The 56,213-nt window shown below is 71.1% G+C and carries 50 protein-coding genes (2 of these 50 running past the window's edge); 18 read left to right on the forward strand and 32 right to left on the reverse strand.

Annotation, left to right across the window (positions count from 1 at the left end):
- Positions 1–378, reverse strand: partial view of an exodeoxyribonuclease III gene (locus AC4NN1_RS11325; protein ID WP_491955360.1) — the 5' portion only. Its footprint begins 462 nt before the window's first position; the window shows 378 of its 840 coding nt (coding positions 1–378); its start codon is at positions 376–378; the stop codon falls past the left edge of the window.
- A 51-nt stretch (positions 379–429) separates the two neighbouring features.
- Between AC4NN1_RS11325 and pyrE the strand changes: the two genes are divergently transcribed.
- A complete protein-coding gene (pyrE, locus tag AC4NN1_RS11330) occupies positions 430–1,008 on the forward strand; it encodes an orotate phosphoribosyltransferase (RefSeq protein ID WP_491955361.1) in 579 nt (192 codons plus the stop codon).
- 5 nt (positions 1,009–1,013) lie between these two features.
- On the opposite strand, the gene AC4NN1_RS11335 is transcribed toward pyrE, so the two are convergent.
- Complete coding sequence (locus AC4NN1_RS11335; protein WP_491955362.1) at positions 1,014–1,160, reverse strand: hypothetical protein; 147 nt, start codon at positions 1,158–1,160, stop codon at positions 1,014–1,016.
- A 59-nt stretch (positions 1,161–1,219) separates the two neighbouring features.
- On the opposite strand from AC4NN1_RS11335, the gene AC4NN1_RS11340 reads away from it, so the two are divergent.
- Entirely contained in the window at positions 1,220–2,173 is a 954-nt protein-coding gene (locus AC4NN1_RS11340; RefSeq protein ID WP_363455230.1) for an SDR family NAD(P)-dependent oxidoreductase, read from the forward strand.
- A gap of 3 nt (positions 2,174–2,176) precedes the next feature.
- Here AC4NN1_RS11340 and AC4NN1_RS11345 read toward each other — a convergent pair whose 3' ends face one another.
- Both AC4NN1_RS11345 and AC4NN1_RS11350 read right to left on the reverse strand, forming a co-directional pair.
- Complete coding sequence (locus AC4NN1_RS11345) at positions 2,177–2,815, reverse strand: metal-dependent transcriptional regulator (RefSeq protein WP_491955363.1); 639 nt, start codon at positions 2,813–2,815, stop codon at positions 2,177–2,179.
- 25 nt (positions 2,816–2,840) lie between these two features.
- The gene (locus AC4NN1_RS11350) at positions 2,841–3,596 is read right to left on the reverse strand and encodes a TetR/AcrR family transcriptional regulator (protein ID WP_491955364.1); all 756 of its coding nucleotides are present in this window, start codon (positions 3,594–3,596) and stop codon (positions 2,841–2,843) included.
- Positions 3,597–3,689: 93 nt separating this feature from the next.
- Between AC4NN1_RS11350 and AC4NN1_RS11355 the strand changes: the two genes are divergently transcribed.
- Positions 3,690–4,712 carry an amidohydrolase family protein gene (locus tag AC4NN1_RS11355; protein WP_491955365.1) on the forward strand — a complete coding sequence of 341 codons (1,023 nt, stop codon included), beginning with the start codon at positions 3,690–3,692 and terminating at the stop codon, positions 4,710–4,712.
- 18 nt (positions 4,713–4,730) lie between these two features.
- Here AC4NN1_RS11355 and AC4NN1_RS11360 read toward each other — a convergent pair whose 3' ends face one another.
- Together AC4NN1_RS11360 and AC4NN1_RS11365 are read right to left on the reverse strand one after the other, a co-directional pair.
- Positions 4,731–5,999 (reverse strand): Nramp family divalent metal transporter, encoded by a 1,269-nt coding sequence (locus tag AC4NN1_RS11360; RefSeq protein ID WP_491955366.1) that lies wholly within the window; start codon positions 5,997–5,999, stop codon positions 4,731–4,733.
- A 59-nt stretch (positions 6,000–6,058) separates the two neighbouring features.
- Positions 6,059–6,748, reverse strand: coding sequence for a response regulator transcription factor (locus AC4NN1_RS11365; protein ID WP_311868174.1), 690 nt, complete (start codon positions 6,746–6,748; stop codon positions 6,059–6,061).
- A 111-nt stretch (positions 6,749–6,859) separates the two neighbouring features.
- Between AC4NN1_RS11365 and AC4NN1_RS11370 the strand changes: the two genes are divergently transcribed.
- From AC4NN1_RS11370 to AC4NN1_RS11395, 6 genes are read left to right on the forward strand one after another with little or no spacing between them, the layout of a single operon-like run.
- Positions 6,860–7,483 (forward strand): hypothetical protein, encoded by a 624-nt coding sequence (locus AC4NN1_RS11370; protein ID WP_491955367.1) that lies wholly within the window; start codon positions 6,860–6,862, stop codon positions 7,481–7,483.
- Positions 7,480–8,532: a peptidoglycan-binding protein gene (locus AC4NN1_RS11375; RefSeq protein WP_491955368.1), complete on the forward strand. Its 1,053-nt coding sequence runs from the start codon at positions 7,480–7,482 to the stop codon at positions 8,530–8,532. The genes AC4NN1_RS11370 and AC4NN1_RS11375 overlap by 4 nt, the downstream gene beginning before the upstream one ends.
- The gene (locus tag AC4NN1_RS11380) at positions 8,529–9,233 is read left to right on the forward strand and encodes an ABC transporter ATP-binding protein (protein WP_336125013.1); all 705 of its coding nucleotides are present in this window, start codon (positions 8,529–8,531) and stop codon (positions 9,231–9,233) included. Before AC4NN1_RS11375 ends, AC4NN1_RS11380 begins: the two co-directional genes overlap by 4 nt.
- Entirely contained in the window at positions 9,226–10,413 is a 1,188-nt protein-coding gene (locus AC4NN1_RS11385) for an ABC transporter permease (protein WP_491955369.1), read from the forward strand. Before AC4NN1_RS11380 ends, AC4NN1_RS11385 begins: the two co-directional genes overlap by 8 nt.
- Positions 10,414–10,460: 47 nt before the next feature.
- Positions 10,461–12,248 carry a sensor histidine kinase gene (locus AC4NN1_RS11390; protein WP_491955370.1) on the forward strand — a complete coding sequence of 596 codons (1,788 nt, stop codon included), beginning with the start codon at positions 10,461–10,463 and terminating at the stop codon, positions 12,246–12,248.
- Between the two features lie 9 nt (positions 12,249–12,257).
- Positions 12,258–12,887 (forward strand): TrmH family RNA methyltransferase, encoded by a 630-nt coding sequence (locus AC4NN1_RS11395; RefSeq protein ID WP_491955371.1) that lies wholly within the window; start codon positions 12,258–12,260, stop codon positions 12,885–12,887.
- 10 nt (positions 12,888–12,897) lie between these two features.
- Here the strand turns inward: AC4NN1_RS11395 and AC4NN1_RS11400 are convergent, their stop codons facing one another.
- The 3 genes from AC4NN1_RS11400 to AC4NN1_RS11410 all read right to left on the reverse strand — a co-directional run bounded on the left by AC4NN1_RS11400 (position 12,898) and on the right by AC4NN1_RS11410 (position 15,659).
- A complete protein-coding gene (locus tag AC4NN1_RS11400) occupies positions 12,898–13,317 on the reverse strand; it encodes a hypothetical protein (protein ID WP_491955372.1) in 420 nt (139 codons plus the stop codon).
- 61 nt (positions 13,318–13,378) lie between these two features.
- Complete coding sequence (locus AC4NN1_RS11405) at positions 13,379–14,038, reverse strand: response regulator (protein WP_491955373.1); 660 nt, start codon at positions 14,036–14,038, stop codon at positions 13,379–13,381.
- The gene (locus AC4NN1_RS11410; RefSeq protein ID WP_491955374.1) at positions 14,031–15,659 is read right to left on the reverse strand and encodes a sensor histidine kinase; all 1,629 of its coding nucleotides are present in this window, start codon (positions 15,657–15,659) and stop codon (positions 14,031–14,033) included. The genes AC4NN1_RS11405 and AC4NN1_RS11410 overlap by 8 nt, the downstream gene beginning before the upstream one ends.
- A 170-nt stretch (positions 15,660–15,829) precedes the next feature.
- Between AC4NN1_RS11410 and AC4NN1_RS11415 the strand changes: the two genes are divergently transcribed.
- Positions 15,830–17,350 carry a CitMHS family transporter gene (locus tag AC4NN1_RS11415; protein WP_491955375.1) on the forward strand — a complete coding sequence of 507 codons (1,521 nt, stop codon included), beginning with the start codon at positions 15,830–15,832 and terminating at the stop codon, positions 17,348–17,350.
- A gap of 39 nt (positions 17,351–17,389) precedes the next feature.
- On the opposite strand, the gene AC4NN1_RS11420 is transcribed toward AC4NN1_RS11415, so the two are convergent.
- Genes AC4NN1_RS11420 through AC4NN1_RS11445 form a run of 6 tightly spaced genes read right to left on the reverse strand, consistent with a single transcriptional unit; the run spans position 17,390 to position 24,030 of the window.
- A complete protein-coding gene (locus tag AC4NN1_RS11420) occupies positions 17,390–18,817 on the reverse strand; it encodes an AAA family ATPase (protein WP_363455195.1) in 1,428 nt (475 codons plus the stop codon).
- Between the two features lie 40 nt (positions 18,818–18,857).
- Positions 18,858–20,177, reverse strand: a complete 1,320-nt coding sequence (locus AC4NN1_RS11425) for an MATE family efflux transporter (protein WP_311868156.1) — start codon at positions 20,175–20,177, stop codon at positions 18,858–18,860.
- Positions 20,178–20,221: 44 nt separating this feature from the next.
- Entirely contained in the window at positions 20,222–21,640 is a 1,419-nt protein-coding gene (locus AC4NN1_RS11430) for a rhamnulokinase (RefSeq protein WP_491955376.1), read from the reverse strand.
- Positions 21,637–22,494 carry an alpha/beta hydrolase gene (locus AC4NN1_RS11435; RefSeq protein ID WP_491955377.1) on the reverse strand — a complete coding sequence of 286 codons (858 nt, stop codon included), beginning with the start codon at positions 22,492–22,494 and terminating at the stop codon, positions 21,637–21,639. Before AC4NN1_RS11435 ends, AC4NN1_RS11430 begins: the two co-directional genes overlap by 4 nt.
- Before the next feature lie 7 nt (positions 22,495–22,501).
- Positions 22,502–23,668 (reverse strand): L-rhamnose isomerase, encoded by a 1,167-nt coding sequence (gene rhaI / locus AC4NN1_RS11440; RefSeq protein ID WP_491955378.1) that lies wholly within the window; start codon positions 23,666–23,668, stop codon positions 22,502–22,504.
- Complete coding sequence (locus AC4NN1_RS11445) at positions 23,665–24,030, reverse strand: L-rhamnose mutarotase (protein WP_116227599.1); 366 nt, start codon at positions 24,028–24,030, stop codon at positions 23,665–23,667. Before AC4NN1_RS11445 ends, rhaI begins: the two co-directional genes overlap by 4 nt.
- A gap of 105 nt (positions 24,031–24,135) precedes the next feature.
- Between AC4NN1_RS11445 and AC4NN1_RS11450 the strand changes: the two genes are divergently transcribed.
- Complete coding sequence (locus AC4NN1_RS11450) at positions 24,136–25,137, forward strand: LacI family DNA-binding transcriptional regulator (RefSeq protein WP_491955379.1); 1,002 nt, start codon at positions 24,136–24,138, stop codon at positions 25,135–25,137.
- An 18-nt stretch (positions 25,138–25,155) separates the two neighbouring features.
- On the opposite strand, the gene AC4NN1_RS11455 is transcribed toward AC4NN1_RS11450, so the two are convergent.
- Positions 25,156–26,100: a hypothetical protein gene (locus AC4NN1_RS11455; protein WP_491955380.1), complete on the reverse strand. Its 945-nt coding sequence runs from the start codon at positions 26,098–26,100 to the stop codon at positions 25,156–25,158.
- A gap of 175 nt (positions 26,101–26,275) precedes the next feature.
- On the opposite strand from AC4NN1_RS11455, the gene AC4NN1_RS11460 reads away from it, so the two are divergent.
- Entirely contained in the window at positions 26,276–28,570 is a 2,295-nt protein-coding gene (locus tag AC4NN1_RS11460) for a rhamnogalacturonan lyase (RefSeq protein WP_491955381.1), read from the forward strand.
- A 55-nt stretch (positions 28,571–28,625) separates the two neighbouring features.
- On the opposite strand, the gene AC4NN1_RS11465 is transcribed toward AC4NN1_RS11460, so the two are convergent.
- Both AC4NN1_RS11465 and AC4NN1_RS11470 read right to left on the reverse strand, forming a co-directional pair.
- A complete protein-coding gene (locus AC4NN1_RS11465; protein WP_491955382.1) occupies positions 28,626–29,930 on the reverse strand; it encodes a cellulase-like family protein in 1,305 nt (434 codons plus the stop codon).
- Entirely contained in the window at positions 29,927–33,136 is a 3,210-nt protein-coding gene (locus AC4NN1_RS11470) for a DUF5107 domain-containing protein (protein ID WP_491955383.1), read from the reverse strand. The genes AC4NN1_RS11465 and AC4NN1_RS11470 overlap by 4 nt, the downstream gene beginning before the upstream one ends.
- A 93-nt stretch (positions 33,137–33,229) precedes the next feature.
- Between AC4NN1_RS11470 and AC4NN1_RS11475 the strand changes: the two genes are divergently transcribed.
- Complete coding sequence (locus AC4NN1_RS11475; RefSeq protein WP_491955384.1) at positions 33,230–34,093, forward strand: helix-turn-helix domain-containing protein; 864 nt, start codon at positions 33,230–33,232, stop codon at positions 34,091–34,093.
- 48 nt (positions 34,094–34,141) lie between these two features.
- Here AC4NN1_RS11475 and AC4NN1_RS11480 read toward each other — a convergent pair whose 3' ends face one another.
- On the reverse strand, positions 34,142–34,924 hold the full coding sequence (locus AC4NN1_RS11480; RefSeq protein ID WP_491955385.1) for an alpha/beta fold hydrolase: 783 nt from the start codon (positions 34,922–34,924) through the stop codon (positions 34,142–34,144).
- Positions 34,925–35,180: 256 nt separating this feature from the next.
- On the opposite strand from AC4NN1_RS11480, the gene AC4NN1_RS11485 reads away from it, so the two are divergent.
- Complete coding sequence (locus tag AC4NN1_RS11485) at positions 35,181–37,313, forward strand: beta-galactosidase (RefSeq protein ID WP_491955386.1); 2,133 nt, start codon at positions 35,181–35,183, stop codon at positions 37,311–37,313.
- A gap of 267 nt (positions 37,314–37,580) precedes the next feature.
- Here AC4NN1_RS11485 and AC4NN1_RS11490 read toward each other — a convergent pair whose 3' ends face one another.
- From AC4NN1_RS11490 to AC4NN1_RS11520, 7 genes are all read right to left on the reverse strand, one after another.
- Complete coding sequence (locus tag AC4NN1_RS11490; RefSeq protein ID WP_491955387.1) at positions 37,581–38,540, reverse strand: serine hydrolase domain-containing protein; 960 nt, start codon at positions 38,538–38,540, stop codon at positions 37,581–37,583.
- On the reverse strand, positions 38,537–39,985 hold the full coding sequence (locus AC4NN1_RS11495) for an aldehyde dehydrogenase (NADP(+)) (RefSeq protein ID WP_491955388.1): 1,449 nt from the start codon (positions 39,983–39,985) through the stop codon (positions 38,537–38,539). Before AC4NN1_RS11495 ends, AC4NN1_RS11490 begins: the two co-directional genes overlap by 4 nt.
- Positions 39,985–41,073, reverse strand: a complete 1,089-nt coding sequence (locus tag AC4NN1_RS11500; RefSeq protein WP_491955389.1) for a mandelate racemase/muconate lactonizing enzyme family protein — start codon at positions 41,071–41,073, stop codon at positions 39,985–39,987. The genes AC4NN1_RS11495 and AC4NN1_RS11500 overlap by 1 nt, the downstream gene beginning before the upstream one ends.
- A complete protein-coding gene (locus AC4NN1_RS11505) occupies positions 41,070–41,969 on the reverse strand; it encodes a 5-dehydro-4-deoxyglucarate dehydratase (protein WP_491955390.1) in 900 nt (299 codons plus the stop codon). The genes AC4NN1_RS11500 and AC4NN1_RS11505 overlap by 4 nt, the downstream gene beginning before the upstream one ends.
- Complete coding sequence (locus AC4NN1_RS11510) at positions 41,966–42,898, reverse strand: NAD-dependent epimerase/dehydratase family protein (protein ID WP_491955391.1); 933 nt, start codon at positions 42,896–42,898, stop codon at positions 41,966–41,968. Before AC4NN1_RS11510 ends, AC4NN1_RS11505 begins: the two co-directional genes overlap by 4 nt.
- Positions 42,895–44,256 (reverse strand): Gfo/Idh/MocA family protein, encoded by a 1,362-nt coding sequence (locus tag AC4NN1_RS11515; protein ID WP_491955392.1) that lies wholly within the window; start codon positions 44,254–44,256, stop codon positions 42,895–42,897. Before AC4NN1_RS11515 ends, AC4NN1_RS11510 begins: the two co-directional genes overlap by 4 nt.
- A gap of 133 nt (positions 44,257–44,389) precedes the next feature.
- Complete coding sequence (locus tag AC4NN1_RS11520; RefSeq protein ID WP_311868116.1) at positions 44,390–45,382, reverse strand: LacI family DNA-binding transcriptional regulator; 993 nt, start codon at positions 45,380–45,382, stop codon at positions 44,390–44,392.
- 170 nt (positions 45,383–45,552) lie between these two features.
- On the opposite strand from AC4NN1_RS11520, the gene AC4NN1_RS11525 reads away from it, so the two are divergent.
- Entirely contained in the window at positions 45,553–46,509 is a 957-nt protein-coding gene (locus tag AC4NN1_RS11525) for a M24 family metallopeptidase (RefSeq protein ID WP_491955527.1), read from the forward strand.
- A 423-nt stretch (positions 46,510–46,932) separates the two neighbouring features.
- The gene (locus tag AC4NN1_RS11530; RefSeq protein WP_336124952.1) at positions 46,933–48,249 is read left to right on the forward strand and encodes an HNH endonuclease signature motif containing protein; all 1,317 of its coding nucleotides are present in this window, start codon (positions 46,933–46,935) and stop codon (positions 48,247–48,249) included.
- A 70-nt stretch (positions 48,250–48,319) separates the two neighbouring features.
- Here AC4NN1_RS11530 and AC4NN1_RS11535 read toward each other — a convergent pair whose 3' ends face one another.
- From AC4NN1_RS11535 to AC4NN1_RS11550, 4 genes are all read right to left on the reverse strand, one after another.
- Positions 48,320–48,535 carry a hypothetical protein gene (locus tag AC4NN1_RS11535; protein WP_018187521.1) on the reverse strand — a complete coding sequence of 72 codons (216 nt, stop codon included), beginning with the start codon at positions 48,533–48,535 and terminating at the stop codon, positions 48,320–48,322.
- A gap of 52 nt (positions 48,536–48,587) precedes the next feature.
- Positions 48,588–49,262 carry a rhamnogalacturonan acetylesterase gene (locus tag AC4NN1_RS11540; protein WP_491955393.1) on the reverse strand — a complete coding sequence of 225 codons (675 nt, stop codon included), beginning with the start codon at positions 49,260–49,262 and terminating at the stop codon, positions 48,588–48,590.
- Positions 49,263–49,331: 69 nt separating this feature from the next.
- Positions 49,332–50,615 (reverse strand): ABC transporter substrate-binding protein, encoded by a 1,284-nt coding sequence (locus AC4NN1_RS11545; protein WP_311858084.1) that lies wholly within the window; start codon positions 50,613–50,615, stop codon positions 49,332–49,334.
- Positions 50,616–50,853: 238 nt separating this feature from the next.
- Complete coding sequence (locus AC4NN1_RS11550) at positions 50,854–51,984, reverse strand: acetylxylan esterase (RefSeq protein WP_491955394.1); 1,131 nt, start codon at positions 51,982–51,984, stop codon at positions 50,854–50,856.
- 125 nt (positions 51,985–52,109) lie between these two features.
- Between AC4NN1_RS11550 and AC4NN1_RS11555 the strand changes: the two genes are divergently transcribed.
- Together AC4NN1_RS11555 and AC4NN1_RS11560 are read left to right on the forward strand one after the other, a co-directional pair.
- Positions 52,110–53,045, forward strand: coding sequence for a carbohydrate ABC transporter permease (locus AC4NN1_RS11555; RefSeq protein ID WP_018187516.1), 936 nt, complete (start codon positions 52,110–52,112; stop codon positions 53,043–53,045).
- The gene (locus tag AC4NN1_RS11560; RefSeq protein WP_018187515.1) at positions 53,035–53,952 is read left to right on the forward strand and encodes a carbohydrate ABC transporter permease; all 918 of its coding nucleotides are present in this window, start codon (positions 53,035–53,037) and stop codon (positions 53,950–53,952) included. The genes AC4NN1_RS11555 and AC4NN1_RS11560 overlap by 11 nt, the downstream gene beginning before the upstream one ends.
- A gap of 60 nt (positions 53,953–54,012) precedes the next feature.
- On the opposite strand, the gene AC4NN1_RS11565 is transcribed toward AC4NN1_RS11560, so the two are convergent.
- Positions 54,013–55,971: a DUF6807 family protein gene (locus AC4NN1_RS11565; protein ID WP_491955395.1), complete on the reverse strand. Its 1,959-nt coding sequence runs from the start codon at positions 55,969–55,971 to the stop codon at positions 54,013–54,015.
- Between the two features lie 67 nt (positions 55,972–56,038).
- Positions 56,039–56,213, reverse strand: the 3' end of a protein-coding gene (gene crcB, locus AC4NN1_RS11570) for a fluoride efflux transporter CrcB (protein WP_491955396.1). The gene runs 209 nt beyond the window's last position; the window shows 175 of its 384 coding nt (coding positions 210–384); the start codon falls outside the window, past its right edge; its stop codon occupies positions 56,039–56,041.

Here is a 56,213-nt window from a genome sequence, read left to right on the forward strand (position 1 = left end):
GTGGGGGTCGTCGAGTCCGCGGCCGTTCGGGACGTAGAGGCTCCAGACCTTGACCCCGTCGATCGTGGCGCCGAGCGCCCGGGCCTCCTGCGGGGCATCCGGTCCCTCATGCCCCTTCAGGAACCCCGGCATGTCGGGGAACGCGTATTCGACGTCCGTGATCGGCTCGCGGCTCGCGATCGCGACGCCGTTCCACTGATTCAGGCCGTGCGCCTCGACGTGGTAACCGGCCTCTTCGAACGCCTCGTAAGGGAACTGCTCGGGCTTGCACTTGATCTCCTGCATCGCGAGCACGTCGATGTTCTCGCGCACGGCGAAGTCGACGGTGCGCACGATGCGCGCGCGGATCGAGTTGACGTTCCAGGTGGCAAGCCGCATGGTCTCCAGCCTAGATCGGGCGTCCGACGCCGTCGGTCCTAGACTCGTCCCGTGACCGTCGCCTCCATGCCCGCACTCGAAGCCGACCGCCAGCGCCTCATCTCGCTCATCCAGGAGGAGGCCGTCTTCCACGGCGACTTCACCCTGTCGAGCGGCAAGAAGGCGTCGTACTACGTCGACATGCGCAAGCTCACGCTCGACCACCGCGCCGCGCCGGCCATCGGGCGGATCATGCTCGACCTCATCCGTGACGTCGACGGCATCGTCGCGGTCGGCGGTCTGACGCTTGGCGCCGACCCCATCGCCAACGCCGTCATGCACGAATCTGCGCGCACCGATTCCCCGCTCGACGCGTTCGTCGTCCGCAAGGAGCCCAAGGACCACGGCCGCGGTCGCCAGGTCGAGGGGGCGGATGTCGTCGGCAAGCGCGTCATCGTGGTCGAGGACACCTCGACCACGGGCCAGTCGGCGCTGAAGGCCGTCGAGGCGCTGCGCCGCGAGGGTGCCGAACCCGTCGCCGTCGCCGTCATCGTCGACCGCAAGACCGGAGCGCAGGCCGCCGTCGAGGCGGAGGGTCTCACGTGGCTCGCCGCGATCGACCTCGACGACCTGGGACTGCAGCCCCAGTAATCGGTCTACTTGGGCTCGAGGTCGTCCCAGGGTTTGCGGTCGTTGCGATCGTCGCCGCGTCGGCGCACCGCACCCACGACGATGACCACGAGCGACGTCACCAGCGAGAGTCCGACGACGGCGAACAGCAGATTCTGCTCGAGTCCGTTCATGCCTCAACTCTCCCACGAAGGGATGCCGCGACGCGGCGCCCGAGCGTAGGGTCGAGGGTGTGGCGCGAAACGACTGGGACCCCAACGATCTCCCCGATCTGAGCGGCCGTCGCTACCTCGTCACCGGGTCTAACACGGGCCTCGGATTCTTCTCCTGCCTGCAGCTCGCCGGCGCCGGTGCCCACGTCGTCATGACGGCGCGGAACCCGTCGAAACTGTCACGTGCGCGCGCCGCGATCCTGGCGCAGGTGCCGGATGCCGACCTCGAGACGCTCGCACTCGACACCAGCAACCTGGGCTCGGTGCGCGCCGCCGCGGCGACCGTCCGCGGCCGCGTAGGACTGCACGGCGTGTTGTTCAACGCCGGGATCGTGCACCCGCCGAAGACCCGTGAAGTCACCCGCGACGGCCACGAACTCGTCATCGCCACGAACGCCCTCGGCCACTACGCGCTTGCGGGTGCCCTCCTTCCCGCGCTCGCCGCGGCGCGGGGCCGGATGGTGTGGCTCGGCTCGGTCGCGACGAAGCTCTTCCCGTGGGATCCGATCGACCCCGAACTCGTCGACGACTACACGCCGTGGCGTGCCTACGTGCAGTCCAAGGTCGCGACCTCCGCGCTCGGTTTCGAAGCCGACCGGCGCCTGCGGGCGGCATCCGTCCCCGTCGCGAGTCTCGTCGCCCACCCGGGGTACTCCCTCGGCGGTCGTACCCGGCGGATCGCGGGGGTCAGTGTGCCGTCGCGACGCAAGCGGTTCCTCGGCGGGCTGCAGGCCGCGGTCTCGCAGTCGAAGGAGAGCGGCGCGTGGGCTCCCGTCCGGGCGCTGATCGACCCCGACGCCGAAGGCGGGCAGTACTGGGGGCCGGCGCGCACGTACACGGGGTCGCCCGTGCTCGTCCGCCCGTCGCGGGTCACGATCGATCCCGACGTCGGCGCCCGCATGTGGCACTACGCCGAGCACGCGACGCGGGCCGAATGGCCCTACCTCAAGGGCCGCAAGCTGCGCCTTCGCTGACGCTCAGGCGGTGAGCCAGACCGCCCGCGCGGCGGCCGGCGGCAGGTCGATCGTCGGGCCGCCGTCGACCTGCACGGCGTCGCGCCCCGTGGCGGTGACCGTGTGGCCGACGTCGAGGCCGACCTCCTCGAGCGAGCGCAGCAGCGCGGGGTCGCGATCCGAGACCCGGAGCACCCGTCCGGTGTGCCCGATCGTCGCCTCGGCGAGCAGGACGAACGGCTCGCGCTCCACGCTGCCGTCGGGTGCCGGGATGGCGTCGCCGTGCGGGTCGAACCGCGGATGCCCCAGCCGCGCGTCGATCCCCGCGAGCAGCCGATCGCTGATCGTGTGTTCGAGGACCTCGGCCTCGTCGTGCACCTCGTCCCACGCGTAGTCGAACTCGCGCACGAGCCACGTCTCGATGAGGCGATGCCGGCGGATCACCGCGGTCGCGCGGAGGGTCCCGGCATCCGTCAGCGAGATCGGACCGTAGGGACGGTGCGACACGAGACCCTGAGCGGCGAGCTTCTTGATCATCTCGGTCACCGACGAGGGCGCGAGTCCGAGTTCGGCGGCCAGCACCGAGGGAGTGACGGGATCGGTCTGCCACTCGGTGTGGTGGTAGATCGTCTTCAGATAGTCGTCGACGGTGGACGCGGGCACGCGCCCCAGATTATCCGGCGGCCGGTCACGAACCGAACGCGGCGGCATCCTGAGCCGGCGATCCCCGCCCCACGTCACCACGACTGACCCACTCGCGGAGAAGCGCCCTCTCGGCCGCGCTGAGATCCGTCAACTCGTCCGCTACAGCCCGGAGCTGGATGAGAAGGGCATCGACAGGACGAGAGGATGTCTCACCCCGGCCCTCGACGATGCGGCCGAGAATGGCGTCCAGCATGTCGTCGGACAGCGTCGACATGCGCTCCGCGTCGGCGGGCGAGGTGAGCAGTGAGCGGATCACCCCGTCGCCCGCCGCGCGGATCAGGTCTACCGCTCTCTCCTCGGTGACCAGCAGGACTCCCGCCGCCGCAACCGCTCGGACGCGCACTGTCAGGACGTCGGGGATGCCCGTCGGCGCGGAGGCGTCGGCTCCTCGACTCGCCCGGGTGGCGTCGTTCATGAGGAGATACAGCCCCGGATTGGCGAGCCCGAAGTCGATGTGTGCTCGCCATGCTGTCCTTAGAGCAACGACGGGGTCGGCGTCGTCGTCGGCGACATCCTTCGATCGGGCATAGGTCTCGAGGACGTAGGCGGCGACCGCCCGCACCAGACCCTGCTTGTCTTCGAACAGGCGGTAGATCGTGGGGGCCTGCACGCCCGCCCGCACAGCAACGGCGCGGGTGGTCATCGCGGCTGCGCCGCCCTCGGCGATGAGCTCGCTGGCCGCGAGGAGGATCGTCTCCCGCAGACGATGCCGTTGGGTGTCCTCTTCCTCGGTGCTCATGGTTACGACGATACCGTCTCGATGTTACTGTCGATATTATCCGCGATAACACTTCGTCGATATCACCGATAGAGCTCAGAAGGATGGTCAGCCATGTCGCAAAAGATCACGATCGTCGGACTGGAGGAGCACATCGCGCTTCCCCTCGTGTTGGATGCCTGGGAGCGCGCTGGCGTCCACCCCAACCCGCACGGCGGGTGGGGGGATGCCCCCTTCGCGCGCCGACTCCGCAGCACCGGGGAGGAACGCCTGGCCGACATGGACGATCAGGGGATCGACATGGCCGTTCTCTCACTGAACTCGCCCGGGGTCCAGAACCTGTCTGCCGCGGACGCGCCCGTCGTCGCCCGCGACGCGAACGATCACCTTGCCGCGATCGTCGCGGAACGTCCCGACAGGTTCCAGGCATGGGCCACGATCCCCACGGCCGATCCGACCGCGGCAGCCACGGAGCTCGAGCGGGCCGTCACCCGACTCGGCATGGTCGGCGCGATGCTCTACGGCCGGACCGGCGATGTCCTGGCGGATTCGCTCGCGTACGACGAGATGTACGCGAAGGCCGTCGAACTCGGCGTGCCCCTGCACTTCCACCCGCAGGTACCCACTCCCGGGGTCATCGACTCCTACTATTCGGGTCTCGGCCCCGCTGGCATGGGACTGGCCACCGCCGGACTCGGGTGGTACTACGACCTCGGCATCCAGTACATGCGGATGATCTTCAGCGGCGTCTTCGACCGCCACCCCGACCTGCAGGTCGTTGCCGGGCACTGGGGCGAGTTGGTGATGTTCTACCTCGACCACACCGGCATCATGGCCCACAATGCGGACCTCGAGCGCCCGCTGCTCGATTACTGGACGCAGAACTTCTGGATCGCCGGCAGCGGCACGGTGTCGGAGCGTTACCTGCGCTGGACCGCCGAGGTCGTCGGCACGGAACGTATGGTCTACTCCACCGACTACCCGTATACGTTCGGCACCCGGCCCGGCGGGTTTCCTTTCCTCGACACCTCGGCCGGGGTCGGGCGCAGCTTCCTCGAGCACTCCCCCTTCACCCACGAACAGAAGGTCGCCATCGGATCCGGAAACTGGGAGGCGCTGCGGGCCCGGCGGCGATGACGGCCAAAGGTCGTGTCGTCACGAGCCGAACAAGGTGAGCCAGAGCAGCAGCCCGTTGAGCGCGACGAGGAAGACCGACGCCAGGATTCCGGCGGCCGTCGTCCACGTCCGGTTGCGGTACGCGCCGAGCACATCCCTCTTCGCGGTGAGCGAGACGAGGGGGATGAGGGCGAACGGGATGCCGAAGCTCAGCACGACCTGGCTGATGATCAGCGCGAGCGTCGGGTCGACGCCGATGGCGAGGATCGCGAGCGCCGGCACGAGCGTCACGAGGCGGCGCGCGAGGAGCGGGATGCGGACGCGCAGCAGCCCGTGCATGATCTCGGCTCCCGCATACGCGCCGACCGCGCTGCTGGCGAGGCCGCTCGCGAGGAGCCCGACGGCGAACAGCGTCGCGACGACCGGACCGATGCCGTTCTGCAGCGCCGCGTAGGCGCCCTCGAGACTGTCGGTTCCGGGGACCCCGGCGAGGTTCGCCGCCGCCAGCAGCAGGATGCCGAGGTTCACCGTCCCCGCGATGGCCAGGGCGATCGTGACGTCCCAGCGCGTGGCGCGGAGCACCCGGCGGGTGTCGAGGGCCGCGCCGGTGGCCGCGGCATCCGCTCGACGGCTCTGGGCAGGACGGAAGCGGTCACGGGCGAGGGAGCTGTGCGCGTAGATCGCGTGCGGCATGATCGTCGCCCCGAGGATGGATGCCGCCAGCAGCACCGATCCGGTCCCCTCGAATCGGGGGAGCAGGCCGCCGGCGACGCCGGACGCGTCGGGCGGGCCGATGAAGACGCCGTAGGTGAAACCGACCGCGATGATCACCATCAGGCCGATGATGACGAACTCGAAGGTGCGCGCGCCGCGGCGGGATTGGATCAGCAACAGCGCGATCGAGACGGCGCCCGTGATGAGCCCGCCCCACACGAGCGGCACGCCGAACAGCAGCCACAGGGCGACCGCACCGCCGATGATCTCGGCGACGTCGGTCGCCATCGCGACGAGCTCCGCCTGCAGCCAGTACGCGCGGCGAGCGGTGCGCGTGCGGAAGCGGGCGCCGAGGAGTTCGGGAAGGCTCCGCCCTGTCACGATGCCGAGCTTCGCCGACAGGTACTGGATCAGCCAGGCCATGACGTTGCCGAGTACGACGACCCACACCAGCAGGTAGCCGTAGCGGGCGCCGGCGGTCATGTTGCTCGCGACGTTCCCCGGGTCGAGGTAGGCGACTCCCGCGACGAGTGCCGGCCCGAGCAGCCACGCCGCACGAGGGCCGCGCACTCGGGACGCGGCATTTTTCGGCATACCGAAAAATCTAACAGGGCCAACGGATGCCCGGAAGCACCGTCGTGGCTCCGGCGAGCTCAGCCCGTGGGGGACTCGAGCTTGTACCCCACGCCGTGCACGGTGATGAGTTTCGCCGGCCGCTGGGGGTCGTCCTCGATCTTCAGTCGCAGGTTCTTCACGTGGGTGTCGATGGTGCGCGGGCCGATCCACTGCGCGGAGCCGTGCAGCCGGTCGAGGAGCTGCGACCGGCTGAGGACGATGCCCGACTGAGTGGCGAACTCGAGCAGCAGATCGAACTCGGCTCGGGTCAGCTCGACGGGTCGCGCATCGACGGTCACCGTTCGGCGCTCGGGATCGATGACGAGGCCCCCCACGACGACGTCGGTGCGGATCGTCGTGGCAGGCAGCGCCCGCCGCAGCAGGGCGCGGACGCGACCGACGAGTTCGCGAGGGCTGTAGGGCTTCGTGACGTAGTCGTCGGCACCGAGCTCGAGACCGAGAAGCAGATCGTTCTCGGTCGACCGCGCCGTGAGGATCAGGATCGGCAGCTCGTGCATCTCTTCGCGAAGCGTGCGGCACAAGGTGAGCCCGTCGAGTCCGGGGAGCATCACGTCGAGGATCAGCAGGTCGGGGGAGGAGGCGCGGATCGAGGTCAGTGCGATGGCTCCGTCGTCGATGACCTCGACATCGTGCCGTTCGCGCTCGAGGTATCGGCGGATGAGCTCGGACTGCAGGGCGTCGTCCTCGACGATCACGATGCGGGCCACGTCATCGACTGTAGGCGCGCGACCGGAACGAAGACGGTCTCGGCACCGCACGCTCACATTCCCTTCACAACCGGCGATCACTGTGGGGGCAACGACAGAGATCGGAGAACCATGTTCCGCCATTCGACCCGCCACCTGGGTGTACTCGCCGGCCTCGCCCTGACGGTGTTGCTCGCGACCGGCTGCACCGCCGGTACGGCGCCGCAGGGCCAGGATGCCGCCCCTGTTCCGGACGGTCAGATCGCGAGTCTCGAGACGGCGGCGCCCGAGAAGACGGCGACGGAGGACCCGTTGACCGCCGAATACGGTGAGCCGGTCCGGCTGCGCCTCGACATGACCGAGGAGGAGGGCGAGGCGGCGTGGCAGCCTCGAGAGCGATGCCTCGCGGATCGGATGCCCAAGGCGACGATCACGGGCGGCCAGGACAGCGGCGTGGGCGTTGCGACCAACGACGACCCCGAGGCGGCTGCCGAGGCGGAGGCGTTCTGCATGAGGTTCGCGCCGCTCCCGCCGCACGAGCTCGACGCCCAGAACCCGGACGCGCTGCGATTCGCTCAGAAGGTGGTCGACTGCCTGCACGCCGAGGGCGTCCGCTACGTCGAGATCACCCCCGCAGACGAGTTCGGACAGATCAACTTCGCTTTCGGTGGTGAGCAGAACGACTCGGCGTCGATCTCGCTGGGGATGGCGAAGGTCGACGGGTGCGTCGCCGGCGTCTCGGGAGGAACCCGATGAGCCGCGACCGCCGTCGACGCACCTTCGCCATCGCGGCAGCCGCCGTGGGGGCGACTCTCCTCCTCGCCGCGGGTGGGGTGGCAGCCGTGACCAACGCGACCGAGCAGTCGCCGGAACCCGCGCCGTCATCGCAGGTGGAACGTGCGACAGCCGAGATCGAGCGGGGCGACCTGTCGTTGACCGCGACTCTGGACGGGTCGATCGGGTTCGGCGCCGCCGAGCCCGTGTCGGTCAAGGCGAAAGGGACGATCACCTGGCTGCCGGCACCGGATACAGACCTCGCGCGAGGCGCGGCGGCACTCCGTGTCGATGACCGCGCCATCCCGGTGCTCATCGGGACGACCGCGCTCTACCGGCCCTTGACCTCGTGGGGCATGACCGGTGCCGACGTGAGCATGGTGGCGGCGAACCTCATGGAGCTCGGGTATCTCCGCCGGGCCGACCCGGCGGATGCGCGGACCAACAGTGCGTTCCGCGCGGCCGTGCGCTCTTGGCAGAAGGCGCTCGGCCTCGAACGGACGGGAGACCTCGCACCGACGGATGTCGTCGTCCTCACCGCCGAGAGTCGCATCGCGAAAGTGACCGCCCGGCTCGGCGACACCGCAACCGGAACGCCGTTCACCGCCTCGACCACCGCGAGGATCGTCCAGGCGGTCGTTCCCGCCGGCGACGCGGGGCTCGTGGGTGCGGGGGCGGCTGCGGAGATCGAGCTGCCCGACGGCCGCAAGCTGGAAGGCACGATCCGCGACGTCGGCACGGCGGGCGACGGGGCGCAGTCCCAGGTGCGGGCGACGGTCGAGATCGCGGACCAGAAGGCCGTCGCCGAGGTGGATGCCGGGGCCGTCGTCGTCCGCGTCGTGACGAAGACCGTCGCCGACGTGCTCATCGCCCCCGTGCCCGCGCTCATCGCGCTCGCCGAGGGGGGCTACGCGCTGCAGGACGAATCCGGGCGGCTGCGCGCCGTCACGATCGGGCTCATCGCGGACGGCCGCGTCGAAGTGACCGGTGACGGGATCACCGCCGGCATGACGGTGGTGACCGCACGATGACCACGCCTGCTCTCGAACTCGATCACGTGGGCCGCATCCACCCGGGCGGCGTCGCGGCCCTGCAGGACGTGTCGCTCCGGATCGATGCGGGCGAGATCATCGCGATCGTCGGACGGTCCGGCGCCGGCAAATCGACGCTCCTGAACGTCCTCGGCACCCTCGACCGGCCCACCAGCGGAACCGTCCGGGTCGGCGGCATCGACACCGACGACCTCGATGACCGAGCGCTCTCGACCCTGCGGGGGCGGACGATCGGTTTCGTCTTCCAGAGCTTCCATCTGACCGACGGGCTGAGCGCCGAGGACAACGTCGCGACGGCGCTCCTGTACAGCGGCGTCCCGCGCCGGCTCCGTCGCGATCGCGCCCGAGCGGCGCTCGAGCGGGTGGGGCTGGCGCACCGCCTCGCGCACCGGGCTCGGGACCTCTCCGGCGGGGAGCGCCAGCGTGTCGCGATCGCCCGCGCCGTCGTCACCGAACCCCTGGTCGTCTTGGCCGACGAGCCGACCGGAGCGCTCGACAGTGCCAACGGCGAACGCATCGTCGACCTCCTCGAGCGACTCAATCGGGAGGGCACGACCGTCGTGGTCATCACCCACGACACCGGATTGGCCGCTCGGATGCCGCGCCGGGTCGAGCTCCGCGACGGCGGGATCGTGTCGGATACGGCCGCTCCTGCAGGGGAAGAGGTCGCTCATGTCTGAACGTCGGCCTCGCCTCGGCATCCGGGACCTTCTGGCCCTCGGCACCGTGGGGCTGTTCACCCGCCCGCTGCGCGCCGTGTTGGCCTCGCTCGGAGTCGCCATCGGCATCGCCACCCTCGTGACGGTCACCGCGCTGCCCGCCTCGTCGCAGGCCGCGCTCGATCAGGAGCTCACGAAGCTCGGAGCGAACCTGCTGCGAGCCGATCCGAGGGTCGGCGTCGACGGTGAGCCGATCCCGCTCCCTCCCGAATCGCGCGGCATGCTGCAACGCATCGGTCCCGTCACGGATGCCGCGACGGTCGGAAACGCCCATGCGGGAGTCCGGAGCAACGCACTCCGCGACTACGTCGAGAGCGGCATCACGACCCTCGCGGTGACGGGCGACCTGCTCGGTGTGCTCCGGGGCGAGCTGGCCGAAGGCCGGTGGATGGGTGACGATCCGTTGCCGGTCGTCGTCCTCGGCTCCGATGCCGCAGACCGGCTCGGACTTTCACGGCTCCCCGATCGTGCGGTGTCGATCGACCTCGGCGGCATCCCGTTCCGGGTCATCGGCGTTCTGGAGGACACCCCTCTCGCGCCCGACCTGCAGTCGGCCGTGCTCGTGAGCGACGCGGCCGCCCGGCGATGGCTCGACTTCGACGGCGCCCCCACGGTGGCCTACCTCACCGGCACCGAGTCGCAGATCGAGGCGCTCCGGCCCATCGTGGCCGCGACGCTCTCGCCGGGGGCCGCCGGCATGGTGCAGGTCAGTCGCCCGTCGGCCGTGCTCGCCGCGAAGGATGCCGCCCAGGCGAACTTCGATGGACTGTTCCTGACACTGGCGGGGATCGCCCTCCTTATCGGCGGGATCGGGATCGCGAACACGATGTTCGTCTCGGTGCTCGAGCGCCGGAGCGAGATCGGGCTGCGCCGGGCGCTCGGTGCGCATCGGGGGCAGATCCGTGCGCAGTTCCTCGTCGAAGCGGTGGTCCTCTGCTCGATGGGTGGGCTCCTGGGAGTCTCGCTCGGGCTGCTCGGCACGGTGCTGTGGAGTGCGACGCAGGGGTGGCCGGTGGTCATCCCGGTCGCGACGATCGTCCTCGGCGTGACGGCATCCCTGGTGACGGGGGCGCTCGCCGGGCTCGCGCCGTCGATCCATGCGGCACGGCAGTCGCCGACCGCTGCCCTCGCCGCGGGATGAGGGGCGCAGCGGATGAGGGGGCGGCGGGTGAGAGCATTGCCGACGGGATGAGCGTGCGATCGGACGAGCAGCAGACACGGCGACGGACGCCGCGCCTGCTGCTGCGGTACCTCGCCGCAGGCCTCCTCCTGGTCGTCGCGTCGGTCGGCAGCACGCTGTGGCTCGCGCAGACGGCGGAGTACCGCTTCGACCAGCAGTCATCGGATGCCGCCCTCGCCCGGAACGAGCAGATCCTCGACGAACTGAGTCTGTGGGCCGGCCGGCATCCGACCTGGGACGGAGTCGGACCCGAGCTCCTCGAACTCGCGCACGACACCGGCCGGCGGATCGCGCTCGTCGGGGGGGACGGAGAGCTGATCGCCGACAGTGCGCCGACTCTGCCGCGACCCGAGGAGTCGACGATGACGTTCGATCCGCTCGAGGAGTACGCCGAGCCGGGCACCCTCGAGCTGCGCCTGCACCGGGGGATCGTCGGACCCTTTGGTCTCAGCGAGGATCAGCGGACGGCGCTGACCGCGCGCGCTGCTGACGTCCGCGCCTGCCTGGGAACGGCGGTCATCGGCTCGACCGTCTGGACGACGGGACGCCCGGTGGTGTGGGCCACGGACAACGCCCCGGATTGCGGGCGGACCCGACTCGACACCCCGCTGCCGTCCGAACAGGACGCTCTCGACGAACTGCGCGAACTCACGAACCGGTGCCTGCTCGACGCCAGTGCTCCTCCGATCGACCGGGTCGACCTCGACCTCTCGGCCGCGTCGGCGAGAACGGAACTCGCGTTCCGCACCGATCCCCCCGGGTCGGAGATCACCGCGGGATGCCTCCTCAGCGCACAGGTCGAGCAGGCCTCCGCCGTCACGGCGCCGACCGTCCAGATCGTCCTCACGAACCTCCGGGGGAACGTCCGCGGGCCCTTCGACGCGAGCCCGGGGACGATCGCACGACTCGCGATCGTCGTGGTCGTGCTCCTGGCTCTTCTCGCGGCCGCAGCCGCCATCATCCTCGCGCCGACCCTTCGGAGCGCGCGCAAGCTCGAAGACGCCGCCGACCGCTTCGCCGCCGGAGAGCGTGCGGGTCGGAGCGGAGTCGGTGCGACGGACGACCTCGCCCACGTGGGTGCGGCGTTCGACCGGATGTCGGCGGAGATCGCCAGTCACGAGACCGCCCGCCGCCGTCTTCTCGGTGACGTGGCACACGAACTGCGGAGCCCCCTGACGAACATCCGCGGCTGGGTCGAGGCCGCTGACGACGGGCTCGGAATGAGCGATGCCGAATTGCGGAGCCTCGTGCTCACCGAAGCGGGACGCATGGAGACCATCACGCGCGACCTGCAGTTGCTCGCGCTCGCCGAGACGGGCGACCTCGCCGTCGACCTCGCACCGGTGGATGCCGCCGAGGTCGTCCGCAGCGTCGTTGCGGCCCATCTCGTTCGCGCCGCGGCCGCAGACGTCACGCTGGCCGCCGACGTCGAGGGACCTCTGCCGATGCGCACCGATGCCGCGCGCCTCGGGCAGATCCTGAGCAACCTGGTGGGCAATGCTCTCCGCCACACCGCCGCGGGCGGGTCCGTGCGGGTCGGCGCGGGTGCGACGGGCGGAACCGTCCGCTTCGAGGTGACCGATGACGGCGAGGGCATCGCCGCCGACGACCTGCCGTTCGTGTTCGACCGGCTGTGGCGGGGAGACCCGGCGCGCACGCGGTCGGGCGAGAGCTCCGGACTCGGGCTGTCGATCGTTCAGGGACTCAGCCAGGCGCTGGGTGGATCGGTCGAGGTCACGAGCGAGGTGGGCGTCGGGTCCCGCTTCACCGTCCTCCTGCCAGGATGCCCCGACTAACCTGGACCGGTGCCAGACCCGACCGAGCCCGACGCCGAGCCGCAGCTTCCGGTGGGGGTCGGGCCGTGGCCGGGCGAGTGGCCCGACGATCCGCACTACGACCGCGACCTGCTCGAGCACGGTGACCGCCGCAACGTCGTCGACCGCTACCGGTACTGGACGATGGCGGCGATCGTGGCGGACCTCGACGAAAAGCGGCATCCGTTCCACGTGGCGATCGAGAACTGGCAGCACGACATGAACATCGGCTCGATCGTCCGCAGCGCCAACGCGTTCGGCGCCGCCGAGGTGCACATCATCGGCAAACGGCGCTGGAACCGGCGCGGCGCGATGGTCACCGATCGGTACCAGCACGTCCGCCACCACGAGGACGTCGCGACCTTCACCGCGTGGGCGGATGCCGCGGGCCTTCCGGTCCTCGCGATCGACAACGTCGACGGCTCGGTTCCGGTCGACCGGGCGGACCTGCCCGAGCGCTGCGTCCTGCTGTTCGGCCAGGAGGGGCCGGGGCTGTCGCCCGAGGCGCTCGCCGCGGCATCCGGCGTCGTCGAGATCACCCAGTACGGGTCGACCCGGTCGATCAACGCCTCGGCCGCCGCGGCGGTCGTCATGTACGAATGGTGCCGCCGCTACGCGTGAGCCCGCGTCGTCAGGCGACGGCGTACCGGCGGGACCGCAGGTAGAAGGCGGCGAGCGTCACGGCGAGAGCGGTGGCCGGCACGGCGAGGACCGAGCCGACGAGCAGGAGCAGTCCCGCTCCGATGTTCGCGAAACCTCCCGCCGCAGCATCCTGGAGGGTGGTCACGGCGCCGAGGACGATCGTCGCCCCCACGACCAGGTATCCCACCGTCGCGAAGGCGGAGACGACGGTGCTCAACCGGTGCAGCCACACGCCGACGATGCCGGTGACGATGGCGGTGCCGCCGGCGCCGGCGACCACGACGAGCTCGGCGAAGGTGCCGTCTGCTGTCAGCAGGTAGGTCGCGAGTGCCGTGGCTCCGATGGTCAGTGCGAGACCCGATGCGGCCATCAGAGCGGTCGCGAGTGTGATCCTGCTGGTGTTCGTCATGGTGGAGTCCGTTCCCCCGAGCGGTTCCTGCGCGACACGGCCGTCGTGGCGTGGTGTCACCTTAGCCCGTGGCATCCGCCACGCGGAAGCGGTGCTCAGGGCGGCCCGTCGTGCCGTATCGCAGGCTGATCTCCACGAGCCCGCGCGAAGCGAGCGCGGTGAGGTGGCGCTGGGCCGTCGCGCGTGAGATGCCGCTGCGCTCGGCGACCTCGCTCGCCGATGCCTCGCCGTCGGCGAGGGCGCCGAGGATGGTCCGCTCCGTCGCCGACCGCGACACCGACGCCTGGTCGGAGGCAGCGCGCATCGCCGTCGCCGCGCGGTCGATCTGGTCCTGCGTGAGCGGGGCGGCGTCGGAGAGCAGGTTGCGGTAGCGCGCGTACCGGTCGAGGCGATCGGCCAGCGTTCGCGCGTCGAACGGCTTCACGAGGTAGGCGAGGGCGCCGGCGCGGAAGGCGCGCCGCACCGTCCGCGCGTCCGTCGCCGCACTCAGCACGAACGCGTCGACGCCGCACGAGCGCACCACCTCGATGCCGTCCCCGTCGGGCAGGTACACGTCGGCGAGGATCAGGTCGGGGGTGTCGGCCCGCACGGCCGCCAGCGCCTCGGCCGCGGTGCGGACCGGCTCGAGCGCGGTGAATCCGCGCACCCCCGTCACGATGTCGCGGTGCACGCCGGCGACGCGGAAGTCGTCGTCGATGATCAGCACACGGATGTCACTCATCGTCGCTCTCCTCGATCTCACCCGGTCCCGCCGGACCCATCACCGCGGGCAGACGAGCCCCGAAGACCGCGCCGCCGTCGCGGCCGCCCGCGTCGATGATCCAGACCTCGCCCCCGCGTCGCCTCGCGAGCTCACGGGACAGCGGCAGCCCGATGCCGTGGCCGTGCACCGCCGTCTCGGTCTCCGACACCGTGCGCGCGGCGAACACGTCGCCGGGCTCCGTCACGCCGCCTCCCGAATCCGCCACCGTCAGGACGAGCTCGCCCCCGTCGAGCTCGTCGAGGAGGGTCACCTCTACCCAGGCGTCCGCCGACGAGGATGCCGCGGCCGTCACCGCGTTCCCCACGAGGTTCCCGATCACGGCGAGGGTGTCCTCCACCTCGCGCAGCGTGCTGCGCAGCAGGGTGTCGGGCCCAACGCGCAACTCGACGCCGCGTTCGCGGGCGCTCTCGGCCATCGCGCCGAGGAACGACTGCAGGACCGGGTCAGTCACGGCATCCAGCCCGGCCACCCGCAGGTCGACGGCGCCGCGACCCGAGACCTCGCGCAGGAAGTCGCGGGCCTCCTCGCCGCGGCCCGCGTCCAGCAGACCGGATGCCGCGTGCAGGCGATTCGCGAACTCGTGGCGCTGCGCGCGCAGCGCGTCGGTCAGGGTGCGGACGCCGTCGAGACGCTCGGTGAGGGCGAGCAGATCGGTCCGGTCGCGGAGGATCGCCGCGGTGCCGAGCGCGCGGGAACCGCGGCGCACCGAGCGGACGTCGACATAGACGATGCGGTCGCCGACCGCGAGTCCCGACGGCGCGCCCGCCGTGAGCGCATCGCGCACCGACGGGTCGACCGGGACGTCGCGAAGGGCGGTCCCAGGCGCGGCGGCGACGCCCAGCATCCGCGTCGTCGCCTCGCTCCACACGCGCACGGTGCCGTCCGGGTCCACCGCGACGACACCCTCGTCCGCGCTCTCGAACACGGCGGTCTGCGTCTGGACGAGTGCCGCGAGCTCTTCGGGCTGCAGCCCCAGCGTCACGCGCTCGAGCCGCCGACGCATCAGCAGCGCCGCGACCGCGCCGAGGGCGAGGGCCAGCACGACCGCGACGGCGATGCCGGTGAGGAGGGCGGGCAGATCGCGGAACACGCTGGCTCGCTCGAATCCGACGCTCACCTCTCCGACCGGCCGGTCCCCGTCACCGGGCGCGTACACCGGCACCTTGGCGCGTGCGGATTCGCCGAGCGTGCCGGACTCCCACGTCACGACCTCGCGCCCGGCGAGGGCGTCGTCGAAGCTCGTGCTCACGACGTCACCGAGCCGGTCCGGGTCGGGGTGGGCGAGACGGATGCCGTGATCGTCGGTGATCACGACGAACAGCACGTCCGTACGGTCCGAGACGGCGGTGGCGTACCCCTGCAGAGGGCCGCCGAGAAGCTTCGCGGCATCCGGCGTGCCGGGGTCGGCGGAGTATTCCGCGACCAGCTCGCGGACGTCGGGGGTCGCCGCGACGCTCCGGGCGATGTTCAGCGCCGAGGACTCCGCTTCGGCGCGCAGCTGCTGCACCCCGAGGAAGAGGAAGACGCCGGCGCACGCCGCCACGACGCACACCTGCGTGACGAGCTGGAGGACCAGCATCCTGCTCCCGAACCGCACCCGACCACCTCCTGCGCACAATGAGCGAAAGCCACGTTACGCGCACAACGCAGGGGAATGAGCCTTAGCGCGCGCCCTGGTTCACGGCATCCCTACGATCGCGGGACCAGGCACCGAACCCGCCGGAGCCGCTTCACGACGAAGGAGTCGCGATGAGCATCGTGCATACCGAGGCAGTCGAGTACCCCGTGGCGTTCACCCCACCGGACACGATCCTCGTCATCCTCGGGTTCGTGATGGTGCTGACCTTCATGGCGCTGATCATGACCCGGCGCCTCACCCCCATGGTCGCGCTCATCACCGTGCCGACGATCTTCGGCCTCTTCGCCGGCGCGGGTCTCGGCCTCGGCGACATGGTCATCGACGCGATCGGCGACCTCGCCCCCACCGCGGCGCTCCTCATGTTCGCGATCATGTACTTCGGCATCATGATCGACGTCGGGTTGTTCGACCCGCTCATCCGCCTCATCACCCGCCTGCTGGGCGACGACCCCGCCAAGGTCGTGCTCGGCACGGCGATCCTCGCCGGTGCGGTCTCGCTCGACGGCGACGGCTCGACCACCTTCATCATCACGACGTCGGCGATGCTGCCCATCTACCTGCGGCTCGGGATGAGCCCCGTCGTCCTGACCTGTGTCGCGGGCCTCATGAACGGCACGCTGAACATCGTCCCGTGGGGCGGCCCCACGGTGCGCGCCGCCTCGGCGCTCGGCCTGCAGCCGACCGACATCTTCGTCCCCATGCTGCCCTCGCTGGCCACCGGCCTCGTGATCTCCCTGCTGTTCGCCTGGTTCCTGGGGCTCTCCGAGCGTCGCCGCCTGGCCGGATCGGTCGACACGTCGCGTCTCGAGGCCACGGCCGGCGACGGACGCCTCGGCGCTCCCCGCCTGTTCCGCGGCGCCGAGAACAAGCCCGGCGCGCTCGCGCACCTGCGCACGGGCAACATCGTCACCGTTCGCGGCGCCCGCAACGCGGTCGACGCCGCGAAGCTCGTCGACACGGCCGACACCGCGATGGCCGACACCCTGCTCGACCCGAACCGTGCCTCGCTCCGGCCGAAGCTCATCTGGTTCAACCTCGTGCTGACCCTCGCCGTCATGGTGATGCTCGTGCTCGACATCTACCCGCTGGCCTACGTGTTCATGGTCGGTGCGGCCATCGCACTGATCGTGAACTTCCCCCGGCTCAAGACGCAGGCCGATGAGATCGTCGCTCACGCCCCCAGCATCGTCGGCGTCGTCTCGATGGTCCTCGCAGCCGGCGTCCTGGTCGGCGTGCTGAACGGCACCGGCATGGTGTCGGCGATGGCCAGCTGGGTGACCGAGGTCATCCCGCCGTCGCTCGGACCGTTCATGGCCGTGATCACCGGCATCCTGTCGATCCCGTTCACGTTCTTCATGTCGAACGACGCCTTCTACTTCGGCATCCTGCCGATCCTCGCCGAGAGCGCGACGACGTACGGCATCGAACCCGTCGAGATGGCGCGCGCCTCGATCACCGGCCAGCCCGTGCACCTGCAGAGCCCGCTCGTGCCCGCGATTCTGCTGCTCGTCTCGCTCGCAGGCGTCAACCTCGGCGACCACCACAAGAAGGTCCTGTGGCGCGCCGTGGTCGTCTCGCTCGTGATGCTCGCCGTGGGCGTCCTCGTCGGGTCCATCCCGCTGATGGCCTGAGTCCTGGCGCGGGTCAGGCGAACACGCGAGAGGGGCGCATCAGTAGTCGGCTCCGAAGCGGATGCTGCTGGTGACGCCGTGCGGGCCTGCCGCGTCGGCGGCGGCCTCACCGCCGAACAGCACGCGGGAGATTCCCCGGGTGTCGTCGATCATGGCGTCGAGCGCGGTGGCCAGGTCGCCGTCCGTGACGTCTCGGTCGTCGGACACCGCCCGGAGCACCGCGCGTCGGATCACCTCCTTCGCGAAGGATGCGGTGACGCCCTCGGCGCGCTCGGCGGCGCGCTCCAGCGCCTCGGCGGAGAACGGCAGGTCGCTCCCGTACACCTGGAACAGTCGCTGACGGGCGGACAGTTCGGGCAGCGGGATCTCGAGCGCGAGGTCGACCCGGCCAGGGCGTGCGGCGAGGGCCGGCTCGAGGATCTCGGCGCGGTTCGTCGTCAGGACGAAGGCGACGTCGGCGTCGCCGTCCAGACCGTCGAGAGCGTCGAGCACCTCGAACAGCAGCGGCTGCAGTCCGAAGTCGCCCCGATCGGCGGCCACGAGGTCGACGTCTTCGAGGACGACCAGAGCGGGGCTCATCGCACGTGCGAGTGAGGCGGCCTCGCCGATCAGCCCGAGTGCGGCGCCCTGCAGCAACACGACCGTCGTTCCGGGCGTCTCGTGGATGAGGTGGCGGATGGTCAGGGTCTTGCCGGTTCCGGGAGGGCCGTACAGCAGCACGCCCCGCTTGAGGTGCTGGCCGCGGGCACGCAGCTCGTCGGCGCGATCCCCGATCTCGACGACGTGAGCGCGGATGCGGTCGAGCAGGCCCTCGGGCAGGATCACCTGATCTGCGGTGATCGTCGGCCGCTCGAGGAACGTCATGCCCCCGACGCCGCTCGCCCCGTACTCGCTCCGCGCGAAGCTCACGACGTTGCCGCGGACGACGCTGAGCTCGTTCATGAGCCGACGGATCTCGGCCAGAAGCCTGGGCGCGACCTCCGGCGTCGCGGTGATGACGTCGAGTGTCGCCTCGCTGCGGCCGGCCCGCGGGTCGGCAGCCCGTTGCAGCGCCGCGACCGGCACTCCCTCGAAGCGGAAGAGGTGCACTGCAGTCGACTTCGTCTGCCGAGTCGTCGTCGGACCGGTGGCGACGGTCACGTACTCGACCGGGCCCGGCTGGATGCGCGCGTAGGGCGATGCGAGGAGGCCGGCGAACTCCTCGTGCTGCAGGTGCTGCCCACCGCGGATGCCGACGACCTCGGCATCCGTTCCGCCGATCGCATCGACCGCGAGATCCAGGTCGACGAGACGATGCGGCGGGACCGCTTCCGTGACCATCGGCAGTTGGGCCGGGTCAGCGCTCAGGTGGTCGCGCACCCGCTCGCCGAGGGGGGTCAGCGGGGCGGTCTCGACCTCCGGCATCCGATTCACCCGCTGGATGAGGCGGTGGAAGTCGCGGAGGAAGTCGTTGTCACGGGAGTCCATGCCCGCACTCTAGGGGAGTGGGGTGACACGCGAGACTTGCTCAGACCGCGGCGGTCATCCACTCCGAGCGGCGCACACGCCAGCCGAGGGTGCCGAGGCGCGCGAGCATGTAGACGCCGAAGAAGCACGCCGCCAGCCAGGCGAGGCCGCCCGATCCGCCCGGGTGCAGGGCGATCACGATCGCGAGGGCGGGCAGGTACGGCAGGAGGTTGAGGCCGCCGGCGATCGCGAGGTACTTGGCGTCGCCGGCGCCCATGAGCACGCCGTCGAGGACGAACACCACTCCGCACACGGGCTGTGCGATCGCCAGCACGAGAAGGGCGGGCACGATGAGGGCCGCGAGTTCGGGGTCGCCCGTGAAGGCGAGCCCGATCACGCCGGACAGTGCCGCGATGATCACCCCGACGATCACTCCGAACCATGCGCCCCACGCGACCGTCCGGCCGAGGACGCGCCGGACGAACGGTTCGTCGCCGGCTCCGAGCCCGCGCCCGATCAGGGCCTGCGCCGCGATCGCGAGCGCGTCGAGCGCGAAGGCCGCCGTCGAGAAGATCGTGAAGGCGACCTGCCACCCGGCGAGCTCGGCGGTGCCGAGCCCCGTCGCGACCGCGACCGTCGCGAGCAGGGCGACGCGCAGCGACACGGTCCGCAGGAACAGCCACCCACCCGACCGCGCCGATCCGCGCACTCCATCGCGCTGAGGCAGGACGGATGCCGCGTGCCGCCGCGCGAGCCGGCCGATGACGACGACGTAGGCGGCGACCATGCCCCACTGCGCCGCGACGGTGCCGGCGGCGGAGCCCGAGATGCCCCACCCGAACCCGTAGATGAAGAGCCAGTTGAGCAGGGCGTTGGCGCCGAAGCCGAGCCCGGCGATCCAGAGCGGGGTGACGGTGTCCTGCATCCCGCGCAGCAGGCCGGTGGCGGCGAAGACGATGAGCATCGCCGGCAGTCCCCACATCGACAAGCCGAGGTAGGCGATCGCCTGGTCGGTCACATCGGGACCGGCGTCGAAGAGCCCCACGAGCCACGGCGTCGCGAGCGACCCGACGAGGGCGAGCAGTGCGCCGAGCCCGAGCGCGAGCCACAGGCCGTCGATGCCGACGCTCACGGCGCTCTTGCGGTCGCCGGCTCCGAAGCGACGAGCGACGGCGGGCGTCGTCGAATAGGCGAGGAAGACCATCAGCCCGACGATCGTCTGCAGGATGGCCCCGGCGATGCCGAGACCCGCGAGCGGAATGACGCCGAGGTGGCCGATCAGGGCGGCATCCACGATCAGGAACATCGGCTCGGCGACCAGCGCGCCGAGCGCGGGCACGGCGAGGCGCAGGATCTCGCGGTTCAGGGTCGGCGCAGGCATGATTTTCAGCCTAGGGGTGACGAGTGGCTCAGCCCGCCCGGCGGTCAGCGAGCGCCGGGCTCGTACCGCCGGGGCTCGTGCGTGCGGGCGACGAGGTCCCGCAGGGCTTCGAGCGAGCCCGAGACGAGCCCCGCGGCCCGCGCCTGCACGAGGATGTTGCCGAGCGCGGTCGCCTCGACCGGGCCCGCGAGCACCGGGACGCCCGCCCGATCGGCGGTGCGCCGGCACAGCAGCTCATTGAGCGACCCGCCGCCGACGATGTGGATGACGCGCACGTCGACCCCGCCGATCCGGCCGGCCTCGTGCGCGGCGTCGGCGAAGGCCTGCGCCAGCGATTCGATGATGCTCCGGGCGATCTCGGCCCGGCTCTGCGGGGCGGCGACGCCGTGCTCCTCGCACCACGCCGCGATGCGCGCCGGCATGTCGCCCGGGGGCAGGAACCGCGCGTCGTCGACGTCGAACACGGCGACCGGGCCGGGCACATCGGCCGCGGCAGCCAGCAGTTCGGCGAGCTCGGTCTCGTGCCCCTCGCGCTGCCAGCCGCGGACGGTCTCGCTGAGGATCCAGAGACCCATGACGTTGCGGAGCAGTCGGGTGCGTCCGTCGACGCCGCCCTCGTTCGTGAACTTCGCCTCGCGGGCCGCGTCGGTCAGCACCGGGCGGTCGACCTCGACGCCCACGAGTCCCCACGTGCCGCACGAGATGTAGGCGGCATCGCCCGACGCCATCGGTACGGCGACGACGGCGGATGCCGTGTCGTGCGACCCGACGGCGGTCACGGCGGCCCGCGGTGCGCCGAGGTTCGCCGCGACCTCGGCGGTGAGGGATCCGAGTGTCTCGCCGGGGGAGATGAGCGGGGTCAGCAGGTGCTGGGGGATGCCGAGGGCGGCCGCCAGGTCGGCATCCCATTCCCCCGTGTCGGCGCGCAGGAGACCGGTCGTCGACGCGTTCGTCCGTTCGGTGCGCGCCTGGCCGGTGAGCCAGTACCCGATGAGGTCGGGGATGAGCAGGGCGTGCTCGGCGAGGCGCAGCACGGAACGGTCCTCGGCGGCGAACTGGTAGAGCGTGTTGAACGGCAGGAACTGCAGGCCGTTGCGGGCGAACAGCGCCTCGTGCGGGTGAGAGGCGTGCACCGCCTCGACGCCGCGCGTCGTGCGCTCGTCGCGGTAGTGGAACGGCTCGCCGAGCAGGCGCGAGCGCGAGATGAGGCCGTAGTCGACGGCCCAGGAGTCCACGCCGATGCTCGCGACGTCGTCGCGCAGCGCCTCGCGGAGTCCGTCGAGTACCGAGCCGTAGAGGCCCAGGATGTTCCAGTGCAGGCCGTCCGAGATCCGCACGGGGTCGTTCGCGAACCGCGCGACCGTCGTCGTCTCGAGCGTGTCGGAGCCGACGTTGCCGACGATCACCCGACCGCTCGTCGCGCCCAGGTCGACGGCGACGACGGTGCCCCCCGCGGTGCTCACGGGGTGAGGGCCGCCAGGCGCGCGGCGAAGCGGGCCAGCGTGAGGGATGCGGCATCCCCCTCGTCGGGACGGTTGAGGTGGCCGTGGTCGGTGCCGGGCTCGATCACGTGCGCGACGTCGCGGCCGGCTTCGGTGAGGGTCCGCGCGAAGTGCTCGCTCGATACGCGGAGCTCGTCGACGTCGCCGGCGACGATGAGCGTCGGCGGGAACTCGGCGAGGTCCGCGTGAGTCGCGAGCCCCGGGATGGCCGCCAGCGGCGCGTCGACGACCGATCCGCCGAGGTAGTTCTCGTACATGCCGCGAACGGCATCCGGCCCGAACCGGTCGGCCGCGGGTCGGGCGTCGAGCGCGGCGCGGAGCTCGCCCTCGGGTGCGGCCTGCTCGGCCAGCAGCGTCGGGTAGGCGAGCAGGACGAGCGCGGGCAGGTGTCGATCGTTCTGGATGAGGCGCAGGACCGCCCCGGTCGCGATGTTCGCGCCGGCGCTCGCGCCGCCGATCGCGAGCCGAGCCGGATCCACGCCGAGCGTCGCGGCCTCGGTCAGCAGCCAGTCCCAGGCCGCAAGGGTGTCGTCAGATGCCGCGGGGAACCCCGCGCGCTCGCGCCCGGGTTCGGTCGCGGGAGCCTCCCACCCGTCGGGCAGCGGCGCCAGGCGGTAGTCGACGGAGACGACCGTGGTCCCGGCATCCGCCAACGTCCGTGCGACGTGGTCGGCCTCGGGCATGTCGATGTCGCCGGCGGCGAACCCGCCGCCGTGCAGCCACACCAGTCCCGGGGTCGGGCGCTCGAGGATGCGGGCGGGGTAGACGCGGACGAGGCCGCCGGCAGCGCCGTAGGGGGTGGGGATGTCGCTCATCGGTCGATCATGCACCCCAGCCGGCCTGCGTGCCGCCGACGCGCTCGTCGGCGATCTTCTGCAGGTGACCGGATGCCGCGAACGCGGCCATCGGGTCGGCGGGAAGCCCGCGCGACTCGCGCCACTCGGCGAGGGCGGGGCGGACGTCGGTGTAGAAGGCGTCCATGAGGATGCCGTTGGCGCCGAGCACGTCGTTGGCCTGCTGCGCGGCATCCAGGGCGTCGCGGTCGATGAGCAGGGCGCGCGCCGTCATCTCCTGGACATTGAGCACCGAGCGGATCTGGCCGGGGATCTTGTCCTCGATGTTGTGGCACTGGTCGAGCATGAAGGCGACGTCGGGGTTGCCCAGTCCGCCGCCGCGGACGACCTCGGTGAGGATCCGGAACAGCTGGAACGGGTCGGCCGAGCCCACGATGAGGTCGTCGTCGGCGTAGAAGCGCGAGTTGAAGTCGAAGGACCCGAGCTTTCCAAGACGGAGGAGCTGCATGACGATGAACTCGATGTTGGTGCCGGGGGCGTGGTGGCCGGTGTCGAGGCAGACCATCGCCTTGTCGCCGAGGGCGGCGACCTGGGCGTAGGACGTGCCCCAGTCGGGAACGTCGGTGTGGTAGAACGACGGCTCGAAGAACTTGTACTCGAGGACGAGACGCTGCGCGTCGCCGAGGCGGGCGTAGATCTGCTGCAGCGAGTCCTGCAAGCGGTCCTGGCGTCCGCGCATGTCGTTCTGGCCGGGGTAGTTCGATCCCTCGGCGAGCCAGATCTTGAGGTCGCGCGACCCCGTCTCGTGCATGATGTCGATGCACTCGAGGTGGTGGTCGATCGCCTTGCGGCGGATCGCCTCGTCGTGATGGGTGAGTGCGCCGAACTTGTAGTCCTCGTCCTGGAACGTGTTCGAGTTGACGGTGCCCAGCTGCACGCCGAGGTCCTCGGCATGGCGGCGGAGGGCGGCGTAGTCGTCGACCTTGTCCCACGGGATGTGCAGCGCGACGGTCGGAGCCAGCGCGGTGTAGCGGTTGACCTCGGCGGCGTCCGCGATCTTCTCGAACGGATCGCGCGGCGTGCCGGCCGTCGCGAAGACGCGGAACCGGGTGCCGGAGTTGCCGAACGCCCAGCTGGGCAGTTCGATGGCCTGCCCCTCGAGCTGGGTGAGGATGTGGTGTGACAGCGTCGTCATGAGGGGTCGCTTTCTGAGGGGGCGTCGGCGGTGGCCGCCAACTGGTCGTGCAGGTTGAAGACTTCGGCGAGTGGGGTCGCCGCCTGGTCGGGGCGGCCCTCGAGGCCGACGAAGTAGCGGGCCATCTCGGCCTCCCAGCGTGCGGCGACGGGGGAGGCGGCGAGGTAGGCCTGCGCCGCGGTGTCGTCGTCGACCTCGTAGTAGCCGAACAGGCGCCCGCCGTCGCCGAGGAACAGGGAGTAGTTGCGACGACCGGATGCCTCGATCTCGGCGAGCATCTCGGGCCAGACGGGCGTGTGGCGCGCGACGTATTCGTCGATCAGGGCAGGGTCGATCTGCAGCTGGAAGGCGACGCGGATCATGTCACTCCTTCGTGAGGCCGGTGCATCGTCGGGGAAGCGTTTCGTGAAACGATTCAAGATTCAGAACAGTAACGTGGGTCCGAAGCATCCGTCAAGGCAGGTCATGTGGCAGTCAGTGTGAAGGACGTCGCTCGCGCGGCAGGAGTGTCGGTGGGGACCGTGTCGAACGTCCTCAACCGGCCGGCGAAGGTATCCCCGGCGACCGTGGAACGCGTGCACGCGGCCATCTCCGCGCTCGGGTTCGTCCGCAACGACGCCGCGCGCCAACTGCGCGCCGGACGCAGTCGCACCGTCGGGCTCGTCGTCCTCGATACGGCCAACCCGTTCTTCGCCGAAGTCGCCCGCGGCGCCGAAGAGCGCGCCGCCGCGCACGGCGTGACGATCCTCCTCGGCAGCAGCGGGCAGGATGCCGCCCGCGAGAACGCCTACCTCGACCTGTTCCGCGAGCAGCGCGTCAACGGCGTGCTCCTCACCCCGTTGGCCCTCGACGACGCACGCGCCGAGACGCTCGAGACCGCCGGCGTCCCGATCGTCCTCCTGGACGCCGAAGCGGACGGCGACCTGCCGTCCGTGGCCGTCGACGACGTCGAGGGCGGATACCTCGCCGTCCAGCACCTGTTGCAGCAGGGGCGTCGCCGCATCCTGTTCGCCGGGGGACCGGCATCCGTCCGCCAGGTGGCGGACCGTCTCGACGGGGCGCGGCGCGCGCTCGCCGAGGTGCCCGAGGCGTCGCTCGAGGTCGCCGCGACCGACGAGCTCACGGTGCTCGCGGGGCGGCTCGTCGGCGAGCAGCTCGCCCGACGCGACGCGGCCGAGCGGCCCGACGGCGTGTTCTGCGCGAACGACCTGCTGGCCGTCGGGGTGCTGCAGGGTGCCGGCATCCTCGGTTCGTTGCGCGTCCCCGAGGACCTCGCCCTCATCGGCTACGACGACATCGATTTCGCGCAGTCGACGGTCGTTCCGCTCAGCTCGATCCGTCAGCCCGCGCGCGAGATCGGCGCCGCCGCCGTCGACGCGCTGTTCGCCCTGCTGGAGGATCCGGATGCCGAGCCGCAGCGCATCCGCTTCCGCCCCGAACTCGTCGTCCGGGCGTCGACCGGGGGCTGAGGCGCGGGCGACCGGGTGTCAGCGCGCGGCTGAGCGCACCAGCGAGGTCAGGAGCGCTGCCGCGTACTCGCGGTTGTCGGCGGTGATGGCGGGCACCGCCGGGGCGCGATGGTCCGACGCGATGCGGAAGCCGTTGGCCTCGGCATCCCACGTGATCTCCGTGATGTCGGCGAGCGGCGTCCGGTGCACGTCCTCCATCAGGTCGCGCGAGTAGAGCGCGGCGTCGGTGATCGCGATGCCGTAGACGCCGGCGAGTGTGGCGCTCGACAGCGAAGCGAGGGGGCGGTCGGATGCCGGGAGTTTCCACTTCGCGGAGAGCTTGGCGAGGTGCTTCGCGTCCTTGGGTCGCGAGGGAAGCGAGAAGTCGGTGGACAGCCTGCTGGCGAGCACCAGCTCTTCGACGGTGGCGGGCGCCTCGGCCGGCGGGTCGGTCACGGCGACCGTCCCGCGCACCGTGTCGACTACGGCGGCCAGATAGCGCGCGACCGCAGGACGGTCGTCGGGTGCCAGCACCCGCTCGGTCGGGGCGAGATCGACCGGGGCGTCGCGCACGCGCAGGGCGGTCCCCTCGATCCGGATCTCGGACGTCCCCAGTGAGGCGAGGCTGAGGGGGATCGCGTCGAGGTCGTCGACGCCCTCGACGTAGAGGGAGCGATCGGTCACGAGCACACCGCGGGAGTGGCGCCGGCCGAGCAGATCGAGGGTGTGGAAGCCCCAGAACAGGACCGGTAGATCTCCGTCCGAGACGGCTCCGCGCAGGTACATCTGCTCGACCGCCTTCCAGAACACGGCTTCGGCGTCGGCGTAGTCGGGGTGGTCGGTCTGGCCGGCGCGGAACACCAGCCGGCTGATCGCCTCGGGCGTCTCGACCGCCGACACCTCGGCGATCAGGCGGTCGAACAGCTCCCGCCTGCCGGGGCTGAGGGTCTGGAGGTACTCGGTGAGGTTGCTCGGCCCAGGCATGGCTCGTCCCGTCGTCGGTTCCGGATGTCGTGGCCATTGTGGCCGGTCCCGGGGTTTCGCGGGAAGGGGAGGCGCGAGCGCTCCCGTGCCCCCATTGACACGATTCAACGCCGCGCCTAGGCTCGGCGGACGACTGGGGAAAACGCATTCCATCACGAGTTCAAGGGTGAACAGCATGAGAAGACCCGTCCGCACATCCGTCGTCGCCGCGCTCGCCGCAGCGGCCCTCCTCATCCCGGCTCAGGCCGCGATGGCGCACCCCGGCCATGGGCCGGGAAAGCCGAAGCCCGGCACGTCGCCACAGCTCGAGAAGCTCGACCGCGGCCTCGTCGCTCTTCCGGGCGAGGACGGTGTCCACCTCACGTGGCGCCTGTTCAAGAGCGAGGCGACCGGCGCGTCGGCGACGGGCCTCACCGGCACCGACTTCGTCGTGAAGCGCGACGGCAAGCGCGTCGCGACCGTGACGGACTCGACGACCTACGTCGACCCGGACGGCACCGACCGTTCGACCTACACGGTCTCGCCGCTGCAGGGCAAGCGCGAGGGCAAGCCGTCCGAGAGGGCGACCGTGCAGGGGTCGCCGTTCCTCGACATCCCGCTCACGAAGCCGGCTGACGGCGTGACCCCCGCGGGTGAGGCGTACACGTATTCGGCGAACGACGTCTCGGTGGGCGACGTGGACGGCGACGGCGCGTACGAGTACGTCGTGAAGTGGGACCCGTCGAACTCGAAAGACGTCTCGCAGGTCGGCTACACGGGCCCGGTCTACATTGACACGTACGAGCTCGACGGCACGCTGCTGAACCGCATCGACCTCGGTGTGAACATCCGCGCCGGCGCGCACTACACGCAGTTCCTCGTCTACGACTTCGACGGCAACGGCAAGGCCGAGATCATGATGAAGACGGCGCCGGGCACGAAGAGCACGGAGTTCAAGAAGGGCAAGGCGAAGAAGGCCGAGTACGTCACGATGCCGAAGGCCGACCGCAAGGCCGGCTACTCGCACTCCGACGACTACCGGTTGAGCGCCGACGACTACGCCGCGCACCTCGCTGGCGTGTTCCAGGGCTGGTCGGATCGCCCCGAGGTCGTCTCGGGTCAGTGGCCCGCCACGATCGAAGAGGCGCTCGGCACCGAACCGACGCACGACTACCCGCTGTCCCGTGCTGACGCCGAGGAGCTCGTCGACTACTTCATCGACGTCTACGCCCCCTCGCGTTCCGCCCGCAACGTGCTGCGGAACTTCGAGGGCTTCATCGTCGACGGCCCCGAGTACCTGACGGTGTTCGAGGGCAAGACCGGCAAGGAACTCGAGACGGTCCGCTACGAGCCGGGCCGCGGTGACGACGGCCTGCTCTGGGGCGACTACGCGATGTCGCGCATCGAGCCGGGCAACCGCGTCGACCGCTTCCTGTCGGGCGTCGCCTACCTCGACGGAAAGCGTCCGTCGGCGGTGTTCGCCCGCGGCTACTACACGCGCTCGACCGTCGCGACGTACGACTGGAACGGCAAGCACCTGACGAAGCGCTGGTTCGTCGACAGTGGCCACGTGCCGATGACGAACCCGTTCAACGACGGCCCGCACGGCCGCGACGGGACCGATCCCGAGTACGGCACGCTCACGACGCAGGGCTTCCACAGCTTGAGCGCCGCCGACGTCGACGGTGACGGCAAGCAGGAGATCGTCTACGGCTCCGCGACCCTCGACGACGACGGCAGCCTGCTCTACTCCTCGTTCGACACGATGCCCCCCGGCAGCGCGACGCCCGGCGAGAACGTGCGCCTCGGTCACGGTGACGCGATGCACGTCGGCGACTTCGACCCGGGCCGCCCCGGCAAGGAGATCTTCACCGTCCACGAGGGCGGCGCGTACGCCCCGTACGGGACGGCGATGCGGGATGCCGCAACGGGCGAGGTGCTCTTCGGCGCCTATTCGGGCAAGGACACCGGCCGCGGGATGGTCGGTGACGTCCGCCCGGACGTCCCGGGCATCGAGGCGTGGTCGAGCATGCCGGCGGGAACGGATGCCTCCGGCCTCCTCTCCGCGGACGGCGACGTCCTGCAGTCCACCAACCCCGGCACGAACATGTCGATCCGCTGGGCCGGCGACCTGACGACGCAGATCGTGAACGGCGCGCAGACCGTGACCCCGACGATCGACGACTGGACGCGCGGGACGATGCTCACGGCATCCGGCACCCTCACCAACAACGGCACGAAGGGCAACCCGTCGCTGGTGGCGGACGTCCTCGGCGACTGGCGTGAGGAACTGCTCGTGCGGACGGCCGACTCGTCGGCGCTGCGCATGTACATCTCGACCGAGCCGACCGAGCACAAGCTCTACACGCTCATGCACGACCCGCAGTACCGGGCCGAGATCGCGCGTCAGCAGACGACGTACAACCAGCCCGCGTACACGGACTTCTACCTCGCGTCCGACATGTCGTTCGCGAAGGTGCCGCTGCGCTGAGTGGTGACGTGAGAGGGGGCGGATGCCGGTGGCATCCGCCCCCTCTTCGTGTGCGTCAGTGCGAGCGGACGAGCGCGTTCACACGCTGCTGCCAGTCGCGCAGTTGCCACATCGGGTGGTGCGGGGCGGCGTTCGAGCAGAGGACGACGCCCCACACACCGCGGTCGAGAGCGGTGCGGATGCCGTGTTCCGCCAGCTCGCGCCCGGTCTCGGACTCCTCGAACCCGCCCTGCAGCGGCGTGTAGCCGACCCAGCCCTCGCCGATCACCGCGGGCACACCGTGCCAGCGCGCCCACTCGGCGATCGCGATGACGCGGGACTCGATCTCGCGGTGCATCACCTCGGCGTAGCGCGGGTATTCGTCGTCGAGCCAGGCGTCCCAGGCCGCGGCATCCACCCAGTCGTAGCCGTAGATCATCTGGTCGGTGACGACCGTGGCGCGCAGCTTCCACTCGGCGGGCCGACCGTACTCGGCGGGCGTGGGCGCATCGGCGCGCAGCAGGGCGCCCAGGTCGGCGTTCGGGAAGTCCCCGCTCCCCTCGGAACGGATGTCGATGCGCTTCTGGAGGGCGTCGAGCACCCCGTAGCTGTAGACGTGGCACTGCGCGGCCGAGAGGGTGGCGGGCAGCTGGTGCATCGCCAGGTGCGGCGGCTTGCCGATGCTCGCCGTCACGATCAGGTCGGGATGCCGCTGCTGCAGCCCTTCCAGCGCGGTCGCCCCGCCGTCGGTCACCGCCGGCAGGATCGAGAAGTCGACCTCGTTGTGGATCTCGACGAGGGCGATGAGGTCGCGGGCGCCCTGTTCGTCGACCCACGCGAGCATCCCGTCCCACGCCTCCGCGAGCACCCGGTAGCGGTCCTCCAACGGCACGGCCTCGACGGCCTCGAACCACCGGGGTGACGCGGCGAACGCGCAGGACTGCTGGTACTCCCAGCTCGAGAGGATCAGCACGAGGCCGTGCCGCCGCGCGGCGGCGAACAGTGCGGCGAGGTGTGCGCGCACGTCGATCGCGTAGCCGCCCGGGGTGTCGTACCAGCGCGTGCGCTGCCCGTAGTACCCGCCGGATGCCGCGGCTCCGAGCCCCTCGATCGTGAGGTCCCGGGAGAGGTCGTCGAGGCCCAGGTCGCCGAACAGCAGCAAGGGAGCGGCGCAGATGCGGATCGCGTTGTAGCCGAGCGACGCGGCGTCGGCGCACGCGGCATCAAGGTCGGCGTACACATCTCCCTCGCCCGCGCGGGTGTACCAGGAGAAGTCCCACAGCGTGATCGTGAGACGGTCGGGGAGGTGTGCGGGCACGGGTCCTGTCGGCCCGTACGGGGTCTCGGGGAGGTTGCCCGACCCCAGGTAGCGATCGGTCATGCGTTCATCCTCTCGTTCGCGATGGTGCGACCGGTCGCGGCCAGGTCGCGCAGCGCGGCGGCCTGCGTCCGGCGACGGTCGGCGGTGTCGAGATCGAACACCAGGAGCTCCGGCAGCGAGGTCGCGAAGTAGTCGACCTCGTCGGGTGCGGCCTCGATCTGTGCGGCACGCGCATCGAGCGCATCCCAGATCGCCTCGGCGGCGGCGGTCTCGCCCAGACGTGCGAGGGCGACGCCGATCCAGAACGTCGCTTCGTCGGCGGGACGCGGAGCGACCGCGAGCGGCGTCGCCGCACATGCCCGCTCCCAGGCGGCGCGGGCAGCCGCGTCGTCGCCCGCGAGGCGGTGCGCGTCGCCGAGGGCCACGAGTCGTTCGGCCTGAGGGACCGCGGGATGCCGCCCCTCGCCGAGATTCGCGGGAGCGTCGATCCCCGCCTCGAGCAGGACGACGGCGGCATCCCCACGGCCCGCGGCGCAGAAGCGTCGCGCCATGAGGCAGGCCGCGCGGTCGTAGGCGGCCAACACGATTCCCTCGCCGCCTTCGAACGGACGGAACACGCGCGTCGTCAGGATCCGCCACGCGTCGTCGACGCGGTCGGCGTCGAGCAGAAGTCCGACATGGGTGACCGCGAGGTCGTCGCGGGCGTCGAGTGCGGCGGGGTGGCGTTCCATGAGCGCGAGGCGGGCGGAGGCATCCGTTTCCGTCAACTGCGCGAGCAGGTCGCGTTCGAGGACGAGACGCGGGTCGGGGCGGTGGGCGAGCGCGGTCTCGTAGAGGTCGGCTGCCCGGGCGGGGTCGCCGCCGGTGCGGACCGTCGCGAGGGCGAGGTTGCGCAGCAGGACCGGGTCGTCGCAGCCCAGGTCCCGCGCGCGCTGGAAAGCCGCGTGGGCGTCGTCGTCGCGCCCGGCGTCGAGCAGCCAGGCGCCGAGCATCGCCGCGGCGGCGGAGGACCCGGCCGCGGTGCCGGCGACGAGGGCATCGAGCTGGTCGAGCCCTGCGGGGAAGGCGCCGCCGAGGTCGAGGAGGTCGGCGGCGGCGCGCTCGGTCGCGGCCAGATCGGGGCGCCCGGCGGCATCCGCCCAGGCGGCGCGGAGGATCAGGCGGACCGGCTCGAGGTTGCCGAACCCGGCGTCGCCGGTCGCCTCGCGCTCGGTCGCGGCGAGGGCTTCGTCGAGCGCGCCGGCGCGGGCGAACTCGGCGCCGGCGTCGAGCGCGGCGCGCGGGTCCGACGGTGCGGAGCCCGTGAGGCAGGCGGTGATCGGGTCGAGGGGGTCTGCCGCGATCAGGGCATCGAGTGCAGCGTCGTCGTCGCGCCCGAGCCGGCGCAGCGCGAGTACGCGGAGGCGCCGGGCCTCGGCGATCGACCCGGCGGCGTCTGCCCGTCGAAGGGCGTCGGCCGGTCGACCGTCCGCCAGGGCGAGACGGGCGCGAGCGAGGGACGCCGGTGCCGCCCACACCGCGTTCCACGCCGCGCGCGCGAACCGCCGGTCGGCGTCGGCGCGCTCGCCGAGACGCTCGAGCGCGAGCCCGAGCAGGTAGTGCGCCTCGCCGTCACGGGGGTTGAGGTTGCGTCGGGTCTCGCGGGCGACCGCCGCCTCGAGGTGATCGCGCGCCGCGGCGTACTCGCCCCGTGCGAGGTGCCACGAACCGAGCATCGTGCGCGCGCGGGCGTCGTCCGGATCACGCCGGAGTGCTTCGTGAAGGTAGGGGAGGGGCGACCGGGAGGGATGCCGGTACTGCACGAGATGCGTCGCGGTGAGCAGCAGCTCGTCGGTGCCCGCGATGCGCTCGGCCGGCTCGGGTGCGGTGGCGACCCAGGGCTCGATCGGCTCCGTGTCGCGCCGGACCCATCGGACGAGGGTGGCGTCGCCCGCGACCAGCGCCACCGCGACTGCCGTCCCGTCGACCTCGACAACGGCGGGGGAGTCGGGTCCGACGGCGACCTGGAACATCTCCCTTCTGTCGTCGACCTCGACCTCGAGGTGTGCCGCTTCGTGCGCGCGCGTCGTGATCACACCGATGCGCGATCGGCCGCCCTCGCTGGTGACCGAGACCGCGGCATCCGTCGTCGCCTGCCGGACCGGTCCGATCGCGTGGATCGGGAACCAGTGCTGCGAGAACGTCTTCGTCTCGCCGGGGACGAGCCAGGCGAAGTCGGGCTGGTTGTCGGTGTAGACGCCGGCCATGAGTTCGACGTAGGGGCCGTCGGTGTCGGTCAGCTGGTCGTCCCACGCGCGTCCGATCGGCCCGTCGCCCCATGTCCACTGCTTCTTGCCCGGTGAGATCGCGGGGTCGGCCCAGTGCACGAAGCCCGCATCGGCGGCGTGGTCGTAGCCGCCGAAGAACCCGTCGTTGGTGTCGGTGATCATGTACGACGTCGGAACCGGGATGTTGCTGTAGACGTCGATGCGGTCGGCGTCGGTGTGCTCGGTGGCGAGCGCGGGGTAGTCGACGCCGTAGTACGGCCGGTCCGCTCGGGGGAACGCGGTGATCGCGCGGCGGGCGTGGTCGGCGACGTAGCTCACGTCGTCGGGGAAGAACGACTGGTACCGCTCGTGCGATCGGGCGGCGACGTTCGCCCACCACAGGAAGGTCTGCGGCACGTCGGTGCGGTTGTGCAGACGCACGTCGAGCTCGATGAGCGACGATCCCGGGCGCAGCCGTACGCCGTGGAGGCCCCGCATCCGCTGGAGCGGGTCGAGGTCGCTGTGCCAGACGATGGCCGCACCGTCGTCCTCGCGTTCGATGCGGCTGTCGACGGGCAGGAACGTCGCCGGCCGGTGATGCTGCGGCCAGTTGAACTCGACGCCGCCCGAGATCCACGGGCCGGCGAGGCCGACGAGCGCCGGTTTGATGACGTTGTTCCGGTAGAAGAAGTCGTAGCCGGCGACCTTGTCGTAGCCGATGTGGATGCGTCCGCCGAGCTCGGGCAGCAGCATCAGCCGGACGTAGGCGTTCTCGAGGTGGATCGCCCGCCACGTGCGGGGCCGCTTCTGGTGCGAGATCGACTCGATCATCGGCAGCGGATAGACCCGCCCGCTCGAGCCCTGGTAGACGCGCCGGTCGAGGAACGCCGGGTACGGGTCGGGGTCGCCGGGCTCGTAGGTGTCGATCGTGACGTCCTCGCTCCAGCATGCGACCCCACCGACGTCGAGCAGCGCCTGCTGGTCGGCGGGGGCGTCGGGGAGCAGGATGCGGCTGGGCATGGGGCGAATCTAAGCGCGGTGGCGAGCTCGGGCCATGGGTTCGCGTGCGGTCGGCATGGACGATTCGACGATGCGGTGCGGCAGGATGAAGGGATGCAGCGCGCGGACGGGTTCGAGCGGCAGCGGCTGAGCGTCGTGCCGCGTCCCGTCGTCGAGGCAGCCCTCGCCAAGCCGGTGACCCGGCGGATGGTGGTGACGGATGCCGGGTACTTCCCACGCGCGGCGGGCCACGGCAGGTTCCGGCCGACCGGGACGCCCGAGACCATCGTGATCGTGTGCGTGTCGGGGGCCGGGTGGGTCGAAGCGGGTGGTCAGCGAACGCGCGTCGGGTCGGCGACGGCGATCGTCATCCCTGGCGATGTGCCCCATTCCTACGGAGCGGATGCCGCGGATCCCTGGACGATCTGGTGGTGTCACGTGCGCGGCTCGGACGTGCCGGAGCTGGTCGAGGTGGTTGGGGTATCGATCGACCGGGTGGTGCTACCGCTGCGCGCTGTCGACCGGGCGACCGCCCTGCTCGACGAAATCTCGACCTCGCTGGCGCGAGACACGACGCCCGCGAGGATGGTCGCGGCATCCGGGATGGCGTGGCGGTTGTTCACACAGCTCGCCGTCGATCGGCTACTACCGGAGCACGGGACGCCCGTCGAGCGGGCGCTGCGCTACCTTGAGGAGCGCATCGACGGCACGGTGCACGTGGGAGAGCTCGCGGCGATGGTCGGGGTGTCGCCCTCGCACCTCGCCGCCCTGTTCCGCGATGCGACCGGCGGCGGGGTCATCGCGCACCACCTCGCACTGAAGATGGCGCATGCCCGGCACCTGCTCGATACGACCGACCTGCCAGTCGCGGAGGTCGCGCGCCGCGTCGGCATGGACGATGCGTTCTACTTCTCGCGCAGGTTCCGCGTCGCCCACGGAGTGTCCCCGACGGCGTACCGCGGGCAGGGGAAGGGGTGATCGGTCCAATTTCGCGAGCGCAGTCGTCGTCTGAGCAGGCCGCCGATGCTAGTGGGTGCCGTCGAGAATGAGTCGGGTTGCTTCATCCGCTGCGTCCCATTGAGGGAAGTGGCCGCAGCGGTCGAACCAGTGCAGTACGGCGTCGGGGAACAGTTCTGTGGCTCGAGAGGCCTGACGGGGTACCGTCACCAGATCACGCCGCCCCCACCCGATCGTGACCCGGCCAGGTACCGAACCGGCCGGGGCGCCCTGTTGCTTGGGTCCTTTTGTGAGGGCGTTCATGGCGGCCCCGGTCGACGGCGAATCGGCCAGTCCGCGCACGTCCGGCAGTACGGTCTCGGGCGAGAGGGCCCACGGCCGCGCCGACAACTGCGCCAGCAGCAGAGTCCGTCCGACGGGGTTGCCCAGCAGGGCCGGCAACGCGCCTCGCAGCGCTCTGACCAGAGTGATCGAGGGCCGCAACGTGGCGCCGAAGACGACGAGCTCGCGGTGACTCCAGAAGCCGCCCGGGTCCAACGCCACAGTGTCGCCGCCGACCCCCCGCCGCGCGAGCTCGAGCACGATTCGGCCGCCCATTGACTGACCTGCGGTCGAGACCCCGCCCAGCCCCTGCTCGCGGATGAAGTCCGCGACAGAGTCGGCCAACGTGGCGATCGAGACCTCAGCGGCCAAGGGCGGAGTCTCACCGAACCCGGGTAGGTCGACAGCGATGACCTCACGGTGTTCCGCCAGGCGGTCGAGGATCGGGGTCCAAGACCGCCACCCTGCGCCCAGGCCGTGTACGAGCAGCAGGGGGCTGCCGTTCCCGCGTCGGATATGGTTCAGCGTCACCCACGCAACGCTATCCCGCGCGGGTCTAGGGAGGGCCGGATCGCCAGAAGCAGCCATCGCCCCTGCGTGGGCGTGCGTTCGATCCGCATCCGCGTTTCCATGGTCGCGAGTTCGGCCCGCTTCGGAGAGTCCTGTCCACGGTGGCAGCGAGGGCGACCGTTGCCGACGACATGCCTGGACGATCCGACGGCCTCGCCGCGCCACGTCGGCTCGCGCTCCTAGGCTCGGACCCGTCCCCGCCCCCGTTGGAGTCTCGATGACGCGCGTCCACGCCCTCACCGTCCACCCGCCCGCCACGACCGAGCTCGCGGGCATCCGCCCATCGGCGGGTGATGACTCCGGCGTCGAGGTGACGGTCCAGTCCGTCCGGCAGGGCGGCATCCCGATCTTCCCGATCACCGGCGAGATCCACTACTCCCGAATCCCTTGCGGGGAGTGGATGCCGGTGCTCACCGCCGCCCGCGCCGGCGGCCTCACCCACGTGTCGACCTACGTCCTCTGGAACCACCACGAGCCGGAGCGCGGACGGCCGGACTTCACCGGCGGACTCGACGTGCGCGCCTTCCTTGAGACAGCGCGCGACGCCGGTCTCGGGCTCATCCTGCGGATCGGCCCGTACGCCCACGCCGAGGCGCGGCACGGCGGTCTGCCGGACTGGCTCGCCGACTCGGGGCTGCCGCTGCGCACCAACGACCCGGCCTACCTGGCCGAGGTCGAGCGGTGGTACGCCGAGCTCGCGCGGCAGGTCGGCGGCATCCCCCTGTTCTCGATCCAGGTAGACAACGAGCTCTACGACGGCGCCGATCACCTCACCCGGCTGCGCGAGATGGCGGAGGGGCTCGGGCTGCGCGCGCCGATCTGGACGGCGACCGGATGGGGCGGAGCCCAGCTGCCGGACGGATTCCTGCCGGTCTACGGCGGATACCCCGAGTCGTTCTGGGTCGACGCCGACGTCGAGCCCGACCTGCGCAGCCACGCGAACTTCTACCCGTCGCCGCGGCGCGACGACGACTCGATCGGCGCCGACCACCGCGCCGGCGAGCCCGTCGCCGAAGCGGTGCGGTCGCCGCATCCGTTCACGACCTGCGAGCTCGGGTCGGGTATGACCTCGGCGTACCACCGCCGTCTCGACGTGCCGGCCGCTGATGTCGCGGCCCTCGCGATGGCCAAGCTCGCCTCGGGCAGCGTCTGGCAGGGGTACTACATGTACGCCGACGGCCGGAATCCGCGCCGCGGGCTGCAGGAGTCGCACGCCGCGGCCGGACCGAACGACTTTCCCGAGATCGCCTACGACTTCGGTGCGCCGGTCCAGGTCGACGGCGCGACGCGGCCGAGCTGGGCGGCGCTCCGCCGGCAGCACCTCATGCTCGCGCGGTGGGGTGCGGCGCTCGCCGCCATGCCCGCCTTCTTCGCCGAGGACGCCGTCGACTCGCCCGACCTCACCGGGCTGCGCTGGTCGGTCCGCTCGGACGGGCGACGCGGATTCGTGTTCGTCGTGAACCGGCATCCTGGAATCGGCCTCCCTCGACATGAAGGCGTGCGGTTCGAGGTCGGCGACGCCGCGTTCCCCGAGGTCGACATCCCCTCGGGCGCCGTGTTCGCCTGGCCGTTCGGGATGCCGCTCGGCGACGCCACCGTGCACTGGCTCACTGCGCAACCGGCGACCGAGGTGCTGTGGCGGGGAGCGCCGCTGCTGGTCGCGGCGGCGACCAACGGCATCCCGCCCCAGCTCTCGGCCGACGCTGACGTGGCGGAGGTCGGTGCGGACCGCGGACGGATGTGGGAGCTGTCGCGCGAGGGCGGAGTTCTCGCGCGGGTGCTCGTGCTCGATGAGGCGGATGCCGACGCGATCGCGGTCGCCGACGGGCGGCTCGTCTGGGCGCCCGGCGCGGTCGTGACCGACGACGGTGAGGTCACGTTCGCGGGCGGTGCGGCGGCGTCCCCACGTCTCGAGGTGCTCGACGACGGCGGGTGGGTGGCAGTCGAGGTCGAGCCTGGACATGCCGCGGAGGTCGCGGTGACGCTCGAACGGTCCGCCGGGGCGACCCCGTCCGGTGCCGAGCGGGGCGGTCGCGCGTCGATTCCGGCGGAGTGGGATGCCGCCGCGATCGTGACGCTCGCGGTCGATCCGGCCGACGAGCGCACGGTGCGCCTGGAGTGGATCGGCGATGTCGCCCGCGCGTGGGCCGACGACCGACTCGTCTCGGATGCCCTGTGGACCGGTCGCCCCTGGCGCATCCCGGCCGACCTTCGCGGCGACGCGACCGAGCTGCGGATCGAGATCCTGCCCGGGCCGCCGTCCGCACGTGTGCGCTTCCCCGGCCAGGCGCCCGTCGGGGCGGGGATCACGCGCGCGGAGCTCGAGCCGCGCGCGAGCGTGCGTATCTGACGCGTTCCTCGACAGCGCTGTCTGGTGCCGAAAGCGCCATGGCAGCCCGGTCTATAGGGGGCGCTCTGGGCACGAGGGGGCGCTCTCGCGCGTGTGCGGCGCGGGCCGGTGCAGGATCGCGCGCGGGAGCCCCAGTATCGAGCGCGCGGGTAGCGTCGCGAGACTCAGTCGCGAGAGCGCCGCCTGTTGCCGAGAGCGCTGCAGGATGCCGGGCACGTCAGGGTGCTCTCGGCACAACGGGACGCTCTCGCGGGCTGAGTCACACCCTCAGCGCGCGGACACCACCGCGTTGTCGATCGCATCGAGGTCGACGCCGGGGCGTGAGACGGCGTTCGTGAGCAGAACCCACGCGATCCCCGCGCCGGGGTGCACCCAGAACTCGGTGCCGGCCCAGCCGCCGTGGCCGTAGACGTCCTGGTCGATCAGGCCGGGCGCACGTGAGCGGAGGTTCCACGTGAACCCCCAGTCCTGCCCGCGCTCGGCGATGTACGGCTCGAGCCGCGGGATGTCGTTCGTCAGCGGTCGCCGCATCATCGCCAGCGTCGCCGGCTGCAGGATGCCGCCGGTCGCCCCTCCTTCGATCCGCAGCAGCTCCGAGCCCAGCCGCAGCAGGTCCTCGGCGCGGCCGACGAGTCCAGCACCCGGATGCCGCAGCGCGGCGAACCGGGCCATGTCGACGCCCGACGCCGCAGCGTCGACCACCTCGACCGAGCCGGCGTGGTCGAGGCTGAGCCCGTCGGCGCCGATCTCGCCGGCCCACTGGGCGACGGCATCCGCCCAGTCGTGCCCGGTCGCGTGCTCGATGAGCGCCGCGATCCCCTCGAACGCGAGCGACGAGTAGCGCGAGGCGCTGCCCGCGGCGAAGTCCCGACCGCGGGTGACGAGCTCCTCACGCAGCGGCGTCACGGGGTCGAGCGGCGGCTCGGCGATGCCGGCGGTGTGCGAGGCGAGGTGACGCAGCAGCACCACGTCGTCGCGCCCCGCGCCGAACTCCGGCACAGCATCCCGAAGCGGCGTCTCGGTCGTCAGCAGCCCGCGCTCGATCGCCCGCGCCGCGGCGATCCCCAGCAGGGGCTTCGTGATCGAGAAGAGCGGGTACCGATCGGATGCCGCGGCCCCGAAGCCCTCGAGCGCAACCGTCCCCTCGGCCGTGGCCACACCGAGCACGGCCGACGGCAGCCGGCCGGCATCGACGTGCCCGCGGACGAGGTCGAACGCCGCGCTCATGCGGACGGCACCTGCAGCACGCCATTGCGGCGGTGCGGCAGCCGAGCGAGCGATGCATCGCGGAGCGCCTCAGGCAGCAGCGCGTCGGGCGCATCCTGGAACGCGACCGGCCGCAGGAACCGGCGGATCGCCGTCGCGCCGACGGAGGTGTGGAGCGACGTTGTCGCGGGCCACGGCCCGCCGTGCTGCTGCGACCAGGTCACGGCGACGCCGGTCGGCCAGCCCGCGAACAGGACGCGTCCGGCGCGCAGCTGCAGCAGCTCGAGCACCTCGGCGACGTCCTCGCCCGTCTCGCTGTGCAGGGTGGCGGTGAGGCTTCCCGGCACGGCGCGCAGGGCCCGCAGCAGCTCGGCGTGGTCGCTGTAGCGGACGAGCAGCGTGACCGGTCCGAACACCTCGGCGATCAGCGTCTCGGGGCGCTCGGCGACCGCCGCGGCATCCGTCGTCAACACCACGGGGCGGGCGCCGTCGGGCGTCTCGGCGCCCTGGGCGAGCACCTCGACCGACGGGTCGGCCTCGAGGTCGCGGATGCCGTCGGGGAACGCGGTCGTGATGCGCTCGGTCAGCAGCGGTCCACCGGCAGCGCCGGCGACGGCGTCGGCGACGAGCTGCTCGATGCCGGCATCCCGAGGGATGAAGACGACGCCCGGCTTCGTGCAGAACTGGCCGGCGCCGAGGGTGAACGAGCCGACGAGTCCGGTCGCGAGCGCCTCACCGCGCGCGGCGGCCGCGCCGGTCGTGACGACGACGGGGTTCACGCTGCCGAGCTCGCCGTAGAACGGGATCGGGTCGGGCCGCCCGTTCGCGAGGTCGAACAGCGCGCGACCGCCCGAGAGCGACCCGGTGAACCCGGCCGCCTGGATGACGGGGTGCTGCACGAGCGCGTTCCCGGCCTCGCGGCCCTCGATGAGGGCGAGCGATCCGTCGGGCGCGCCCGCGGCGCGAAGCGCCTCGATCGCGATCGCGGCGGTGCGCTCCGATAGCTCGGGGTGGCCGGAGTGCGCCTTCACGATGACGGGGTTGCCCGCCGCCCACGCCGAGGCGGTGTCGCCGCCGCAGACCGAGAAGGCGAACGGGAAGTTGGATGCCGAGAACACGGCGACCGGGCCGACGCCGACCAGCAGGCGACGCAGCTCCGGGCGGGGCGGGGTGGCCGCGGCATCCGCGTCGTCGACCGTCAGCTCGAGGTAAGAACCCTCGCGGACGACCGCGGCGAACAGACGCAGCTGACCGGTCGTGCGACCGACCTCGCCGCGCAGGCGCACGGCGCCGAGGCGCGTCTCGCGGTCGGCGATCGCAACGAGCTCGTCGGCGTTCGCGTCGAGCGCGTCGGCGACGGCGCTCAGCCAGCGGGCGCGATCGTCGGCGGACGACGTGCGCCAGATCGGCGCGGCGGCCGCCGCGGCGTCGGTGAGGCGGGTGAGCTCTTCGGGTGACGTGGTCATCACAGTCCTTCCGGGTGGGTGAAGCGCAGTCCGAGACCCTCGTGGGGCACCTCGGTCAGGGTCCCGTCGACGATGGCGACGGGGGAGGGGGTCTCGAGCGCACCGAGGGCGCCGAACGCGGCGTCTTCGATGTCCTCGACGAGGACCTCCTGGGGCAGGACCAGCGCGAGCTGGCCCGACAGTTCGGGCAACAGGTGGGGGTGTAGGTCTATGCCCGCAGCGTGCGCGTCGCCGGCGATCTCGAGGAACGGGGTGATCCCGCCGACGCGGACGATGTTCGGCTGCACGACCTGCGCGGCGCCCGAGCGCACGAAGTCGTCGAAGCGGTAGCGGGTGTGCACGTTCTCGCCGAGGGCGATCGGTACTCCCGATCCGCCCCGCAGGCGCCTCGCGAGCTCGATGTGCCCGGCGAGGTCGTCGGCGCGCAGCGGCTCTTCGATCCAGGCGATATCGGATGCCGCGAGTGCCTCGACGGCGGTCGTCGCCCGGTCGAGGTCCCACCGCTGGTTCGCGTCGATCATGAGTTGCCGGTCCGTTCCGATGACGTCACGCACCGCCGCGACGCGCGCGACGTCGCGGGCGAGATCGGGGCTGCCGACCTTCATCTTCACGGCGTCGAAGCCGGCATCGACCCAGCGCCGCGCCTGGGCGAGCAGGTCGTCGAGCTCGTAGTGCAGGTTGATGCCGCTGCCGTAGGAGCGCACCGATTCGCGACGGCGACCGATCGAGGTCGACACCGAGAGGCCGGCGGCGCGGGCCGCGGCATCCCACAGCGCGAGGTCGAGACCCGCGATCGCGATCGTCGTGAGGCCGCCGCCACCTGCCTCGTGCAGGTGACGCCACAGCTCGGGCCAGACCTCCGCCGGCTCGGCCGAGCGGCCGACGGCGAAGGCGGGGATGTCGTGCTGCAGCAGCGCGAGAACCGCCTCGGAGCCGATCTGCGGAGTCCACGAGAAGCCCCACCCCTCGGCGCCGTCCGACCGCACGACGTGGGTCGCGATGACGCCGACCGACGTGACGTCGGCGGCCCACGGGCGCGTCAGCGGCACCCGGATCAGCCGGGCGCCGAACGAGGCGATCGTGGTCACAGCAGTGCGCGGCCCGCGGCGAGGATCTCGGACAGTCGGGCTTCTTGCGCCGGGCTCGGGTCGACGAGCGGCGCGCGGACCGAGCCCACGGGCAGGCCCTCGAGGCGGAGGCCCGCCTTGATGAGCGAGACGCCGAAGCCCGGGGTCTCATCGCGGAGTGCGACGAGCGGAGCGTAGAAGCCGTCGAGGATCGCCAGGCGACGCGCCTCGTCACCGTCGATGTACGCGCGGTAGTACGCGTTCGCCACCTCGGGGATCATTGCGAAGGCCGCCGACGAGTACAGCGGAACGCCGATCCCGCGGTACGCGCCCTGCGTCAGCTCCGCGGTGAGCAGGCCGTTGAAGAACGCGAAGTCCTCACGCCCGGCATCCGCGACGGCGCGCACGATCAGCTGGGTCGCGCCGATGTCGCCGACACCGTCCTTGAAGCCGACGACCTTCGGGTTCGCCGCGAGGGTGCGGATCGACTCGGCAGTGAACGCCGCGGACGCGCGGTGGTAGACGATGACGGGCAGATCGGATGCCGCGGCGATCGCCTCGACGTAGGCGATGAGCCCGCGCTGGGGAGCGCCCACGAGGTACGGCGGCAGGACGAGCAGGCCGTCGGCGCCGGCATCGGCGGCGGAGCGCGCGACCTCGACGGCGTGGCCGAGCGGGCCGCCGGCTCCGGCGATGACGGGGACGCGACCGGCGACCGCGTCGACCGCCGTCCGGACCACGAGCGCCGATTCGGCGGCGGACAGGGCGTGGAACTCGCCCGTGCCACACGCGGGGAAGACGCCGCCGGCACCGGCATCCACACCTTTCGAGACGTGCTGCGTCAGGAGGTCGGTGTCGACGCGGTCGGCTGAGTCGAAGGGCGTGACGGGGAAGAAGAGGATGCCGTCGAAGTTCATACCGGCACGTCCTTTCGGTCGAGGGTGGGCGACGGTGCGGTGAGTTCGGTGCGCCAGGAGTGCTGCGGGTGCCAGCCGAGCACGCGCGCCGCCTTCGCGTTCGAGAAGGCGGGGGTGGTGCCGGTGAGGCCGCTCGCGAGGTCGTCCGTGCCGGGCACGAAGCGCGGCAGGAGGTCGGCGAGCGGGGCGTCGGCCAGTGCATCGTCGGCGCCGACGAAGAACACCTCGGCGTTCGGGATGTCGGGGAGCGCGCCGAGCAGCAGGTCGGTGAACGACGCGACGTCGCGGGCGTCGACGTAGTTGAAGAGGGCGGGTGCCGACAGCGCGGGATCGGCGATCCGCTCGGCGACCGTGTGACCCTGCTGGGTCGGGGCACCGAGCCACTCCTCGGGCGCGATGACGTAGCAGGGGCGGAACGTCGCGTAGCGGACGTCGTCGCCCGTGCGCCGGTGCAGCATCGACACGGTCTGCTCGATCATGAGCTTCGACAGCGCGTACGCGTTCCACGGCCGCGGCGTCGACTCTTCGTCGAGGGGCAGCGAGTCGGGCAGCCAGCCCGACGGATTGCCGTAGCCGAGGACAGTGGGGCTGGATGCCGCCACGATGCGTCCGATGCCGGCATCCACCGCTCCGCCGAGGACGGAGACCGCGAGGCCGGTGTTCGTCCTCATGATCACGTCTTCGGGGGCGCTGAAGGGCACGGCGATTGCGGCGAGGTGCACGAGGGAGTCGGCCCTCGCCCGCACGAGCGTTTCGGCGGTCGAGGCCGCGTCGAGGAGGTCGATCGAGATCTGCTCGACGCCGTCGATGCGGAGGTCGTCGGCCGGTGCGCGATCGAGCGAGACGACCTCGTGACCGAATTCGGCGAGCCCCGCGACGAGGTTGCGGCCGAGCCTGCCGGAGCCGCCGGTGACGACGACGCGACTCATCGGGTGGCCCTGGGTGTCTGAACGCCTGCGGTCTGATCGCGGAGGATCGCGACGCCGAGGTCGGCGACCTGCACGGGCATGCCCGTTTCGAGCGAGCGGTTGCCGGCGATGCCGACGGCGATCGATCGGACGCCGTCGGTCCAGTCGGCCGGGCGGCCCAGAGGGTCGTTCACCGGCCCCGCGAAGACGTCGGCCAGCAGGAGCGCGTCGCCGCCGCCGTGAGCGGACTCGCCCGAGACGATCGGAACCTCGATGGCTTCCTCCCAGTGGCGCTGCACCAGCAGACGCTCGCCCATGGGGCGGAGGCTCGAGTGGGCGGCATCCTGCACGGCGCTCGGGTCGACCACCGGGTGCAGGCCGTCGCCGACGAGGACGGCGCCCCGCTCGACCACTTCGAGCTCGGCGCGGCCCTCGGTGCCGTTGATCGCGACGCGGTAGCCCTCCCAGGGGGCATGCGCGTTCAGGGAGTACGACAGGGTCGCGCCGTCCGAGTAGTCGACGACGAGGGCGAGGTTGTCCTCGATCGTGATGCCGGGACCGAACACGTCGCGGTCGCGGACGTAGCCGTCGTGCTGCTCGGCGTCGAGATACAGCGCGCGCAGGCGCTCGTCGCCGCGGAGGTCGAGCTCGAACGGGTCGCGGTCCCCGTCGTGAGTGCCGCGGTCGGGGCGGTCGCCGAGGCCGCGGGCGGCGGCGTTCTCGGCGCCGTAGAAGCGGAGGGCGCCCGAGGCGAAGACGCGGCGGGGACGCTGCCCGATCCACCAGTTGACGAGGTCGAAGTGGTGGCTCGACTTGTGGACGAGGAGGCCGCCGGAGTGCTCCTTCTCGCGGTGCCAGCGGCGGAAGTAGTCCGCGCCGTGCTGGGTGTCGAGCATCCAGGCGAAGTCGATGGAGGTGACGCGACCGATCCGGCCCTCGGCGATGACCTGGCGGAGGGCGGTGTTGCGCGGCGCGTACCGGTAGTTGAAGGTCAGGACGACCGATCGCCCCGTGCGCTCGGCGGCCGCCTCGATCGCGGCGGCGCTGGCCGCGTCGATGGTGAGGGGCTTCTCGACGACGACGTCGGCCCCGGCATCCATCGATCGGACGATCAGCTCGGCGTGCAGGTCGTCCCGCGCGGTCACGATGACCCGCTCGATGCGCTCGGCGCGGATCATCTCCTCGAGCTGGTCGGGCTGCCAGGTGCTCGGAGCGGCGAGGCCGTGGTCGACGAGGCGGTCGACGTAGAACTGTGCGCGGGTCGGGTTCGGCTCGCAGATCGCGACGAGGTCGGCGCGGTCGCGGTAGTCGTCGGCGATGGCGTCCACGTACATCTGTGCGCGGTGGCCTGCGCCGACGAGGGCGTACCGGGTGGTCATGGCTCTCCTTCGTGCCGGACTCCTCCGAGCCGGGAAACAAGCTCAGGAAACGTTTTCTCAGACGGTAGCACGGATGCCACCGGCTCCGCGAGGAATGTTCTCGAGCGGAAGTGGATCGTTTCAGTCGCGCGATTCAGCGCGTGGGCGCGGCAGTCGTTCCGCGGAGGATGACCTCGGGGACGACGGTGTGCGTGGCGTCGGGCGTCTCGCCCTGCAGCAGGGCGCGGAGTGCTCGCCAGGCGAGGGCGCCGAGCTCCGCCGTCGGGACGGCGGCGGTCGTCAGCCCGGGGGAGGTGTAGCGCGCGAAGGGGATGTCGTCGAAGCCCGCGATCGACAGATCTCCAGGCACGGTCAGACCGCGCTCGGTGGCGGCGCTGAGGAGGCCCATGGCGGACAGGTCGTTGAAGGCGAGGACGGCGGTCGCGCCCGAGTCGAGGACGGCGTCGAGCGAGTCGGCTCCGGCCGCGAAGTCGACACCCGCCGGGATCTCGAAGATCTCGCACCCGTCGAGGGTCGCGCGGGCGTCATCGAGTGCGGCGAGTCGCTGCGCGTTCGAGGCGCTTCGCTTGGCGCCGGCGAGGTAGGCGATGCGGCGGTGCCCGAGACCGTAGAGGTGATCGATGACCTCGCGGAGCGGGGTGCGGTAGTCGGCCGCGACGCTGGGGGCGTCGCCGGCGCGGTTCACGAGCACGACGGGCGCCACCTCGGCGAGGACCTCGGCGAGGGCGGCATCCGACATGCGGGGAGCGCAGAGCACGAGACCGTCGGAACGGCGGCGGGACTCGAGGGCGAGCAGGCGCTCCTGGTCTTCGTGCTCATCGGAGTCGGCGACGAGCACGTGGTAGCCGTCTGCGACGGCGGCGCGACTGAGGCCGCGGAGCATGCCCTGGAACGTCGGGTTCGAGAGGTCGGGCACGACGACCGAGATCGTCTGGGTCTTGCCGAGGACGAGGCTGCGGGCGAGCGGGTTGGCGGAGTAGCCGAGTTCGGCGGCCGACGTGCGGACCCGTTCGGCGAGGGCCGGATCGACGGTCGCGTTGCCGTTCATCACGCGGGAGACGGTGGCCAGCGAGACGCCGGCGTGCTTGGCCACGTCGGTGATCGTGGTCTGCTTCTGCCCTGCCATCGGCTCCCCCTCGCGCCTTCCGGCGTGCGCCGTGCGTGCGCCAGTCTGGCCATACTATGCGAGGAAACGTTTTATGACGGGAGACGACGATGTCCGGATCTGCTGCTGACCGAGCCGCGAAACGTGAGCGGATGGCTGGTGTGCGGCGGGATGCCGAGGGTCGCCCACTCGTGCTCTCGTCGCACGAAGCGCTCGCCTGGTACCTCGAGGGCGCCCGCACGCATGTCTCCCTCGCCGGCCCGCCGGTGTTGGCGGTTCGCGTCGACGATGACGGCGACACCCTGTTCGTCAGTGCGAACGAAGCCGAGAGGCTGATCGCCGAGGAGCTGCTGCCCGAGGATGCCGACCGCGTCGTCCGTGTGCCGTGGCACCAGCCCGTGCTCGAGGCCGCAGGTGCCGGTCTCGCCGAGGTCGATGTCACAGCCGCGCTGCGCGCCGCGCGCGCATCGCTGCTTCCCGCCGAGGCCGATCGGTACCGCGCGCTCGGGCGCGAGACGGCGGAGGTGCTGACGGCGGTCGCCCGCGGACTGAGTGCGTCTTCGACCGAGCGCTCGGCCGCGGCTGCGCTCGCCGAGGGGCTCGTGGCGCGGGGCATCGATCCGCTCGTGATCCTGGTCGCGGGGGAGGAGCGGCTGCCGCACCGGCATCCGCTCCCCACCGACGGGGCGCTCGGGCGTCGGGCGATGCTCGTCGTCTGCGGGCGGCGGCACGGCCTGATCGCCAACGCGACCCGGTGGGTCGGCGAGGCAGGGGTCGACGATGACCGCATCCTCGAGGTCGAGGCGGCGTTCTTCGCCGCCACCCGTCCGGGCGCCCGGTTGAACGACGTCTTCGCCGCTGGGACCGCCGGGTACGCGGCATCCGGGTTCGACGCGGACGAGTGGACGAAGCACCACCAAGGCGGACCGACCGGGTACGCCGGGCGCGACCCCCGCGCGACCACGCTGACGACGGATGCCGTGGTCTCGTCGCACGCGTTCGCGTGGAACCCGAGCGCCCCGGGCGCGAAGGTCGAGGACACCGTGCTCGTGACCGAGTCGGGTATCGAGGTGCTGACGGTCGACCCGGCGTGGCCGACCGTGGAGTTCGCCGGAGTGCAGCGCCCCGTGGCGCGCGCGTTCGGCTGACGCGGCGCGCTCGGATTCGGAGACGTCTATGGCGTTGATCCTGCATTCCCGCACGGGCGCCCGCATCGTGGACGGGTCTCCACCCTCGACACGGCGCAGGGGTCCATCGATATCTCCGCCTTCGGCGGCTCGGCTGCGCTGCGCGAGCTGCACGTGGCGGAGAACCTGCCGCTGCGAGGCGTCCCGGCCGTGCTGGCGGGCGCACCCCACGCGACCGTGCATGTCGCTCGTGATTTCCATGACGCACCCGACGGAGCGGAGCGGGTCCATCGCATCGCGGTCCCGATCAAGAAGCCCCGCGCCACGCGCTGACGTGAGGGCCCGCTCGAGATGAATGAACTCTCATTCTCGGGATGTGGATAGGGGTCGTTTTCGGCTGATTCTGCCGGGGACGATGTCGGAGGTCGGTGGCAGAGTGCAGGTATGACGGAAGCGATGGAAACCCCCGGTGGCGAGGCATATATCGCTGCCATCGCGGGGATCGTCGAGGACGTCGAGACGGTGGGTCGGCAGATCGCTGCGGGGCAGATCGCGGAGCTTCGCGTGCTCGCCGCGGCGGGACGGTTGGCGGAGGCGCAGAGCGCTCACGCGGACGCGAACGTCCTCCTGCACGACATGGCACTGAGGTCGATCGCTGCAGAAGTCGCCGGGGCAATGCGGATGACCGACCGGACGGTGCAACGCCGGATCGGTGAAGCACGGGTGACCATCGAGGGATTCCCGGCCGCGGTCGCCGCGTGGGAAGCGGGGCGGATCGTCCGCGGACACGTCTCGGCGATCGTGGATGCCGGGGTGAACCTGCCCGCCGAGTTGTGGGCGGAGTTCGAGAAGGTCGCGATCGAACGGTGCGAACGAGACATCCCGAACCGGGTGCGGGGTGAGTTGGAGATCCTCGCGCACCGGATGCACCCGCGATCCTTCGCGGAGAGGCACGAAGAGGCGGCCGCGGGACGTTGCGTCCGGTTGGTCGCCGGCCGGGATGGGATGAGCGACCTGATCGCGACCCTCCCCACCGTGATCGCCGAGGGGATCCACGATCGACTCACCCAACAGGCGCGCGCGATCATCGACACGCGAGGCGAGCGTGCGGCGACCTCCGATGTGATCGCGACCGATGGCCGCTCGACGGACCAGGTCCGGGCTGACGTGTTCTCAGACCTGCTCCTCGCGGGCATCCCGGCGTTGGACGACACCCGGGACACCGCGGCTGGGCCGCTGGGCGCGATCCGCGCACGCGTGCAAGTGCTGATCCCCGCCGCGACACTCACCGGTGCAGATGACGGGCCATGCGATCTCTCGGGGCGCTCACCGATCGACCCGGTCACCGCTCGCACGCTCGCCGGTGAAACCGGAGTCTGGGAGCGTCTGCTGCACGACCCCGTCACCGGGGTCACCGTCGCGACGGACTCGTACCGTGTCCCGTCGGGGATGCGCAGGTTCCTGCAAGCTCGGGATCAGCACTGCCGGTTCCCCGGATGCCGGGTCGCCGCCATCCGCTGCGAAGTAGACCACACGCATGATCACGCGCTCGGCGGCAAGACAGAACTCTCGAACCTGGCCCACTTGTGCCAGAGACACCATTCGATGAAGCAGTTCACGGCCTGGAAAGTCCGACAACTCCAGGGTGGTGTCCTCGAATGGACCTCACCCCTCGGCAGGACCTACAGAGAAGACGCACCCACTCCGGCCGTCGCCTTCACCTCTGCCACCGCAAACCCCGGAGACCCGGCGCCCTTCTGATCCGGGCCTCCGGCGGTCAGGTCGGCGCGTCAGCTCCGCGCCCGCGCGTCAGTGCTTCAGCTCCGCCCCGTCACGCGGCTGCGCGCCGGCGCGCCATGAGGGCTCCGACACCGACCGCGATCGCGACGACGCCGGCGAGCCCGAGCCAGAAGACGTCCGGGGCGAAGAGGTTGCCCGCGGTGCCCTCCCGGTCGACGCGGTCCATTTGCGCGTAGAGGTTCACCTGCGCGAGCACGACGATCGCGAGGCCGCCCAGGATGAGGGCAGTGCCGACGGTGAGACGCATCAGGATCTCCTCCGGAACGTGGCTGATGCTCCTCGCCGTACGACCATCTCGGTCACGCCGTGAAGGTCGACCCCTTCGCCGGCTGATCGCCGTCGCGCCGCTCGATCGCCCGCAGGCTCTTCGCCACGAACCGCGCGATGCGACGCGCGCCCTCCACGCGGAAGTGCGTGTCGTCGACGAGGCCGTCCGGCCACGCGGCGGTCTCGCCCGGCGCGTAGTGCGACAGCAGACGAGCGGATGCCTCGTCCCCCAGGTCCTCGTAGAGCCAGGTCGTGAACGCCGTGAGGTCGATGAGGTCGACGCCTTCGCCCGCGGCGAGGTCGCGGACGGCATTGGGGTAGTCGCCGTGCGTGGGCGTGACACGATCGCCGTCGAACCAGCGGCGCTCGCACGAGGTGCACAGCACCGGGCGGGCACCCCTGTCGCGCACGTCCGCCACCATCCGCCGCAGCCGATCGGTGTACCCGCCGCGCGAGGCGAGCAGCTCGGGCTGCTTCTGGTCGTTGTGCCCGAACTGGATCACCACCGTGTCACCGTCGGCCACCCCCGCCAGCAGCTCGTCCCACGCGCCGGCCTCGAGGAACGATTCGGTCGTCGCGCCACCGAACGCATGGTTGCGCACCGTTGCCTCGGTGAACTCCGAGAGGCATTCACCCCAGCCCGCCATCGGTTCCTCACCCGCCCTCATAGGTGCGACGGTCGAGTCTCCTGCCAGGTGATAGGTCATCCGCATCCTCCGAAGGTCCGGGACATGGCGATGCGGCGGCCGGGTGATCCCGACCGCCGCATCCGTCTGTCAGCTCGCGGCGAGTGCCGTCTCCACCTGCGAGATGAGCTCCTTCGCGGCATCCGCGGGAGTCGTCTTGTCGAAGGTGACGTCGTCGAGCAGCTTCGTGATGATCGGCCCGAGCTGCGAGGTCGGCAGCGCGATCGGGTTCTGCGGCGTGCCACCGGCCTTCGACAGGCGGTCGATGAAGGCCACCTGCTCCTTCTCGGAGTCGGTCAGATCGGGCGTGATGGCCTCGAGCACGGTCGGGTCGGCGGGGATGCCGAGGGTCAGCTTGTTGAGCGGACCGGCCTGCTCGCTGTTCAGCAGGAAGTCGATCAGCTTCGCAGCCTCCTTCGGGTGCTTCGACTTCGAGTAGACCGCGTACTGCACGGTCGGCTGGATGACGAGACCCACCTTGCCGGCGCTGTCACCGGGGACATTGAGGATCTTCAGCTCCTGACCGGCTGCGCCCGCGTAGATGCTGATGAAGTTCAGCGGCGCGAACGTCATGCCGACCTTGCCCTGACCCATGAGGCTCTGCTCGAGGGAGGCCGACGCGTCCTCGGCCGCCGTCGAGGCATCCGGCGACCCGCCGGAGTCCTGCAGGTCCTTCGAGAACTCGAAGAACTTCTCGGCTGTGGCTTCGCTGACGCCGAACGTGCCGTCCGCGGTGTAGAGGTCCTCGCCGTTCTGGCGGGCGAACGCCATGAGCGACTGGTCGTTCGAGATGGCCGACGAGCCGTACGTGCCCTTGCCGGCCTTGTCGGAGATCTCCTTGGCGATCGAGATGTAGTCGTCCCACGTCCAGGTCGTGTCGTCGGGGATCGCGACGCCCGCCTTCTCGAAGACGGCCGGGTTGACGATGATGCCGCGCGAGCCGACACCCGTCGGCAGGGCGTAGAGCTTGCCGTCGATGATCCCGGCGTCGAGCGAGCCCGCCTGGAACTTCGACTGGTCGATGTCACCCGTGATGTCGGCGATCGCGTTCTTGCTCTTGTACAGCGGCAGCGCGTCGTACGTGATCTGCAGCGCGTCGGGTGCGCCGCCGCCGGCGACCTGGGTCGCGAGCTTGTCGTAGTACCCGTTGTACTCGCTCGGCTCACCCTCGACCTTGATGTTCGGGTTCGCCTTCTCGAACAGCTTGATCTGCTCGGCCTTGATGGCGTTCAGCTCATCGCTGCCCCACCAGGCGAAGCGGAGGGTGATCTGCTCGTCGCCGTTTCCGGCTCCGGATCCACCGCCGCAACCGGTCAGCGTGACGGCCAGCGCCACGCCGGCAGCGGCGAAGGCGAGGAGGCGTCGGTTCTTCATGGGGTTCCTCTCAGACGGTGCGGCGGCGGAGGGCGCGCAGCAGGACAGGGGTGATCCGAGCGGAGCGGAGGACCGATCCACCGGCGGCCGTACGTTCGTGTCGGGTCGGGCCGGAGGTGATCGGGGTCATGCCGCTCCTTCGCGGATCAAACGTTTTCTCAGCTGTGAGAAAACGCTTACTGACGGACGGTAGCGCCGGGGTCGCGATGTTGTCAACGATCGGTGTGTCTCGCTTGGGTCACGCCGTCAGTGTCGCGGCGAAGAATGCGCGTGCCTCGTCCTGCATCGCGGGACTCGAGACGTGACCGTCGTCGAAGAACGTCCCGCGGTAGCCCGGCGTCCCCGCCAGGGCTCGGTCCGCGTCGCGCATCCCCTCGATCGGGAACAGCGGATCCTGCGCCCCGTACTGCACGAGGAGTTCGCGCGGAGACGCGGATGCCGCGATCTCGGGGAGGTCTCCCGCCGCCCGGATGCCGGGGCTGTGCAGCAGCCACGAGTGCGTGTCGATCTCGCGCGGGACGAGCGAAGCGAAGGTCGCCATCATGCACGTCACGACGGTCGCCCGCACCCGGTCGTCGAGGGCGCGCAGCAACACGGCGCGCCCGCCGCCGCCCGACAGCCCGAACGTGCCGAGCCTCTCGGCATCCACCTCGTCGAGACCGGCGAGCACGTCGAGGGCGGCGACGTCCTCGGTCATCACGGCACCCGCGAGCGACGTGCCGAGCATGCCCGCGGCCTTCGCGAGGGAATCCTCGTGCAACGACGCGACGGCATCGAACCGCTCGGCCTCGGTCGGGGTCACGCCCTCCTCGCGCCAGAGCGCCTCGCGACCTGCAATCAGTCCCGCGAGACGGGGTGTCGGGTGCGAGAGGTCGAACGCCCTGCTGCCCCACGAGAACGTGTCGTGGGCGAGGACGACGAAGCCGTCGCGCGCCAGGTCGTTCGCGGGAGCGAGCCCGCCGTAGACGTTCTCGCGCAGACGGGATGCCGACGGGTGGGGCGCCTGGTCCGTTTCGAGCAGCTGCTCCGCGCCGACCGAACGGACGCCACCGTGGCAGTGCAGGCCGAGCAGTCCGGGAAGGCCGCGACGATCGTCGTCGGGACGCAGCACCCAGGCGCGGGTGCGGGGGCCGTATGGCAGCTGCCAGGAGAGCTCGCGGCCGTGCACGCCGCCTGACCGCCACTCGCGCTCGACGCGGACGTCGCCGGCGACGGCGCGGCGGACGCCGAGGATCGAGGCGAGGATGCGGCGCGTCCCGGATCCGCTCGTCGGCACCTGCTCGCGTTCCAGGAAGGCCGGCCAGTCGGGGTACCCGGCGATCGGGCCGAGGTCCGGCATCTGCTCGTCGACACGGGCTGAATCGGCCATGGCGGCTCCTCGTCTTCGGGGACCGCTTGTGCGCTCCGCTCGATAGTGTATCGTCACAGAAAGCGCTTTCTGAGCGTGTCGTCGGCGGTCGCAGAAGACCGTCGAAAGTGTCGAGGAGGACCCGGATGAGCGCGATCAGCGAGCTGTCCCAGATACGCCGCCCGCGCGGCAAACGAGGCGCGCGCGAGCGCCCCAAGGACACGAAGGCCGCCCTGGTCTTCCTGGCCCCGTGGCTCCTCGGGCTGATCCTCGTCACGGTGCTGCCCATCATGGCGTCGCTGTACCTGTCGTTCACGAAGTACGACCTGTTCAACGCCCCCGAGTGGATCGGGTTCGACAACTACGTGCGCATGTCGCAGGATCCTCGACTCGGGGCATCCCTCGGTGTGACCTTCGTCTACGTGCTCGTCGGCGTCCCGCTCGCCATGGCCGCTGCCCTCGGCGTCGCCCTGCTGCTCGACAAGGGACTGCGCGGACTCGCGTTCTACCGGTCGATGTTCTACCTGCCGTCGCTGCTCGGCTCCTCGGTCGCCGTCGCGATCCTGTGGAAGCAGATCTTCGGCGTCGACGGCATCGTGAACCAGTTCCTCGCCGTCTTCGGCATCGAGGGCCCGGGCTGGATCTCGAACCCCGACACCGCGCTGTCGACCATCATCCTGCTGAGTGTGTGGGGCTTCGGCGCCCCGATGGTCATCTTCCTCGCGGGCCTCCGGCAGATCCCGGTCATGTACTACGAAGCCGCATCCGTCGACGGGGCCGGCCCCGCGCGCCAGTTCTTCTCGATCACGCTGCCGCTGCTGAGCCCGATCGTCTTCTTCAACCTCGTGCTGTCGATGATCGGCGCGTTCCAGGCCTTCACGCAGGCCTTCATCATCTCGGGTGGATCCGGCGGACCGTCGGACTCGACCCTCTTCTACACGCTGTACCTCTACCAGAAGGGGTTCACGGCGTTCGACATGGGCTACGCCTCGGCCATGGCCTGGCTGCTGGTCGCCATCATCGCGGGCTTCACTGCCGTGAACTTCGCTCTCTCCAAGCTGTGGGTGTTCTATGACGACTGAACTGATCACGACCCGCGACCGTCGCTTCGCCCAGGAGCGTCAGCGCATCCGACGGCGGCAGAGCGCGGGTCTCGGCGGACGCTCGAAGGTGAGCGTCGTCGCCCGTCACGTCTTCCTCATCGCGACGTCCGCGCTGATGCTCTATCCGCTCCTGTGGATGGTCGTCAGCTCGCTGCGACCCAACGACGAGATCTTCCGCCTGCCGGGCCTCTGGCCGCTGTCGTTCGAGGTGTCGAACTACACCGAGGGATGGAACGCCCTCTCGCCCTCGTTCGGCACGTACCTGTGGAACTCGATCGTCGTGGTCGCCGGCTCCATCGTCGGCAACCTGATCTCGTGCTCCATGGCGGCGTACGCGTTCGCTCGTCTGAACTTCCACTTCAAGCGCACGATGTTCGCGATCATGCTCGTGACGATCATGCTCCCCGTGCACATCGTGATCGTGCCGCAGTACATCATGTTCAGCCAGCTCGGCATGGTGAACACGTTCTGGCCGCTCATCCTGCCGAAGGCGCTCGCGACCGACGCGTTCTTCATCTTCCTGATGGTGCAGTTCATCCGCGGCATCCCTCGCGACCTCGACGAGGCCGCCCGGATCGACGGCGCCGGACACGCGCGCATCTTCCTGCAGATCCTGCTGCCGATGATGACGCCGGCCCTCGCGACGACGGCGATCTTCACCTTCGTCTGGGTGTGGAACGACTTCTTCGGAGCCCTCATCTACCTGAACAACCCCGACCTTTTCACGGTGCCGCTCGCGCTCCGGCAGTTCATGTCGGCGCAGGGAGCGTCGAACTTCGGCGGGATGTTCGCGATGTCGGTCGTGTCCCTCGTGCCGGTGTTCCTGGCCTTCCTGTTCGGTCAGCGCTTCCTCATCCGAGGCATCGCCACCACCGGCATCAAGTAAGCCCCCACGCGAAGGCGGCGACCCCTGGAGGTCGCCGCCTTCGTCGTGCGTGGGGGAGCGTCAGCCGAGGCGGAGGGCGGCGACGACCTCGGCATCCGACAGGCGACCGTCGGCGACGAGCAGGCGGTAGGAGCGGGTGACGGGGATGCCGGGGGCCAGCTCCACGGCACGGTCCCAGGCGAGGGCGGCGCCGATGCCCGGGTAGCCCGCGACCCGGACGAACCAGGGGTCGGCCGCCGAGTCCTCGTCGAGCGGCGCCATCGCGACGGTCGCCGTGCCGGTCGGGAACTCCGCCGACCACGCGAGCCAGGGGGCGACGGTGCCGTGCACCGCATCCTCGCCCCGCGCCGAGGCGGTCCGCACGTCGACGTCGGTCGCCGCGGGCAGTCGCCACGCGAGTCCGCCGTAGCCGCCGCCGACTCGACCGTTGCTGCCCGGGCCGCCGAGGTGCAGTGTGCCGGCGCGCGTGGCGAGCGAGAATGTCAGATCGATGGTGGCCGCGCCGGGCCCGGCCTCGGCGACCGTCATCCGACGCTGCTCGGTGAGCATCTGCGCGCCATCGCGGCCGATCCACGCGAACTCGGCTTCGAGAGCGGATGCCGCCCCCTCGACGCGCGTCGCGACGATGCGTCCGTGGTCGTCGCGCCAGACGTAGTCGCGTCCGGGGGTGTAGGTGCGGCCGCCCCAGAAGTTGACTCCCGAGACGTCTTGCAGCGAGACGCTGATGCCGAGGTGCCAGTCGTGGTCGGCGGGGTGCGTGTCCGACACGACGACGCCGCCCGGCGTGCTCACCGGGTGGAGGTAGGGACGCGGGCTCGACGATCGGGTCACATCGGCGCCGTCGACGAGGACGGCGATCGGATGCTGCGGCTCGCCCGGTGCGGCGAGGTCGGCCAGGACGGCGGCCTCGGTCTTCGCGGCCCACGGCAGGTGCAGCTCCGCGAAGGTCGCCTCGGCGTCGACCGCGCGCTCCACGGCGTCCTGCACGCCCGTGATGACGACGCGCGGCGAGCGGCCCTCCTCGTTCCACGTCACGAACGCGGCGTCGATCGCGACCGGCTCGGTGTCGGCGACGGCATCCATCACACGGACGAAGGCTCCCGTCTCGTGCAGCGGAGCGAGCATCGGCGTGCCGTGGTCGCGGTGGTCGAGCAGGTTCTCGACCAGGTCGACGCGGCCGAACTCGACGCGGCGGCCGTCGGTCTCGACGACGTCCTCCGTGTAGAAGAAGGTGGCCGATCCGCGCGTGCCGCGGATGAGGACGTACGGGTCCTCGTCCTGCACGGCGCAGAGGGTCAGCGCGGAGGTCACGCGGATGCCGCGCCCGGTCGACAGGCGGATGACGCTGGTGTCGTCCCCCTCGATGGCGTTGGCGCGGTAGAGGTCGGCGGTGATCTGCGTCACGTCCGTGGCGGCGGTCGACTGGGCGACGGCGAGGGCGGTCGCGGTCGCGTGGGCGAGCGGGTTCGCGACGACGCCGTCGAGGACGGGGAACCCGTCGAGCACACGGTGCCCGGCCCAGCGGCTGCGCGACCAGTACGCCCGGTCGCGGCACCACAGGCCGACGGCGCCGATCGCCTGGATAGGTCCGAGCCCGAACTCGTCGGCGATGAGGGCGGGGATGGCGAGCGATCCGAGGCTCTGGAACCCTACCTGGACGCGCGCGCCCGAGGCCGCGGCGGCATCCGCCAGCACGGTGAAGTCGGCGGACGACAGCACGGGCGGCTTCTCGAGGTAGAGGTCGATGCCGCGCGAGACGACGAGGCCGGCGAGGGCGGCGTGGGTGTGCAGCGGCGTCGCGACGATGACGACGTGGATGTCGTCGACGGCGTCGAGCGCATCGGCGAGTGAGGCGAACGCCTGCGTGCCCGCCGGCAGGTTCTCGGGCGGCACGGGGGTGGGATCGGCGACAGCCACGAGCTCGACCCGATCGCCGAGGCGGCGCAGGTTCTCGAGGTGGACGGTTCCGAAGCCCTGGGCTCCGGCGAGGACGATGCGGGTTCGTCGGGGAACGGTCACGGGGACTCCTTCGTCGGCTCCTTCGAGTATGCCAGCAAGCGCTTTCCCATGCGGCATCCTCTTGTCGTCATCCGCTGATCATGCGCCCGAGCACGATGCCGAGAAGTCCTGCCGCGACGGCGGCCACCAGCATCCCGACGGCGTTCACCGATGCCAGAGCGTACCGACGCTGCTGCACGAGCCGGACCGTCTCGAAGCTCGCGGTGCTGAACGTCGTGAACCCGCCGCACAGGCCCGTGCCG

It is taken from the genome of Microbacterium sp. MDV22-iso44, assembly GCF_058629135.1.

Excerpts from the sequence above, each read along its gene's own strand:
- AC4NN1_RS11335 (WP_491955362.1), bottom strand. The coding sequence starts at position 1,160 with ATGAACGGACTCGAGCAGAATCTGCTGTTCGCCGTCGTCGGACTCTCG.
- AC4NN1_RS11350 (WP_491955364.1), bottom strand. The coding sequence starts at position 3,596 with ATGAGCACCGAGGAAGAGGACACCCAACGGCATCGTCTGCGGGAGACG.
- AC4NN1_RS11355 (WP_491955365.1), top strand. The coding sequence starts at position 3,690 with ATGTCGCAAAAGATCACGATCGTCGGACTGGAGGAGCACATCGCGCTT.
- AC4NN1_RS11360 (WP_491955366.1), bottom strand. The coding sequence starts at position 5,999 with ATGCCGAAAAATGCCGCGTCCCGAGTGCGCGGCCCTCGTGCGGCGTGG.
- AC4NN1_RS11370 (WP_491955367.1), top strand. The coding sequence starts at position 6,860 with ATGTTCCGCCATTCGACCCGCCACCTGGGTGTACTCGCCGGCCTCGCC.
- AC4NN1_RS11375 (WP_491955368.1), top strand. The coding sequence starts at position 7,480 with ATGAGCCGCGACCGCCGTCGACGCACCTTCGCCATCGCGGCAGCCGCC.
- AC4NN1_RS11380 (WP_336125013.1), top strand. The coding sequence starts at position 8,529 with ATGACCACGCCTGCTCTCGAACTCGATCACGTGGGCCGCATCCACCCG.
- AC4NN1_RS11385 (WP_491955369.1), top strand. The coding sequence starts at position 9,226 with ATGTCTGAACGTCGGCCTCGCCTCGGCATCCGGGACCTTCTGGCCCTC.
- AC4NN1_RS11390 (WP_491955370.1), top strand. The coding sequence starts at position 10,461 with ATGAGCGTGCGATCGGACGAGCAGCAGACACGGCGACGGACGCCGCGC.
- AC4NN1_RS11400 (WP_491955372.1), bottom strand. The coding sequence starts at position 13,317 with ATGACGAACACCAGCAGGATCACACTCGCGACCGCTCTGATGGCCGCA.
- AC4NN1_RS11405 (WP_491955373.1), bottom strand. The coding sequence starts at position 14,038 with ATGAGTGACATCCGTGTGCTGATCATCGACGACGACTTCCGCGTCGCC.
- AC4NN1_RS11410 (WP_491955374.1), bottom strand. The coding sequence starts at position 15,659 with ATGCTGGTCCTCCAGCTCGTCACGCAGGTGTGCGTCGTGGCGGCGTGC.
- AC4NN1_RS11415 (WP_491955375.1), top strand. The coding sequence starts at position 15,830 with ATGAGCATCGTGCATACCGAGGCAGTCGAGTACCCCGTGGCGTTCACC.
- AC4NN1_RS11420 (WP_363455195.1), bottom strand. The coding sequence starts at position 18,817 with ATGGACTCCCGTGACAACGACTTCCTCCGCGACTTCCACCGCCTCATC.
- AC4NN1_RS11425 (WP_311868156.1), bottom strand. The coding sequence starts at position 20,177 with ATGCCTGCGCCGACCCTGAACCGCGAGATCCTGCGCCTCGCCGTGCCC.
- AC4NN1_RS11435 (WP_491955377.1), bottom strand. The coding sequence starts at position 22,494 with ATGAGCGACATCCCCACCCCCTACGGCGCTGCCGGCGGCCTCGTCCGC.
- rhaI (WP_491955378.1), bottom strand. The coding sequence starts at position 23,668 with ATGACGACGCTGTCACACCACATCCTCACCCAGCTCGAGGGGCAGGCC.
- AC4NN1_RS11445 (WP_116227599.1), bottom strand. The coding sequence starts at position 24,030 with ATGATCCGCGTCGCCTTCCAGCTGCAGATCGACCCTGCCCTGATCGAC.
- AC4NN1_RS11455 (WP_491955380.1), bottom strand. The coding sequence starts at position 26,100 with ATGCCTGGGCCGAGCAACCTCACCGAGTACCTCCAGACCCTCAGCCCC.
- AC4NN1_RS11460 (WP_491955381.1), top strand. The coding sequence starts at position 26,276 with ATGAGAAGACCCGTCCGCACATCCGTCGTCGCCGCGCTCGCCGCAGCG.
- AC4NN1_RS11465 (WP_491955382.1), bottom strand. The coding sequence starts at position 29,930 with ATGACCGATCGCTACCTGGGGTCGGGCAACCTCCCCGAGACCCCGTAC.
- AC4NN1_RS11470 (WP_491955383.1), bottom strand. The coding sequence starts at position 33,136 with ATGCCCAGCCGCATCCTGCTCCCCGACGCCCCCGCCGACCAGCAGGCG.
- AC4NN1_RS11475 (WP_491955384.1), top strand. The coding sequence starts at position 33,230 with ATGCAGCGCGCGGACGGGTTCGAGCGGCAGCGGCTGAGCGTCGTGCCG.
- AC4NN1_RS11485 (WP_491955386.1), top strand. The coding sequence starts at position 35,181 with ATGACGCGCGTCCACGCCCTCACCGTCCACCCGCCCGCCACGACCGAG.
- AC4NN1_RS11490 (WP_491955387.1), bottom strand. The coding sequence starts at position 38,540 with ATGAGCGCGGCGTTCGACCTCGTCCGCGGGCACGTCGATGCCGGCCGG.
- AC4NN1_RS11495 (WP_491955388.1), bottom strand. The coding sequence starts at position 39,985 with ATGACCACGTCACCCGAAGAGCTCACCCGCCTCACCGACGCCGCGGCG.
- AC4NN1_RS11505 (WP_491955390.1), bottom strand. The coding sequence starts at position 41,969 with ATGAACTTCGACGGCATCCTCTTCTTCCCCGTCACGCCCTTCGACTCA.
- AC4NN1_RS11510 (WP_491955391.1), bottom strand. The coding sequence starts at position 42,898 with ATGAGTCGCGTCGTCGTCACCGGCGGCTCCGGCAGGCTCGGCCGCAAC.
- AC4NN1_RS11515 (WP_491955392.1), bottom strand. The coding sequence starts at position 44,256 with ATGACCACCCGGTACGCCCTCGTCGGCGCAGGCCACCGCGCACAGATG.
- AC4NN1_RS11520 (WP_311868116.1), bottom strand. The coding sequence starts at position 45,382 with ATGGCAGGGCAGAAGCAGACCACGATCACCGACGTGGCCAAGCACGCC.
- AC4NN1_RS11530 (WP_336124952.1), top strand. The coding sequence starts at position 46,933 with ATGACGGAAGCGATGGAAACCCCCGGTGGCGAGGCATATATCGCTGCC.
- AC4NN1_RS11535 (WP_018187521.1), bottom strand. The coding sequence starts at position 48,535 with ATGCGTCTCACCGTCGGCACTGCCCTCATCCTGGGCGGCCTCGCGATC.
- AC4NN1_RS11540 (WP_491955393.1), bottom strand. The coding sequence starts at position 49,262 with ATGACCTATCACCTGGCAGGAGACTCGACCGTCGCACCTATGAGGGCG.
- AC4NN1_RS11545 (WP_311858084.1), bottom strand. The coding sequence starts at position 50,615 with ATGAAGAACCGACGCCTCCTCGCCTTCGCCGCTGCCGGCGTGGCGCTG.
- AC4NN1_RS11550 (WP_491955394.1), bottom strand. The coding sequence starts at position 51,984 with ATGGCCGATTCAGCCCGTGTCGACGAGCAGATGCCGGACCTCGGCCCG.
- AC4NN1_RS11555 (WP_018187516.1), top strand. The coding sequence starts at position 52,110 with ATGAGCGCGATCAGCGAGCTGTCCCAGATACGCCGCCCGCGCGGCAAA.
- AC4NN1_RS11560 (WP_018187515.1), top strand. The coding sequence starts at position 53,035 with ATGACGACTGAACTGATCACGACCCGCGACCGTCGCTTCGCCCAGGAG.